General features: G+C 66.5%; 56 protein-coding genes (1 of these 56 only partly in view). 31 read left to right on the top strand and 25 right to left on the bottom strand.

What is annotated here, in order from left to right:
- The 4 genes from K5Q19_RS12610 to K5Q19_RS12595 all read left to right on the top strand — a co-directional run.
- Positions 1-119, top strand: the 3' portion of a protein-coding gene (locus K5Q19_RS12610; protein ID WP_292945666.1) for a hypothetical protein. Its footprint begins 61 nt before the window's first position; only the last 119 of its 180 coding nucleotides appear in the window; its start codon lies off the left edge, out of view; the stop codon is at positions 117-119.
- The gene (locus tag K5Q19_RS12605) at positions 112-1,518 is read left to right on the top strand and encodes a putative O-glycosylation ligase, exosortase A system-associated (protein WP_292945663.1); all 1,407 of its coding nucleotides are present in this window, start codon (positions 112-114) and stop codon (positions 1,516-1,518) included. The genes K5Q19_RS12610 and K5Q19_RS12605 overlap by 8 nt, the downstream gene beginning before the upstream one ends.
- Positions 1,515-2,612, top strand: coding sequence for an acyltransferase (locus K5Q19_RS12600; RefSeq protein WP_292945660.1), 1,098 nt, complete (start codon positions 1,515-1,517; stop codon positions 2,610-2,612). Before K5Q19_RS12605 ends, K5Q19_RS12600 begins: the two co-directional genes overlap by 4 nt.
- A 96-nt stretch (positions 2,613-2,708) precedes the next feature.
- Positions 2,709-3,158, top strand: a complete 450-nt coding sequence (locus tag K5Q19_RS12595) for a MaoC family dehydratase (RefSeq protein ID WP_292945690.1) — start codon at positions 2,709-2,711, stop codon at positions 3,156-3,158.
- Here K5Q19_RS12595 and K5Q19_RS12590 read toward each other — a convergent pair.
- Both K5Q19_RS12590 and phaZ read right to left on the bottom strand, forming a co-directional pair.
- Entirely contained in the window at positions 3,139-4,095 is a 957-nt protein-coding gene (locus K5Q19_RS12590; RefSeq protein ID WP_292945658.1) for a glycosyltransferase family A protein, read from the bottom strand. The genes K5Q19_RS12595 and K5Q19_RS12590 overlap by 20 nt on opposite strands.
- A gap of 187 nt (positions 4,096-4,282) precedes the next feature.
- Entirely contained in the window at positions 4,283-5,530 is a 1,248-nt protein-coding gene (phaZ, locus tag K5Q19_RS12585; protein WP_292945687.1) for a polyhydroxyalkanoate depolymerase, read from the bottom strand.
- Between the two features lie 266 nt (positions 5,531-5,796).
- Between phaZ and K5Q19_RS12580 the strand changes: the two genes are divergently transcribed.
- From K5Q19_RS12580 to K5Q19_RS12570, 3 genes are all read left to right on the top strand, one after another.
- Complete coding sequence (locus K5Q19_RS12580; protein ID WP_292945684.1) at positions 5,797-7,524, top strand: ABC transporter transmembrane domain-containing protein; 1,728 nt, start codon at positions 5,797-5,799, stop codon at positions 7,522-7,524.
- A gap of 101 nt (positions 7,525-7,625) precedes the next feature.
- On the top strand, positions 7,626-9,761 hold the full coding sequence (locus K5Q19_RS12575; protein ID WP_292945656.1) for a M13 family metallopeptidase: 2,136 nt from the start codon (positions 7,626-7,628) through the stop codon (positions 9,759-9,761).
- 173 nt (positions 9,762-9,934) lie between these two features.
- The gene (locus K5Q19_RS12570; RefSeq protein ID WP_292945653.1) at positions 9,935-10,747 is read left to right on the top strand and encodes an undecaprenyl-diphosphate phosphatase; all 813 of its coding nucleotides are present in this window, start codon (positions 9,935-9,937) and stop codon (positions 10,745-10,747) included.
- 47 nt (positions 10,748-10,794) lie between these two features.
- Here K5Q19_RS12570 and K5Q19_RS12565 read toward each other — a convergent pair whose 3' ends face one another.
- Both K5Q19_RS12565 and phhA read right to left on the bottom strand, forming a co-directional pair.
- The gene (locus tag K5Q19_RS12565; protein WP_292945650.1) at positions 10,795-11,124 is read right to left on the bottom strand and encodes a hypothetical protein; all 330 of its coding nucleotides are present in this window, start codon (positions 11,122-11,124) and stop codon (positions 10,795-10,797) included.
- A gap of 92 nt (positions 11,125-11,216) precedes the next feature.
- Positions 11,217-12,155 carry a phenylalanine 4-monooxygenase gene (phhA, locus tag K5Q19_RS12560; RefSeq protein ID WP_292945647.1) on the bottom strand — a complete coding sequence of 313 codons (939 nt, stop codon included), beginning with the start codon at positions 12,153-12,155 and terminating at the stop codon, positions 11,217-11,219.
- 108 nt (positions 12,156-12,263) lie between these two features.
- Here phhA and ppk2 point away from each other — a divergent pair, with 108 nt between their 5' ends.
- The 5 genes from ppk2 (at position 12,264) to ribA (ending at position 16,407) form a co-directional block, all read left to right on the top strand.
- Entirely contained in the window at positions 12,264-13,061 is a 798-nt protein-coding gene (gene ppk2, locus K5Q19_RS12555) for a polyphosphate kinase 2 (RefSeq protein ID WP_292945644.1), read from the top strand.
- A gap of 100 nt (positions 13,062-13,161) precedes the next feature.
- Positions 13,162-13,329, top strand: a complete 168-nt coding sequence (gene rpmG, locus K5Q19_RS12550) for a 50S ribosomal protein L33 (RefSeq protein ID WP_054121888.1) — start codon at positions 13,162-13,164, stop codon at positions 13,327-13,329.
- Between the two features lie 75 nt (positions 13,330-13,404).
- Entirely contained in the window at positions 13,405-14,076 is a 672-nt protein-coding gene (locus K5Q19_RS12545) for an outer membrane lipoprotein carrier protein LolA (protein ID WP_292945634.1), read from the top strand.
- 460 nt (positions 14,077-14,536) lie between these two features.
- A complete protein-coding gene (locus K5Q19_RS12540; protein ID WP_292945632.1) occupies positions 14,537-15,340 on the top strand; it encodes an exodeoxyribonuclease III in 804 nt (267 codons plus the stop codon).
- Entirely contained in the window at positions 15,337-16,407 is a 1,071-nt protein-coding gene (ribA, locus tag K5Q19_RS12535) for a GTP cyclohydrolase II (protein WP_292945629.1), read from the top strand. The genes K5Q19_RS12540 and ribA overlap by 4 nt, the downstream gene beginning before the upstream one ends.
- A gap of 35 nt (positions 16,408-16,442) precedes the next feature.
- Here the strand turns inward: ribA and K5Q19_RS12530 are convergent, their stop codons facing one another.
- From K5Q19_RS12530 to K5Q19_RS12470, 13 genes are all read right to left on the bottom strand, one after another.
- Positions 16,443-16,907, bottom strand: coding sequence for a DUF2721 domain-containing protein (locus K5Q19_RS12530; RefSeq protein ID WP_292945682.1), 465 nt, complete (start codon positions 16,905-16,907; stop codon positions 16,443-16,445).
- Positions 16,897-17,700, bottom strand: a complete 804-nt coding sequence (locus K5Q19_RS12525) for a class I mannose-6-phosphate isomerase (RefSeq protein WP_292945626.1) — start codon at positions 17,698-17,700, stop codon at positions 16,897-16,899. Before K5Q19_RS12525 ends, K5Q19_RS12530 begins: the two co-directional genes overlap by 11 nt.
- Positions 17,697-18,737 (bottom strand): sugar phosphate nucleotidyltransferase, encoded by a 1,041-nt coding sequence (locus K5Q19_RS12520; RefSeq protein WP_292945623.1) that lies wholly within the window; start codon positions 18,735-18,737, stop codon positions 17,697-17,699. Before K5Q19_RS12520 ends, K5Q19_RS12525 begins: the two co-directional genes overlap by 4 nt.
- A 97-nt stretch (positions 18,738-18,834) precedes the next feature.
- Positions 18,835-19,602 (bottom strand): TonB family protein, encoded by a 768-nt coding sequence (locus K5Q19_RS12515; protein ID WP_292945620.1) that lies wholly within the window; start codon positions 19,600-19,602, stop codon positions 18,835-18,837.
- A 38-nt stretch (positions 19,603-19,640) separates the two neighbouring features.
- The gene (fdhD, locus tag K5Q19_RS12510; protein WP_292945617.1) at positions 19,641-20,426 is read right to left on the bottom strand and encodes a formate dehydrogenase accessory sulfurtransferase FdhD; all 786 of its coding nucleotides are present in this window, start codon (positions 20,424-20,426) and stop codon (positions 19,641-19,643) included.
- Positions 20,416-20,640, bottom strand: a complete 225-nt coding sequence (locus K5Q19_RS12505; protein ID WP_292945614.1) for a formate dehydrogenase subunit delta — start codon at positions 20,638-20,640, stop codon at positions 20,416-20,418. The genes fdhD and K5Q19_RS12505 overlap by 11 nt, the downstream gene beginning before the upstream one ends.
- Positions 20,637-23,522, bottom strand: coding sequence for a formate dehydrogenase subunit alpha (fdhF, locus tag K5Q19_RS12500; RefSeq protein WP_292945611.1), 2,886 nt, complete (start codon positions 23,520-23,522; stop codon positions 20,637-20,639). The genes K5Q19_RS12505 and fdhF overlap by 4 nt, the downstream gene beginning before the upstream one ends.
- Positions 23,512-24,045: a molybdenum cofactor guanylyltransferase gene (locus K5Q19_RS12495; protein WP_292945608.1), complete on the bottom strand. Its 534-nt coding sequence runs from the start codon at positions 24,043-24,045 to the stop codon at positions 23,512-23,514. The genes fdhF and K5Q19_RS12495 overlap by 11 nt, the downstream gene beginning before the upstream one ends.
- Positions 24,042-25,583, bottom strand: a complete 1,542-nt coding sequence (locus K5Q19_RS12490) for an NADH-ubiquinone oxidoreductase-F iron-sulfur binding region domain-containing protein (protein ID WP_292945605.1) — start codon at positions 25,581-25,583, stop codon at positions 24,042-24,044. Before K5Q19_RS12490 ends, K5Q19_RS12495 begins: the two co-directional genes overlap by 4 nt.
- Complete coding sequence (locus K5Q19_RS12485; protein WP_292945602.1) at positions 25,580-26,002, bottom strand: NAD(P)H-dependent oxidoreductase subunit E; 423 nt, start codon at positions 26,000-26,002, stop codon at positions 25,580-25,582. The genes K5Q19_RS12490 and K5Q19_RS12485 overlap by 4 nt, the downstream gene beginning before the upstream one ends.
- A gap of 70 nt (positions 26,003-26,072) precedes the next feature.
- Positions 26,073-26,978, bottom strand: coding sequence for a LysR family transcriptional regulator (locus K5Q19_RS12480; protein WP_292945600.1), 906 nt, complete (start codon positions 26,976-26,978; stop codon positions 26,073-26,075).
- 52 nt (positions 26,979-27,030) lie between these two features.
- Entirely contained in the window at positions 27,031-28,062 is a 1,032-nt protein-coding gene (locus tag K5Q19_RS12475) for an NAD-dependent epimerase (RefSeq protein ID WP_292945598.1), read from the bottom strand.
- A 45-nt stretch (positions 28,063-28,107) separates the two neighbouring features.
- On the bottom strand, positions 28,108-29,391 hold the full coding sequence (locus K5Q19_RS12470) for a nucleotide sugar dehydrogenase (RefSeq protein ID WP_292945595.1): 1,284 nt from the start codon (positions 29,389-29,391) through the stop codon (positions 28,108-28,110).
- A gap of 404 nt (positions 29,392-29,795) precedes the next feature.
- Here K5Q19_RS12470 and bioB point away from each other — a divergent pair, with 404 nt between their 5' ends.
- From bioB to K5Q19_RS12455, 3 genes are all read left to right on the top strand, one after another.
- Entirely contained in the window at positions 29,796-30,800 is a 1,005-nt protein-coding gene (gene bioB / locus K5Q19_RS12465) for a biotin synthase BioB (RefSeq protein ID WP_292945679.1), read from the top strand.
- A 61-nt stretch (positions 30,801-30,861) separates the two neighbouring features.
- Positions 30,862-31,482 (top strand): dethiobiotin synthase, encoded by a 621-nt coding sequence (bioD, locus tag K5Q19_RS12460; RefSeq protein ID WP_292945592.1) that lies wholly within the window; start codon positions 30,862-30,864, stop codon positions 31,480-31,482.
- Positions 31,483-31,771: 289 nt separating this feature from the next.
- Complete coding sequence (locus tag K5Q19_RS12455) at positions 31,772-33,526, top strand: hypothetical protein (protein ID WP_292945590.1); 1,755 nt, start codon at positions 31,772-31,774, stop codon at positions 33,524-33,526.
- A gap of 7 nt (positions 33,527-33,533) precedes the next feature.
- Here the strand turns inward: K5Q19_RS12455 and K5Q19_RS12450 are convergent, their stop codons facing one another.
- Positions 33,534-34,202 (bottom strand): peptidylprolyl isomerase, encoded by a 669-nt coding sequence (locus K5Q19_RS12450; RefSeq protein WP_292945587.1) that lies wholly within the window; start codon positions 34,200-34,202, stop codon positions 33,534-33,536.
- Between the two features lie 220 nt (positions 34,203-34,422).
- Between K5Q19_RS12450 and K5Q19_RS12445 the strand changes: the two genes are divergently transcribed.
- The gene (locus K5Q19_RS12445) at positions 34,423-34,770 is read left to right on the top strand and encodes an energy transducer TonB (RefSeq protein WP_292945584.1); all 348 of its coding nucleotides are present in this window, start codon (positions 34,423-34,425) and stop codon (positions 34,768-34,770) included.
- A gap of 84 nt (positions 34,771-34,854) precedes the next feature.
- On the opposite strand, the gene K5Q19_RS12440 is transcribed toward K5Q19_RS12445, so the two are convergent.
- The 3 genes from K5Q19_RS12440 to K5Q19_RS12430 form a co-directional block, all read right to left on the bottom strand.
- Positions 34,855-35,451, bottom strand: a complete 597-nt coding sequence (locus K5Q19_RS12440) for a sigma-70 family RNA polymerase sigma factor (protein WP_365759435.1) — start codon at positions 35,449-35,451, stop codon at positions 34,855-34,857.
- A 112-nt stretch (positions 35,452-35,563) separates the two neighbouring features.
- Complete coding sequence (locus K5Q19_RS12435) at positions 35,564-36,931, bottom strand: NAD(P)/FAD-dependent oxidoreductase (protein ID WP_292945582.1); 1,368 nt, start codon at positions 36,929-36,931, stop codon at positions 35,564-35,566.
- A gap of 60 nt (positions 36,932-36,991) precedes the next feature.
- Complete coding sequence (locus K5Q19_RS12430) at positions 36,992-37,888, bottom strand: LysR family transcriptional regulator (protein ID WP_292945579.1); 897 nt, start codon at positions 37,886-37,888, stop codon at positions 36,992-36,994.
- Positions 37,889-38,120: 232 nt separating this feature from the next.
- Here K5Q19_RS12430 and K5Q19_RS12425 point away from each other — a divergent pair, with 232 nt between their 5' ends.
- Together K5Q19_RS12425 and K5Q19_RS12420 are read left to right on the top strand one after the other, a co-directional pair.
- On the top strand, positions 38,121-39,023 hold the full coding sequence (locus K5Q19_RS12425) for a LysR family transcriptional regulator (protein WP_292945576.1): 903 nt from the start codon (positions 38,121-38,123) through the stop codon (positions 39,021-39,023).
- Between the two features lie 69 nt (positions 39,024-39,092).
- Positions 39,093-39,761, top strand: coding sequence for a peroxiredoxin-like family protein (locus K5Q19_RS12420; protein ID WP_292945573.1), 669 nt, complete (start codon positions 39,093-39,095; stop codon positions 39,759-39,761).
- Positions 39,762-39,764: 3 nt separating this feature from the next.
- Here K5Q19_RS12420 and K5Q19_RS12415 read toward each other — a convergent pair whose 3' ends face one another.
- From K5Q19_RS12415 to K5Q19_RS12405, 3 genes are all read right to left on the bottom strand, one after another.
- Complete coding sequence (locus K5Q19_RS12415; RefSeq protein ID WP_292945570.1) at positions 39,765-40,433, bottom strand: DUF1109 domain-containing protein; 669 nt, start codon at positions 40,431-40,433, stop codon at positions 39,765-39,767.
- 166 nt (positions 40,434-40,599) lie between these two features.
- Positions 40,600-41,040, bottom strand: coding sequence for a DoxX family protein (locus tag K5Q19_RS12410; RefSeq protein ID WP_292945567.1), 441 nt, complete (start codon positions 41,038-41,040; stop codon positions 40,600-40,602).
- A gap of 59 nt (positions 41,041-41,099) precedes the next feature.
- Entirely contained in the window at positions 41,100-41,372 is a 273-nt protein-coding gene (locus K5Q19_RS12405) for a DUF2282 domain-containing protein (RefSeq protein ID WP_292945564.1), read from the bottom strand.
- A gap of 247 nt (positions 41,373-41,619) precedes the next feature.
- On the opposite strand from K5Q19_RS12405, the gene K5Q19_RS12400 reads away from it, so the two are divergent.
- The 5 genes from K5Q19_RS12400 to K5Q19_RS12380 all read left to right on the top strand — a co-directional run bounded on the left by K5Q19_RS12400 (position 41,620) and on the right by K5Q19_RS12380 (position 45,695).
- Positions 41,620-42,747, top strand: coding sequence for an aminotransferase class I/II-fold pyridoxal phosphate-dependent enzyme (locus K5Q19_RS12400; protein WP_292945562.1), 1,128 nt, complete (start codon positions 41,620-41,622; stop codon positions 42,745-42,747).
- Positions 42,748-42,854: 107 nt separating this feature from the next.
- Positions 42,855-43,124: a hypothetical protein gene (locus K5Q19_RS12395; protein ID WP_292945560.1), complete on the top strand. Its 270-nt coding sequence runs from the start codon at positions 42,855-42,857 to the stop codon at positions 43,122-43,124.
- Between the two features lie 177 nt (positions 43,125-43,301).
- Positions 43,302-44,126 (top strand): DUF692 domain-containing protein, encoded by an 825-nt coding sequence (locus K5Q19_RS12390; protein ID WP_292945557.1) that lies wholly within the window; start codon positions 43,302-43,304, stop codon positions 44,124-44,126.
- A complete protein-coding gene (locus K5Q19_RS12385) occupies positions 44,123-44,863 on the top strand; it encodes a DNA-binding domain-containing protein (RefSeq protein ID WP_292945554.1) in 741 nt (246 codons plus the stop codon). Before K5Q19_RS12390 ends, K5Q19_RS12385 begins: the two co-directional genes overlap by 4 nt.
- 211 nt (positions 44,864-45,074) lie before the next feature.
- Entirely contained in the window at positions 45,075-45,695 is a 621-nt protein-coding gene (locus K5Q19_RS12380; RefSeq protein ID WP_292945551.1) for a glutathione S-transferase family protein, read from the top strand.
- An 80-nt stretch (positions 45,696-45,775) separates the two neighbouring features.
- Here K5Q19_RS12380 and K5Q19_RS12375 read toward each other — a convergent pair whose 3' ends face one another.
- Positions 45,776-46,696 carry a LysR family transcriptional regulator gene (locus tag K5Q19_RS12375; RefSeq protein WP_292945548.1) on the bottom strand — a complete coding sequence of 307 codons (921 nt, stop codon included), beginning with the start codon at positions 46,694-46,696 and terminating at the stop codon, positions 45,776-45,778.
- A 123-nt stretch (positions 46,697-46,819) separates the two neighbouring features.
- On the opposite strand from K5Q19_RS12375, the gene K5Q19_RS12370 reads away from it, so the two are divergent.
- The 8 genes from K5Q19_RS12370 (at position 46,820) to K5Q19_RS12335 (ending at position 55,659) form a co-directional block, all read left to right on the top strand.
- Positions 46,820-47,371, top strand: a complete 552-nt coding sequence (locus tag K5Q19_RS12370) for a peroxidase-related enzyme (RefSeq protein WP_292945545.1) — start codon at positions 46,820-46,822, stop codon at positions 47,369-47,371.
- 79 nt (positions 47,372-47,450) lie between these two features.
- Positions 47,451-48,455 carry an alpha/beta hydrolase gene (locus K5Q19_RS12365; protein ID WP_292945542.1) on the top strand — a complete coding sequence of 335 codons (1,005 nt, stop codon included), beginning with the start codon at positions 47,451-47,453 and terminating at the stop codon, positions 48,453-48,455.
- Positions 48,456-48,582: 127 nt separating this feature from the next.
- Positions 48,583-50,205, top strand: a complete 1,623-nt coding sequence (locus K5Q19_RS12360; protein ID WP_292945540.1) for an FAD-dependent oxidoreductase — start codon at positions 48,583-48,585, stop codon at positions 50,203-50,205.
- 197 nt (positions 50,206-50,402) lie between these two features.
- A complete protein-coding gene (locus tag K5Q19_RS12355) occupies positions 50,403-51,074 on the top strand; it encodes an energy transducer TonB (protein ID WP_292945537.1) in 672 nt (223 codons plus the stop codon).
- A 75-nt stretch (positions 51,075-51,149) separates the two neighbouring features.
- On the top strand, positions 51,150-52,541 hold the full coding sequence (locus K5Q19_RS12350) for an ethanolamine ammonia-lyase subunit EutB (protein WP_292945534.1): 1,392 nt from the start codon (positions 51,150-51,152) through the stop codon (positions 52,539-52,541).
- On the top strand, positions 52,538-53,299 hold the full coding sequence (eutC, locus tag K5Q19_RS12345) for an ethanolamine ammonia-lyase subunit EutC (protein ID WP_292945532.1): 762 nt from the start codon (positions 52,538-52,540) through the stop codon (positions 53,297-53,299). The genes K5Q19_RS12350 and eutC overlap by 4 nt, the downstream gene beginning before the upstream one ends.
- Complete coding sequence (eat, locus tag K5Q19_RS12340; protein WP_292945529.1) at positions 53,296-54,636, top strand: ethanolamine permease; 1,341 nt, start codon at positions 53,296-53,298, stop codon at positions 54,634-54,636. The genes eutC and eat overlap by 4 nt, the downstream gene beginning before the upstream one ends.
- A complete protein-coding gene (locus K5Q19_RS12335; RefSeq protein ID WP_292945526.1) occupies positions 54,637-55,659 on the top strand; it encodes a glycoside hydrolase family 76 protein in 1,023 nt (340 codons plus the stop codon). It begins immediately after the preceding gene.
- The last annotated feature ends 126 nt before the right edge of the window (positions 55,660-55,785 follow it).

Here is a 55,785-nt window from a genome sequence, read left to right as displayed (position 1 = left end):
TGCTGCACCGCGACGATCTCGATCACGATCAGGGCTACGTGAAGCCCGGCTTCCGGGACAGCGCACCGCGGGGCAAGCCCGCAGCGCCGCCGCGCGGCGAGGGTACGCCCGGTGCTTAACCTCTTCCTCACCGCCTTCGTGACGGCCTTCTTCGCCGCCGGCGTCCGGCGGCCGTTCCTGTTCGTGCTTGCCTATGCCTATATCGACATCCTCGCGCCGCAGAAGGTGAGCTGGGGCTTCCTGCAATCGATCCCGATCAGCCTCATCGCCTTCATCGGCGCGGTGACAGCCTGGGCCGTGGCGGACGACAAGACCGGCATGCGCTTTTCCCCGCGCCAGTTCCTGCTCCTGCTGCTGCTGATCTATTGCGGCCTCACCACCCGCAGCGCCGATTTCCCCGAAGAAGCGCTCGATAAGTGGAGCTGGGTGTGGAAGGCGCTGGTCTTTGCGCTGTTCCTGCCGCTGACCGTGCGCACGCGGCTGCGGATCGAGGCGCTGGCGCTGACCATGGTGCTGTCGCTCGCCTGCATCGTGATCGGCGGCGGGATCAAGACGATCGCCTCGGGCGGCGGCGGCTATGGCACGCTGCGCCTGCTGGTGAACGACAACACCGGCATCTACGAGGGCAGCACGCTGTCGATGGTGGCGGTGGCGACGATCCCGCTGATCGTGTGGCTGGCGCGGTTTGGCACGATCTTCCCGCCGGGCAAGCTTGTCACGCTGTTCGCGCTCGCGCTCGGCTTTGCCTGCTGCCTGATCCCGATTGGCACGCAGACACGCACCGGGCTGATCTGTCTCGTCATCCTGATCGGGCTCTCGCTGCGAACGGTGAAGCGCCCGCTGCTCTATATCGGGGTCATTGCCGGGCTCGGCAGCGCGGCCGTGCCGTTCCTGCCCCAGAGCTATCTCGACCGGATGAACACGATCGAGAACCACAAGTCCGACCAGTCCGCATCGACGCGCATGGCAGTTTGGATGTGGACGATCGACTTTGCCAAGACCCACCCCTTTGGCGGCGGCTTCGATGCCTTCCGCCAGAACCGGGTCAGCTATGACACGATCAAGGCCGAGAAGGCGGGCGACAACAACACCGCGATCGAGACCGAGCGGATCGAGGAAAAGGCGCGCGCCTATCATTCGGGCTATTTCGAGATGCTGGGCGAACAGGGCTATCCCGGCCTTGCCATGTGGCTGCTGCTGCATGTCTCGGGCCTGTTGCAGCTTGAACTGATCCAGCGGCGGCTGCGGCGCAGGACCGATGTGATCGACCGCTCGGATCGCTCGCTGGCGCTGGCGCTGCAATCGGGCCACTGCGTCTACATGTTCGGCGCGCTGTTCGTCGGGATCGCGTTCCAGCCGTTCATCTTCATGCTGATCGGACTCCAGATCGCGCTCGCGATGCAGGTGTCGCGCCGCCTCGCCCCGCCCTCGCAGTGGCATCAGCGCAAGAAGCCGGTGGCGGCGGACAGCATCGGGCCCGAGAGCCCAAGGCCCCTGCCAGGGAGCTTTGCGCGATGACGGCGCAGCAGCCGCTGCGGCTCGAAGCGCTGACCGGCCTGCGCGGGCTCGCGGCGTGGCTGGTCGTGTTCTACCACATCCGCCTCTCGCTCACCGCGCTGCTGCCCGCCCCGGTGATCGCCATGCTCGCCAAGGGGTATCTCGCGGTCGACCTGTTCTTCATGCTGTCGGGCTTCGTGCTCTGGCTGACCTACGGGGCGCGGCTCGCCCGGTTCGAGCCGGCGGACATCGGCGCCTTCTGGTGGCGCCGCATCGCGCGGATCTGGCCGCTGCATGCGGTGGTGCTTTCCGGTTTCGTCCTGCTGGCCGTGCTGCTTGCGATCACCGGCCGCGATTCTGCGGGCTATCCCCTTGCCGAACTGCCGCTCCATGTGGTGCTGATCCAGAACTGGGGCTTCACCGGCGCGCTGGCGTGGAACCATCCGGCGTGGTCGATCAGCACGGAAATGGCCGCCTATCTGCTGTTTCCGCTGCTCGCCGTGCTGGGCCGCCGCGCATGGGGGCCGGCTGCGCTGGCGATCGGGCTCGGCCTGCTGCTGGCGGGGCTCTTCGCGCTGTTTGCCGCGCTGGGCCATGCCAGCCTTGGCGATGCGATCACCACGCTCGGCCTCCCGCGCTGCCTGATCGAGTTCACCGCCGGAACGCTCGCCGCGCGGCTCTGGCTGCACTGGCGCGCCTTGCCGTCAGCACGGCGGATCGGCCATCTCTGCGGCGCGGCGGCGGCGGCCACTTGCGGCGCCGGGCTGTGGTTCGCGCTGCCGGAAACGGCGTGGGTGCCGCTCGCGCTGCTGCTGCTCCTGCTGGCGATGGCGCTGGCGCAAGGGCGCATCGCGGCGTGGTTTGCCAGCGGGCCGGTCCACTGGCTCGGCGAGGTGAGCTATTCGACGTACTTGTGCCACTTCGGCCTGTTCATCGTATTCAAGCTGGCCCTTGTCGGCGCGGACCTGCAGCTTGGCCTGTGGAAGCTCGGCGTATTCATCGGCCTGCTCGTGGCCGTCTCGGGCCTCTCGCACGCGCTGATCGAACTCCCCGCCCAGCGCGCGCTCAACGCGCTGCAGCCGCGCCGGAAGACAAACGCCGCCTTGTCGCGCTGAACCGGCTCGCCGCAAGATACCGTTGAACGCTGCGCGACTTGCCGCCATGGAAAGGCGACAACAATTCTCGCAAGCGGAGACGATGCAATGAAGACGATGGCGCCGGGCGCAATCAAGGAGCTGGTCGGTGAGGTGGTGGGCACCTCGGCCTGGGTCGAAGTGACGCAGGAGCGGATCAACCAGTTCGCCGAGGCGACCGGGGACTTCCAGTTCATCCACATCGACGAGGAAAAGGCCAAGCTCACGCCATTCGGCGGGACGATCGCGCACGGTTTCCTCACGCTCTCGCTGATCCCGCTGCTGACGATGGAAAGCGATTGCCCGCGCCCCGAAGGCGTGAAGATGGGCGTCAACTACGGCGGCAACAAGACGCGCTTCCTTGCCCCCGTCCGTTCCGGCAAGCGCGTGCGCGGCGTGTTCAAGCTGCTCGAGCTGGACGAGAAGCGCCCCGGTCAGTGGCAGCAGACGATGGAAATCACGGTCGAGATCGAGGGCGAGCCGAAACCTGCCCTCATCTGCGAGTGGATCACCCAGTTCTTCGTGTAATCGCACGCACGAAATGCTGGGCGAGGTGGCGCAGGATCGCCTTGATCCTGCCCCTAGCCAGCCCCGGTGAGAGGATCAGCCCGCGCGCCAGCATGTCGAGCCGCGGATCGAGGCGGCTGGCGAGGCCATGTTCGACGAGCGCCCGCGCGCGCATGGCACGGCTCGGCACCATCGCGAGTTCGCGGCGCATGATCTGCGAACCCAGCCGGTGGATGCGCAGCGCGCGACGGTCCGTCAGGCTCGCCTCGTGGCGGCGGTAGAGATAGAGGTCTTCCTCGACCTTCACGAAGTAGAAGCGGCGCACGGCGCGCAGCCAGAAGTCGTAGTCCTCGATGCCGAACAGCGCCTCGTCATAGCCCGAGAGCGCCTTGGTGACTTCGGCGCGATAGAGGAAGGCAGCACCGATCCGGTTGCCGAGCAGGAGATCGGAAGCGGGCCCCATCTTCTGAAGGCCGGTCACCTCGCCCTGCGCGTCGATCACGCTGAAATCGGCATAGGCAATCGCCACGCCCGGATCGGCATCGAGCGCCGCCACCAGCCGTGCCAGCATGTGCGGGCGGGCGATGTTGTCGTCCGACGTCCAGGTGTGCAGCGCCCCGCGCGCGGCCGCAAAGCCGGTGTTGAGCGCGCCCGGCAAGCCCTTGTTGGGGCGATTGGTGATGATCCGGATGCGCCGGTCCGCCAGCGCGTGGCGCTGGAGGATCTGCGGCGTCTCGTCGGTCGAGCCATCATCAACGCAGATCAGTTCGAAATCGCGGAACGTCTGGCCGAGGATCGAGGCGATCGCGGCGTCGAGAAAGGCCGCACCGTTGTGGACCGGCAGCACCACGCTGACGCGGGGCGTGGAGGCCGCACCGTGCAGTTCGACATGGTCCTCGCTGCAGGCGCAGAAACCCGGCAGATCGTCGCTGCCGACGCTGTGAAGTAACATATCCATGGGGGCCATGTTGCCAGCCAAATGCAGCCTCCGGTTTGCCGAAGCGTTGCACAGTGTTTCAACAATGCGCGCAAGGCCCACGGCGCGGCATTTCTGGCGCCGGCGTGCCATTTCCGCACAGGACCGGGCGGCTTTCTTATCCGAAACCATCGTTTCCGCCCCGTCGCACAGCGGCGGGGCGGAATGATCAGGCCACCACGCTTAGCTTGCGTGCGGCGCTGTTGCTGCGAATCCAGCCTTCGACCACCGGCGCGATCGAGTTGCGCCAGCGCGAGCCGTTGAAGATGCCATAATGGCCGACTTCGGGCGCGAGGTGGTACTTCTTGAGCTTCTCCGGCAGGTTCGGCGTGACCTTGAGCGCCGCCTTGGTCTGGCCAATGCCGGAGATGTCGTCGCGCTCGCCCTCGATGCAAAGGATCGCGGTATCCTTGATCGCGCCGAGATCGACGAGGATGCCGCGGTGGACAAGCTCGCCCTTGGGCAGCAGGTGCTGCTGGAACACGACATCGACGGTCTGCAGGTAGAACTCGGCCGTCATGTCGCAGACGGCGCGGTATTCATCGTAGAACGTCTTGGTCGCATCCGCGCTTTCGCCGTCACCCTGCACGAGGTGCTTGAACAGGCCGTAGTGGGCGTTCATGTGGCTGCCGAGGTTCATCGACATGAAGCTCGCGAGCTGGACGAAGCCCGGATAAACCTGCCGCCCCGCACCCGGATAGTTGGCGGGCACGGTGGTGATCACGTTGTGCTTGAACCACACGAACGGCTTGGTGATCGCGTGGTCGTTGACTGCGGTCGGGCTTTCGCGCGTGTCGATCGGGCCGCCCATCATGGTGAGCGTGACCGGGCGGCACGGATGTTCGCGCACCGCCATCACGCCGGTCGCCGCCAGCGCGGGGACCGAAGGCTGGCAGACCGCCATCATGTGCGTGCCGGGGCCGATGTGCTCGAGGTAGCCGATCAGGTAGTCGATGTACTCATCGAGATCGAAGCGGCCCTCGGCCAGCGGCACATACTTCGCGTCCGCCCAGTCGGTGATGTAGACCACGCAGCGCTCCAGCATGCGCTCCACCGTGCCGCGCAGCAGCGTGGCATAGTGGCCGCTCATCGGCGCGACGATCAGGAGGCGCGGCGCATCGGCGGGCAGGCCCTCGTGCGTGAACTTGCGCAAGTTGCCGAAGGGCTGCTGGATCTCCACCGTCTCGTTCACGGCATGGGGATGGCCGTCGACGTTGATGATCTTGATCCCGAACGCCGGCTTGCCGCGCGGGGCAGCGGCGTGGGCGAACACCTCGAGCGCGGAGGCGAGCATCTGCGTCCCGCCGAAGGGCGCCCAGGGGTTGCGCGGATCGGTGAGCATATCGGCACCCATCGACGCCATCGCGCTGCCAGCGTTCAGCATCGAACGCTGAATCTCGTAAGCCTTGTAGAGCACTGCGAACACCTTTTGTTGTTGCGGAGCCGTAGACTGCTCCGATTGCGCCCAGTGTGCCGTGATTCTCGACTTGGTGCAACGCACCATTGCCCCAAGCAGGACAGGTTTGCCCCGCTGCCCCCTTCCAGCCCCTTGCCGCATGGGCTAGGGCGAACCCGATGGACGCCACACAAGAGAATGCCGGCCCGCACGTTGCGGCTGCCAAGGCCGCACCTGCCGAAACCGCTCCCGCCACCCGGCCCGCGCGCAGCCTCAGCCCGCTGCGCATGCTGCTGCGTCAGGGCATGTCGTATCCTGGCGAAGTGGCGATTGCGCTGACGGCGCTGCTGATCACGTCGGGCGCGACCATCGCGATTCCGGCCAGCTTCAGGTCGATCATCGACAAGGCCTTCGGCAAGGGCGCCAATGCCGAGACGATCAACAGCTCGTTCCGCTGGCTCCTTGTCGTGGTGTTGATCCTCGGCCTTGGCACCGCGGTGCGGTTCTACTTCGTATCGTGGCTGGGCGAGCGCGTGGTCGCCGACATCCGGCTCAAGGTACAGGGCAATCTCCTGCGCATGCCGCCCAGCTTCTTCGAGACGAACAGTCCGAAGGAAATCTCCTCGCGCATGACGTCCGACACCGCGATCATCGAGCAGGTGGTGGGCACAACCGTTTCGATCGCGCTGCGGAACTCGATCACGGCGCTGGGCGGGATCGCCTATCTTTTCACACTGGCCCCGGCGCTGACCGCCGGGCTGCTCGTAGGCATTCCGGTTGTCGTCGGCCCGATCGTGTTCTTCGGCTCGCGCCTGCGCAAGGCTTCGCGCTCCAGTCAGGACCGCGTGGCCGATATCGGCGTGCAGATCAGCGAAGTGCTGGGTGCGATGAAGGTCGTGCAGGCGTTCGGGCAGGAAAGCCGCGAGGCCGGGCGCTTCGGTGAGGCGGTGGAGCGCACCTTCGGTGCGGCCAAGCGGCGAATCATGATCCGCTCGATCATGACCGCGATCGTCATCGTGCTGGTGTTCGGCGGGATCGCGACGCTGATGTGGCAGGGCGCAACGGCGGTGGCCAACGGTTCGATCAGCGGCGGCACCATCGCCGCCTTCGTGCTCACGGGCGGGATCGTTGCGGGCGCAATAGGCGCCTTGACGGAGGTCTACGGCGATCTGCTGCGCGGTGCGGGCGCGGCTGGCCGGCTCAACGAACTGCTGCTCGAACAGCCCGAGATCACGGCCCCGGCACGGCCGCTGCATCTGCCGCAGCCGCCGCGCGGGCAGATCGCCTTCCAGAACGTCTCGTTCCGCTATCCCAGCCGCCCGGAAGTGGCCGCGCTCGAGGACTTCTCGCTCAGCGTGGAGCCGGGCGAGACCGTCGCCATCGTCGGCCCATCGGGTGCGGGCAAGTCCACGCTGTTCCTGCTCGCCGAGCGGTTCTACGATCCCCATGCCGGCATGGTGCGGATCGATGGCGTGCCGCTGCCGCAGGCAGACCCGGCCGAAGTGCGCGCGCGCATGGCGCTGGTGCCGCAGGAAGGCGTGCTGTTTGCCGCCTCCGCGCGCGACAACTTGCGCTATGGCAACTGGGGCGCGAGCGACGCGCAGATCTGGGAAGCGGCGGAAGCGGCCAATGCGGCCACGTTCCTCAAGGACTTGCCGCAGGGGCTCGACACCTTCCTCGGCGAGGACGGCGCGCGGCTTTCGGGCGGACAGCGCCAGCGTATCGCGATTGCCCGCGCGCTGCTGCGCGATGCGCCGATCCTGCTGCTCGATGAAGCGACCAGCGCGCTCGACGCCGAGAGCGAGCGGCTGGTGCAGGACGCGCTCGACCGGTTGATGAAGGCGCGCACCACGCTCGTGATCGCGCACCGCCTCGCCACCGTGCGCGCGGCGGACCGCATCGTGGTGATGGAGAAGGGCCGCATCGTCGAGCAGGGCACCCACGCCGCGCTTTCGGCGCAGGACGGGCTCTATGCCCGCCTCGCCCGGCTGCAGTTCGACAGCGCGGAGGTCTGACGGCCGACACATCAGCATTACCGGCGGGTGCTGGACAAGCGCCAAACCTTGGTTAGTGTCCCGTTACGGTACATTCGCAATCGATTGGACAATCCAGAGCCATGTTGAAGCCGATGAAGGGCGCGCTTTCCGCTGCCTCGCTTTTTGCGCTCACCATCCCCCTCGCTGCCCACGCCGAAACCGCCAAGGCCTCCGCCGAGATTGACGGGTATCGCATCCCGACTTTCGGGGGCTGGGGCGTCAATCCGGCCGACATCGATCCGGCGGTGAAACCAGGTGACGACTTCTTCGCCTATGTGAACGGCAAGTGGGACCGCAGCGAGACGATCCCGCCGCAGTACCCCTACAGCGGCGTGGCGCTGGCGCTGGTGCTGGGCGCCGAGCAGGCGGTGAAGCAGATTGTCGAGAACCTTGCCGCAACGCCGCAGGCACCGGGCAGCGACGGGCAGCGCATTGCTGACAGCTACCGCGCCTTCCTCGATCAGAATGCCATCAACGCCGCCGGGATGGCCCCGGCCCAGCCCTATATCGACCGGATCAAGGGGGTGAAGACGCGAGCCGAACTCGCGGCGCTGTTTGCCGCGCCGGGCTATCCTTCGCCGGTCGGTTTCTCCGTCCAGATCGACGCTGAGAAGCCGGGCGCCAATGCGGCCTACACCGATCTCGGCGGCCTCGGCCTGCCCGACCGCGACTATTACCTGGTCGACAACGAGCGCAACCGCGAGTTGCAGGGCAAGTACCGCGATCTGCTTGCCTTCATGCTGGGCAAGGCAGGCTATGCCGATCCGGCCGGCACGGCGGCCAAGGTCTATGACTTCGAGCGCAAGATCGCGGTGCTCGATTGGGACAAGGCGCTGCAGCGCAATCCGCTGCTGACGACCAACCGCGTTTCGCGCGCGGACCTCGTGGCGATGGGCGGCGCGTTTCCGGTGGCGACGCTGCTCGACGGTTCCGGGCTGGGCCAGGCGCAATCGCTGTTCGTGGGGGAGATCCCGCCGAGCGCGGACAAGGTTGCCAAACTGGGCCTTTCCAAGGACGACCTCGCCAAGCTGGGCGGCGGCGTCCCGGCGCTGATCAAGCTGCTGGGCGAGGAGGATATCGCGACCTTGCAGGCCTGGACCGCCGCGCACTTCCTGATGAACTACGCCTCGGTGCTGCCGAGCGACGTCGATGACGCGCGCTTCGCGTTCTATGGCAAGACGCTGCAGGGCCGCGAGCGCGACCGCCAGCGCTGGCAGCGCGCGCTTTCCAGCGTGCAGGGCCAGTTGGGCGAAGGCATCGGCAAGGCCTATGTCGAGCAGCACTTCCCGCCGTCGAGCAAGGCGGCAATGATCACGCTGGTGAGCAACCTGCGTGCCGCGCTGGCAGGGAAGCTCAAGACGCTGGCGTGGATGAGCCCGGCCACGCGCAAGGCCGCGCTCGCCAAGCTCGACGCCTTCACGGTGAAGATCGGCTATCCGGACAAGTTCAAGACCTACGACGGTATGACGATCAAGCCGGACCAGCCGCTGGCCAACGCGATCGAAGCGGCGCGCTGGCACTGGCAGGACGACCTGAGCGAGCTTCCCAAGCCAGTCGACAAAACCAAGTGGCTGATGACCCCGCAGACGGTGAATGCCTATTACCAGCCGACCGCGAACGAGATCGTGTTCCCGGCGGCATACCTCCAGCCGCCCTATTTCAACCCCAAGGCCGATGCGGCGGTAAACTATGGCGCGGTGGGCGCGACCATCGGCCATGAGATCGGCCACGGCTTCGACGACGAAGGCTCGCGCTATGACGGGACCGGCGCGCTCAAGGACTGGTGGACCAAGGCGGACCGCAAGACCTTCGATGCGCTCGGCGCCAAGCTGGCCGCGCAATACGACCAAGTCTGCCCCTATGACGGCGGCAAGACCTGCCACAACGGCAAGCTGACCCTGGGCGAGAACATCGGCGACCTTGCCGGGCTGTCGATGGCATATAGCGCATACAAGCTCTCGCTTGGCGGCAAGCCCGCACCGGTGCTTGATGGGCTGACCGGCGATCAGCGCTTCTTCCTGTCTTATGCCCAGGCCTGGCGGTGGAAACTGCGCGAGGCGTTTGCCAGGCAGCTGCTCAAGACCGATCCGCATTCGCTGGCCGAGGCGCGGGTCAATGCGGTCGTGCGCAATTTCGATCCCTGGTATGCGGCGTTCAAGGTCAAGCCGGGTGACAAGCTGTACCTTGCGCCGAAGGATCGCGTGCGGATCTGGTGAGGCGCTTTGAGGGCCCACCCCCGGCCCCTCCCGCAAGCGGGAGGGGAGCACGTAGCGCCTTCTTCTCCCCTCCCGCCTGCGGGAGGGGTCGGGGGTGGGTCTCCCGACATGACAAAAGTTTAAGCCACGCACGCGCTTGACAGAATGCTGCGCTGCGGCGAGGCCTGACGCCCATGGATACGACCATCACCGCCATTCTGCTCGGCATCGTCGAGGGGCTTACCGAGTTCATCCCGGTTTCCTCGACCGGGCACCTGATCCTCGCGTCGGAGCTGTTCGGCTATGATGCGAAGACCTGGGAAGTGTTCAACGTCGTTATCCAGCTGCCGGCGGTCATGGCGGTGGTGGTGCTCTACTGGCGCACATTCATGGACGTCGCGCTGGGCGCGCTGCGCGGATCGCGCGAATCGATCGCGTTCGTGCGCAACGTGCTGGCGGCGTTCATTCCGGCGGCGATCGTCGGCGTGCTGTTCAAATCGCGGATCGATCTGCTGCTGGAGAACCCGGTCGTCGTCTGTATCGCGCTGATCCTCGGCGGCTTTGCGATCATCGCGGTGGAGCTGCTGGTCTCGCACCAGACCTACCGGCCGGTGGGGCAGATGCCGCTCGCACAGGCGATCCGCATTGGCATGATGCAGTGCATCGCGGTGATCCCAGGCGTCTCGCGCTCGGGCGCGACGATCATGGGCGCGCTGGTGATGGGCGAGAACCGCAAGACCGCGGCGGAGTTCAGCTTCTTCCTCGCCGTCCCGACGATGCTGGGCGCGACGGTGAAGCAGCTGTGGGACCACCGCGACGAGCTGGCCGCAGGCGCAGGCCCTGTCGGCCTGAAGGAAATCGCGATCGGCTCGGTCGTCTCGTTCGTCGTCTCGCTGGTCGTGATCAAGTTTTTCATCGGCTATGTCAGCCGACGCGGCTTCACACCGTTTGCCGTGTACCGCATTGTGCTGGGCGCAGCGGGGCTGGCGTGGTTGCTGTGGGTGTGAGTTTTCGGGCGTAGTGTCACAAGCGTGGACTGCCCGAATTTTGGTGGTTAGCTGCCGTTCCCGTAGAACGCATCCCATGCCGCCGCTTCGAGGCGGCCATCCCCATTCGCAATAATCTCGCCGCCCTCACCACTGAGCACGAATGACTGTTGACGTCCCCCCAAAAATGCAGAGCCATCCAGTGCCAGCAGCAAGGTGTAAAGGGAGTCCGTAACAGCCGCTTCGATCGCGGCAAGCGCCTCGATTCTTTGATTAGATGTTAGGTTGGCGGCAATGAGGTGGGTGGCAACGGCCGATCCTGCTGCCGGATCAGTGAACGTCGAAAGCAGCACGTCACGCTCCTCCCGCACAGCCAAGGCAAACTCTTTCGATCCCACGGTAACCTGCTCCTTTGAAGGTCACCTTTAGCGAGCGAGGTAGCGTCAGCCAATGTCCGCAACTGGGCGAAAGCCGACCCGCACCGTGAGTTCTAAACTGGCAAAGCCCCGCTCCCTCGCCCGCCGCGCAGGTGATACTCCAGCGTTCCCCGGTGCAGCACGTCATCGACATCGATCACCGCGCTGCCGGCATAGGTGAAACCGGCACCAAGCCCGCGATAGAGCCGGTCGAAATCGCGCTCCACGGTCTGGCGGTAGAGATCGGCAAAGCTTTCGATCACAAAGTAGCTGGGTTGCAGATCGTCGATGGCGTAGTCCGTGCGCATCACCCGGTCGACATGGAGCATGATCCGGTTGGGTGACTGTGCCTCGAGCGCAAACAGCACCTCGGTCGGGCCGGAGAGGATGCCCGCGCCATAGGCCCGGAGCCCCTCGGCCTCCCGGATTAGCCCGAACTCCACCGTGTACCAGTAAAGCGCGCCGAGCGCCTTCAGGCGGTTGTAGCGCATCGCCTTCCACCCGGCGCGGCCATATTCCTGCATGTAATCGGCGAAGACCGGATCAGTGAGCATCGGCACGTGGCCGAACACGTCGTGGAAGACGTCCGGCTCCTCGATATAGTCGAAGCGCTCACGCGGGCGGATGAAGTTTCCGGCGGGGAAGCGGCGGTTGGCGAGGTGCCAGAAGAACACGTGATCGGGAATCAGCATCGGCACCGGCACCACGCTCCAGCCGGTCAGCGCGCCAAGCTCTGCCGAAAGCCGCGCAAAATCGGGCACGCCGCCGCGCCCGAGGTCGAGCCGCTCCAGCCCCCTCATGAAGGCACTGGCAGCGCGGCCGGGCAGCACGTCCATCTGGCGGGCGAAGAGATCATCCCACACGCGGTGCTCATCGGCCGAGTAGTCGGTCTGGCGCGGTTCGAGCCAATCTTCGCCGACATGGGGAGGGCGCTGCAGCGGCGCGGTAAAGACGCCGCCAGGCAGTTCGGGGAGCCGCGTGAAATCGGCTGCGAGTTCGACAAGGTCCGACATGGTTTCAATTGCAACTTTTAGCAGGTCCGTTTGCCCCGCGCAATCCGCAGCGATTGCCAAAGCGGCGGGGGTGCGACAGTCTGCGTGACCCGTGCGAGAGGACATGCCGTGAGCAAGGACGACCCGAGGAACGAGCTCAGCCGCAAAGACTACGAGGAAGCGCTCGAGGCGATGCAGGGCAAGCTCACCGCGATGGCCGGCTGGGCGCGGCAATGCGGCGCGCGGATCCTCGTGATCCTCGAAGGGCGCGATACCGCCGGCAAGACCGGCGCGATCAATGCGATTGCGCAGAAGCTCAACCCCCGGCAGGTGCGTACCGTCGCCTTGTCGGCGCCCACGGAGCGCGAAAAGACGCAGTGGTATTTCCAGCGCTATGTCCCGCATCTGCCAGCTGGCGGCGAGATCGTGCTGTTCGACCGCAGTTGGTACAACCGGGCGGGCGTCGAGAAAGTCATGGGTTTTGCGAAGGACGCCGAGGTTGCGGCGTTTCTCGATGCGGCGCCCACGTTCGAGCGGATGCTGGTCGATGACGGGATGCTGTTGTTCAAATACTGGCTCACCTGCGATCAGGAGGAGCAGGAAAAGCGCCTGGCCGAGCGGCACGACGATCCCGCGAAGCGCTGGAAGATCTCGCCCATCGACGTTGCGGCGCGCGGCAAGTACCGGGCCTATACCGAAGCGCGCGAGGCCATGCTGAAGGCAACCCACACGAAGCACGCGCCGTGGACCGTCGTCGATTTCAACGACCAGCGCCGGGGGCGGCTGACGCTGGTGCGCGATCTGCTGGGCCGGCTGCCGGTGGAGCCGGTGGAGGAGACGGTTCCGGCGCTGCCGCCGTTGGCCGAGCCGCCGGCAAAAGAGCACTTCGGGGTGATCAAACCGCTGCCCGGCTATCCCGAGGCTTGACTTTTGCGCGATTCGCTCACAACGACCGGCGCCTGTCTGGCGGCGTGGCAACGCGCCGCCCTATCTGTTTTACGCGCGCAAGAAATTTCAGGATAAAGCCATGGCCAAGCCCACTACCGTCAAGATCCGCCTGGTCTCGACCGCCGACACCGGCTTCTTCTATGTGACGAAGAAGAACCCGCGCAACACCACCGAGAAGATGGTGTTCCGCAAGTATGATCCGGTGGCTCGCAAGCATGTCGAGTTCAAGGAAGCCAAGATCAAGTAAGCGGCTGCCCGCCCGGCGGCCGGACCGATTTGGGGTTCACGCCGGGTTCAATGCCTTCTCCGTATAGGCTAGGGGATGACCATGATCTTCTCCCTTGCCCGCCGGCCTTCCGCCACCCGTTCCTTTCTGGCCGCCACGCTTTGTGCGCTGGCGGTTCCCGTCGTTTGTGCCGCCGAGCCTCCGGCAGCGCCTGCGGCAGCGGTCAATCCGCAGATCGAGCAGGCGGTTGCCGCCCTGCGCGCGATCACCACGCTGCAGGCCGATTTCGTCCAGACCGACCGCAATGGCCAGCGCCTGACCGGCGTGCTTTCGATGCAGCGCCCCGGCAAGATCCGTTTCCAGTATCAGGCCGGCATTCCGCTGCTGATCGTCTCGGATGGCTCGGCGCTGACGCTGATCGACTATGAAGTGCGGCAGGTCCAGCGCTGGCCGATCCGCAACAGCCCGCTCGGCGCGCTGCTCGATCCCAACAAGGACGTGGCGCGCTTCGCCACGCTCAACCCAACCGGCCATTCCGAAGTGATCAGCCTCGACGTGCGCGATCCGCGCCACCCGGAATACGGCTCGATTACGATGATAATGCTGAAGAAGCCAGGCGCGCCCGGCGGCTGGGAACTCACCAGCTGGGTCGCGCTTGATTCGCAGAATCGGCGGACGACCGTCCGGCTTTCGAACCAGCGCTATGGCCTGGCGCTTCCGTCCAACACCTTCCGCTGGAGCGATCCGCGGTCCACTGGCCGCAAATAGTCCGCAGCTCATCGCGGCATCGCGCCGGGGCGTCACCATCCTGCGACAATTTGCGACCACTTTGGGTCTTCCCTGACAGCTACGTTCATCCGCCAGCAAGCGGCGGGGTCCTAGAAGGAAGGGGTCAAGACGGAACCGACCGGGTTCGCCCCCCCCTGTTACCCGGTCCCCATACTCCCCCGCCTTGACAGCGTGACGAACGCACAAGGAACCCTCGGACCACGCCCCCGGTCCGAGGGTTTTCTCGTTTGTGCCTCGTGGTTCCCCCATGGACGGCTGCGAACGGCCGCCTTCCGCGCTTCCGGTGCTCACGTACCGAAGTACGCTGCGCTCCGGGTCGCGGAAGTCAGCCATTCTCGCTCGTCCCTGAGGAAACCACGAGGCACAAACGCGGGGCATTGCAGCACTTGCTTACGCGCGCCGCTTGCCGCTCCGGCTTCGGGCCCGTAAAGCGCGGGGCATGGCTTCCCCCACGCTGACCGTCGCCACCTGGAACATCAATTCGGTGCGGCTGCGCATCGATCAGGTCGAACGCTTCCTTGCCGAGCAGGCGCCCGATGTGCTGTGCCTGCAGGAGATCAAGACCGCCGAGGCGCTCTTCCCGCACGAGGTGTTCGAGCGGCTGGGCTATACCCACCGCGCGGTGCACGGGCAGAAGGGCTACCACGGCGTCGCCACTGTCAGCCGGGTGCCGATCCGCGAGGTAAGCCGCCACGACTGGCAGGCCAACGGCGAGGCGCGGCATGTCGGCGTCGAAGTGCTGGGGCCGGGCGGCGGGCTGGTGCTCGAGAACGTCTATATCCCCGCGGGCGGCGACATTCCCGATCCCGAGGCCAATCCCAAGTTCGGCCAGAAGCTGGCGTTCCTCGAGCGGATGACGCGCTGGGCGGAAGGCCTCGAGCGCCCGACGCTGATCGTGGGCGACTTCAACATCGCCCCGCTGGACTGCGACGTCTACGATCACAAGGCGCTGCTCAAGGTGGTCAGCCACACGCCGCAGGAAGTGGCCGCACTGAGCGCGTTCGGCGATGCGCATGGCTGGGTGGACTTGGGGCGCAAGCACATCCCCGCGCCCGAGCGGAACTATTCCTGGTGGTCCTACCGCTCCTACTGGCGCGAGAAGGATCAGGGCCGCCGGCTCGACCATATGTGGGCCTCGCCCGAGCTCGCCGCGCAGTCGCTCTCGCACCGCTTCGTCGAGGAAACGCGGCGCTGGGATCAGCCTTCCGACCACGTCCCGCTGATCACGGAGTTCGCGCTTTGAGCGCAGGTGATCCGCGCAAGGTGGCGTTGGCGCTCGATGCGCTGCGCCATGGCTGGGCGATCCGGGTCGAGGCGGAAGATGGCGTGCTCGATCTGCTGCCGGCCGAGACCGCGTTCGTCCAGCCCGGGCTCTATGCCGCGCGGCTGCTGATCAGCCATGCGCGCGCGGCCACGCTGAAGCTTGCCAACCAGCGCGATGCCGCAGAACCGCACATGCCGGTGATGATCCATGGCGCGGAACCCTTCTCGCTCCATGCCGCGCGCAGCCTTGCCGATCCGGCGCTCGATCTGGCCGAACCGATGCGCGGCCCCTTCCGTGCCGATCCTTGCCCCGCGCAGTCCGCAGCGGTCACGGCCATGGAACTGGCGCGGCTGGCCGGGATCCTGCCGGCCTTCATGGTCGCGACAGGGGTAGACCCCGCCGCGCAAGTGACCCCCGCCGATCTTGCCGCGTTCAAGGATCCGATGGAGCTCACCATCCAGGCGCGCGCCCGCCTGCCGGTCGACGCTTGCGAGCACGCCGAGATCATCGCCTTCCGCGCGCGCGATGACCTGCGCGAACATGTTGCGCTGGTCATCGGCACACAGAGCGGCGACCACGTGCCGCTGGTGCGGCTCCACAGCGAATGCCTGACCGGCGACGTGCTCGGCAGCCTCAAATGCGATTGCGGCCCGCAGCTTGATGCGGCGCTGGCGCGCATGGCGGAGGAAGCGAATGCGGGCGGCTGGGGGCTGCTGCTATACCTCAGGCAGGAAGGGCGCGGCATCGGCCTCATAAACAAGCTGCGCGCCTATGAGCTGCAGGATCAGGGCTTCGACACGGTGGATGCCAACGAACGGCTGGGCCTGCCAAGCGAAGCGCGCGATTTTCCCGTCGCGGCGCGGATGCTCGATCTGCTCGGGGTGGGGGCCGTGCGCCTCCTCACCAACAATCCGGCCAAGGTGGCCGCGCTCGAAGCCGTAGGGGTAACGGTGAACGAGCGGGTGGCGCACCAGCTGCCCGCCAACCCGCACAATGCGCGCTATCTCGATACGAAACGCGACCGCACCGGGCATCTGCTGCGATAAATGGGGACAGTCCCCATTTTTCAAGTCCCTGTTTTTTAAAGGTCGCCGCGTTCCAGCTCGAGCAGTTCTGGCGGCAGGCGAAGCGCCCGCGCGGCAAGCCGGGTTTCGAGCAGGAGCAGAACCAGCGCCGCCATCAGCAGTGCAATCGCGGCGACGAAGGTCAGCGCCGTCACCACCCGCAGGTCCGTGTTGATGAGCTCGCTGAGAAACAGCGCGGCAACCGTGGTGCCGATGGCAAGCCCGCTGATGACAAGACACAGCAGCGCCCGGCCGATATGGGCAATGCGCTGGTCGATGATGCGCATCTCGACCACGACCCCATCGTGCTCGCTGCCCTGCGTGCCGGCATGCAATGTCTGCAGGTGGCGCGAACGATCGACCATGCGGCCGAGGCGTGTGGTCAGGATATTCATGATGTTGCCGATCGCCACGAGCACGAAGACCGGGGCCAGCGCGAGCTGGATGGTCTGCGCGAGCATGACCGGATGCTCAGGCAGCACGGACAAGGATGCTCTGGCTTTCGGGCGTGAACACGATGGCCGACGCTGACGGGGCGGACGCGCACTCGCCGGGGCGCAGCACGTCTCCTGCAAGTTCGACCTCACCGCGGCGCGGAACGACCAGCATGGGGCCATCATACTCGGCCAGCAGCGCGGCATCGGGCACGCCTTCGACGCGGTGCGCGGTGAAGTAGGGGCCGCGGGCAAGTTCGACCGTTCCGGTCGGCGCGAGATGGCGGTGCAGCGCCGCAGGATAGGGCTCGCCTTTGGCAACGGCCATGCCCTTGTCGAGGTGCAGCGGGCGCGGGCGGCCATAATCGTAGAGGCGGTAGGTGATGTCGGAGTTCTGCTGGATCTCGATCAGGCTGACCCCAGCACCGATGGCGTGGACGGTGCCGGCCGGAATGTAGAAGAAATCGCCTGCCTGCACCGGGTGCCAGACGAGCAGATCCTCGATGCTGCCATCAAGGGCGGCCGCCCGCATCGCCTCGGCGCCGAGCGGTTCCTCAAAGCCGATGCCGAGCGTGGCGCCCGGTTCGGCATCGATCACCAGCCAGCATTCCTCCTTGCCCGTATCGTATTCGCCCATGTCCCTGGCTTGCGCGTCGTCGGGGTGGACCTGGACCGAGAGCTTCTCGCTGGTGAAGATGTATTTGACGAGGAGCGAATAGACCTCCTCGACCGGTTCGAACCAGATTTCGCCGATGCGCTTGCCGTAGGGCGCCACGAAGGGCGCGGGCAGCTGATCGCGGCCCCAGGGCTTCTCCACAGTGCGAACAGCGAGCGCGCTCACTGGTTCACCGCGCCGGAAAGCTTGCCGACTTTCTGCGCGCCGTCGCGGGTGCAGACGAGGACGTTGCCCTTGTCGACCACCACGATCAGATCGCGCGCACCGATTACCGAAACGTGCGGACCGTCGCTATCGACCATGACATTGGCGCAATCGACAAGCTCGGCCTCACCGCGCACCGCGTTGCCGGCCTCGTCCTGATCAAGTGCATCGTGGAGCGCCTGCCAGTTGCCGATATCGGACCAGGCCATCGCGGCGGGCACCATCGCGGCGCGGGCGGTGTTTTCCATCACGGCATAGTCCACCGATTCGCCTTCGATCCGGGCAAAGGCGGCGGCATCGGGGTGGAAGCGGGTGCCATCCTCACGGCCCTGCGCCACCGACGCGCGGACGGCTTCGGCAAGGGCAGGCCGATGAGCGGCGAGTTCATCGAGGAAGGTCCCCGCACGGAAAGCGAAGATGCCGCCATTCCAAGCATAGCCGCCATCGGCCAGAAAGCCGATCGCGCGTTCAAGATCGGGCTTTTCGATGAACTGGGCGACGGCAAAGCCCGCCGAACCGGGAATGGCATCTCCGTGCTTCAGATAGCCGAAGCCGGTTTCGGGCGCGGTGGCGGCAATGCCGAACGAGACGAGCCAGCCCTCCCGCGCCAGCGCGGCGGCTTCGCGCGCAGCGGCCTGGAAGGAAGCGGGATCGCCGATATGGTGGTCGCTCGGGCAGACGAGCATGACGGCGTCCTCTGGCAGCCGCAGCGCGGCGAGCGCAATGGCGGCAGCGGTGTTCTTGCCCTCGGGCTCGACAATGACCGTGCTGCGGGCGGGATCAGGAAGCTGCGCCTCGACATGCCCGAGATGGGCGGCACCGGTGACAACGATCGGCGCGCCGAACCCGGCTTCGGCCGGGCAGCGCAGCACGGTTGCTTCAAACAGCGTCGAATCGCCCACGAGGGGAAGGAACGGCTTGGGCATGACCTTGCGCGAGCGCGGCCAGAGACGGGTGCCGCTGCCGCCGCACAGAACAACAGGAATGATTTGGTCCATGAGAGTCCTATCCAACCGCCCCGCTGTCCGGAGCGTGCGCGATGCACCTTCATTCGGTGCCATGTCAGCTACCTAGGTGCAAGTGACTGCTTGCGCGTTACAGTCCCGCAGGCGGTCTGGTTCCCGGCACGAAAAAGCTTTGTTGCCAACCATATTCCGATTCGACGGGGTTCCCGGCGCGGTCGGTCGCAGGGCGGAAGCGGAAGCGCTGGGTGGCAAGGCGGCAGGTGATGGCATCCGCTTCGGGATCGGGGCTGGGCTTGTGTACGCGGCAGGCGCGCACGCGGCCATCCGTGCCCACGGAGAGCACCACGATAACGCTTGAACCGAGCCGCAAGTTCCGGGTGCGCGCAGGATAGTCGCGCGTGGCGGTGATATCGCCGGCAATCTTGACCGCGCGGCTGGCGCCCGAACCGCCGCCATCGCCGCTGCCGCCGCTGCCCGTGCCCGACCCGACCGAGCCGCCGCCGGTGCCGGCACCGGCACCGCTCGCGCCCGATCTGGTCGCATCGCCGGTCGAGGTGGCAGGCGCGGCGGTCATGGCCTTGTTGGGGATTTTCGCCGGGGCAGCGACCACGGGTGCGGGCTTGGCGGCCTTGGCAGCGGCTCCCTCGGCTCCGGCAGGCTCGGGCGTGGGGGCAGGGCTTGCCGGGGGCGGCGGAGGCGGAGGCGGATCGAGCGGGATGGAATAGGCGGCAGTTGCCGCGTCCTGGATCGCCGTGATCGCGCTGCCCGCAAGGCCGCTGAAGATCGCGAAGCCAAGCACGACGTGGAGCAGCCCGACCGCCAGCAGGAGCCACACGCGCGTGCGGCGGCTGAGGCCGGGGCGATCGGCATAACGCGTGCGGGCGGGCACAGTGCTCACCCGGGCTTGTCTAGAGCATCCGGGCGGAAACCGGAATCCTAACCGGCGAGGAAGCTGTCCTCGCGCGCCAGCGAGACGAGGCGAAGGCCGTGCGCTGCCGCCTGCTCCGCCGCCAGCGTGGAGGCGGCGGATATCGTCACCAGCAGCGGACAGCCCGCGAGCACGGCCTTCTGCACCAGTTCGAAGCTGCACCGCGCGGTGAGGACGATGAAGCCCTCCCCTGCCCGGAGCCCGGCCTGCGCCATCGCGCCGAGCAGCTTGTCGAGCGCGTTGTGGCGACCGACATCCTCGCGCACGAGATGCACTGTGCCATCCGGCGCGCAGAAGGCGGCGGCGTGGACGGCACGGGTTGCCTGCCCCAGCGGCTGGAGATCGGGCAGAGCGGCAACAGCGCGGAAGATCGCGGCATCATCGACGGCAAGCCGCGCCTCCACCGGTGGCAGCGGGCGCAGCACCTGCTCGAGGCTTTCGATCCCGCACAGGCCGCAGCTGCCCTCCGCCAGCCGCAACCGCGCGCGCTCCATCAGCGGGGCGGCATCATCGGCGGCGAGCTGGATCCGGAGCATCCAGCCACCGGCGGGGACTTCGCTCGCCTCGGCGGAGAGGAGCTGCGAGGGCGCGGCAATCAGCTGTTCGGAGAGGCAGAAGCCCAGCGCGTAGTCGGCAAGATCCGCTGGCGTCGCCATCATCACCGCATAGCCAAGCCCGTTGATCTCGATCGCGACCGGGGACTCGATCGCCAGCAGCCGCTCGCGCGGAGCGGGCGCGCGGCCATCGGCAAAGTGTTCGGCGAAGGTGTGCGGGATCGCCGCCTCAGGTGGCATGCGCGGCGAGCCGATCAAGCGCTGCGCGCGCGACCGGATCGAGCGCAGCGCCTTCCGGCCCGTCCAGCACCGCAAAGACATCGGCCTTCATCCGCGGCGACCAGAACGCCTGGATATGATCGGCAATCATGGCCACCGGATCGGGCTCGTGGGTGACGTTGCGCGCGATCTGGTTGGCCATGTAGATCAGCTTTTCGGTGGTATGCGCGCTCATTCGGCCGGCTCCATCGCGCCTTCATGCCCCTTGATCCGGCGCGAGCGCGCGGCCTGCGCTTCGTATTCCTCCTGCCAGTCGCTGGGGCCGTTCGAAGGCGTGATCTGCACCGCCGTCACCTTGTATTCGGGGCAATTGGTCGCCCAGTCCGAGAAGTCGGTGGTGACGACATTGGCCTGCGTCGCGGGATGGTGGAACGTGGTGTAGACCACGCCCGGCGCCACGCGGTCGGTCACGGTGGCGCGCAAGGTCGTCTCGCCCGAGCGGCTGGCAAGGCGCACCCAGTCGCCCGACTTGATGCCCCGGTTCTCGGCATCGGTCGGGTGGATTTCAAGGAGGTCTTCCTCGTGCCAGATCACGTTTGCCGTGCGGCGGGTCTGCGCGCCGACATTGTACTGGCTGAGGATGCGGCCCGTCGTCAGCAGCAGCGGGAAGCGCGGGCCGGTGCGCTCGTCGGTCGGCACATAGTCCGTCACCACGAACTTGCCCTTGCCGCGCACGAAGCCATCGATGTGCATGATCGGGCTGCCATCGGGCGCGGCATCATTCACCGGCCATTGCAGCGAGCCTTCGGCATCGAGCCGCGCAAAGCTCACGCCTGCGAAGGTCGGCGTGAGGCGGGCGATCTCGTCCATGATCTCGCGCGGGTGGCTGTAGTTCCAGTCCAGCCCCATCGCGCGGGCCATGAGCTGGGTGATCTCCCAGTCCTCGTAGCCGTTCTTCGGTTCCATCACCTTGCGCACCGGCTGGATGCGGCGTTCGGCATTGGTGAAGGTGCCGTTCTTCTCAAGGAAGGTGGAGCCCGGCAGGAATACGTGCGCGTAGTTGGCGGTCTCGTTGAGGAACAGGTCCTGCACGATCACGCATTCCATCGCCGCGAGGCCCGCCGCCACGTGCTTGGTATCGGGGTCGGACTGAAGGATGTCTTCGCCCTGGATGTAGATCGCCTTGAACAGGCCATCGGTCGCCGCATCAAGCATATTGGGGATGCGCAGGCCCGGCTCGGGATCGATGCGCACACCCCATTCCGCTTCGAACAGCGCGCGGGCGCCTGCATCCGAAACGTGGCGATAGCCTGACAGCTCATGCGGGAAGCTGCCCATGTCGCAGGCACCCTGCACGTTGTTCTGCCCGCGCAGCGGGTTCACGCCGACGCCGCGGCGGCCGATGTTGCCCGTCGCCATGGCGAGATTGGCGATGGCCATGACGGTGGACGAGCCCTGGCTGTGCTCGGTAACCCCAAGGCCGTAGTAGATCGCGCCATTGCCACCGGTGGCGAAGAGCCTGGCCGCACCGCGCAGATCGGCGGCGGGGACGCCGGTGACCGGTTCGAGGAATTCGGGGCTGTTGCGCTCAAGGCTGACGAAATCGGCCCAGTGGCGATATTCTTCCCAGTCGCAGCGCTCGCGCACGAAGGCTTCATCGGCGAGGCCTTCGGTGACGATCACGTGGGCCAGCGCCGTCAGCACCGCGACATTGGTGCCCGGGCGCAGCGGCAGGTGGAAATCGGCGCTGATATGCGGGCTGCGGACGAGATCGGTGCGGCGCGGATCGATCACGATCAGCTTCGCACCCTGACGCAGGCGGCGCTTCATCCGGCTGGCGAAGACGGGGTGGCCGTCGGTGGGGTTGGCACCGATCACGAGGATCACGTCGCTGTCTTCTACCGAATCGAAATCCTGCGTGCCCGCCGAGGTGCCGAACGTGGTCTTGAGGCCGTAGCCTGTCGGCGAGTGGCAGACGCGGGCGCAGGTATCGACGTTGTTGGTGCCGAACCCGGCGCGGACGAGCTTCTGGACGAGGAAGGTCTCCTCGTTGGTGCAGCGGCTGGAGGTGATCCCGCCGAGCGCGTTGCGGCCATACTTGGCGGAGATGCGCTTCAGCTCGCTGGCGGTGTGCGCAATCGCCTCGTCCCAGCTGACTTCGCGCCAAGGCTCGTCAATGGACGAGCGGATCATCGGCGAAAGAATACGCTCTTGATGCTGGGCATAGCCCCAGGCGAAGCGGCCCTTGACGCAGGAATGGCCGCGATTGGCCTTGCCGTCCTTCCACGGCACCATGCGCACCACTTCCTCGCCCCGCGTCTCCGCACGGAAGGTGCAGCCGACACCGCAATAGGCGCAGGTGGTGACGGTGGCGCGCTCGGGCTTGCCGATTTCCTTGACCGCCTTCTCCTGCAAGGTCGCGGTGGGGCAGGCCTGCACGCAAGCGCCGCAGGAAACGCATTCGGAGGACAGGAAGCTGTCGGACGCGAGGCCCGCGCTTACCTTGCTGTCAAAGCCCCGGCCTTCGATGGTCAGCGCGAGGGTGCCCTGCACTTCATCGCAGGCGCGCACGCAGCGCGAGCAGACGATGCACTTCGACGGATCGAAATCGAAGTAGGGGTTCGAAATGTCCATCGGCTGAGCGAGGTTGTTCGCGCCCTCATAGCCATAGCGCACATCGCGCAGGCCCACCGCGGCGGCCTGATCCTGCAGCTCGCAATCATTGTTGGCGCTGCAGGTGAGGCAATCGAGCGGGTGGTCGGAGATATAGAGCTCCATCACCCCGCGCCGCAGCTTTTCGAGCTTCTTGGTCTGGGTGTGGACCTTCATGCCTTCGGAGACGAGCGTGGTGCAGCTGGCCGGCGTGCCGCGCATCCCGTCGATCTCGACCAGGCAGAGGCGGCACGAGCCGAACTGCTTGACGCTGTCGGTCGCGCAGAGCTTCGGGATCGAGCCGCCCGAAAGCGCGGCAGCGCGCATCACCGTGGTGCCGGGGGCGACGGCGATTTCACGCCCGTCGATGGTGACGGTGACCGAAGCCGCGCCCGCGCGCTCGCCCGGCGAAGGCGGCGTGCCGAAATCGGGCTGGGGGCGATAGGAGCCGTGTTCAGAGTCCATGCGTTCGTCTCTCTGCAGCCGCAAGATCTGCGGGCGTATTAATGTTGGCTGGGTTGGAATGCAGCTTCACCGGTTTCGCGCGAATGCCTTCGGCAAACGCCCGCATCGATTTCTTGCCTTTGCCAAACATGATCTCTTCCAGCGCACCGGCAAAGTCAGCCTGCCACAATCCCACGACGGGCTGGGCTTCGAGATATCGCGGCGCGGGCGAGAGGCGATCCACCAGATCGGTTGGCAGGCCCACGGAATCGACCCCGCAGGTAAGGACCGCCTCGTAGCCATGTTCCAAAGCATAGTTCATGGCTCCGGCGATACCGCCCAGCGGACCGCCACCCGGTGCAGGCCAATCCGGTATGCACAAAACCGGGGATTTGGTCCGCCCAACCACGACCACCTTGTCTGCCATGCCCGCGAGGGTTTCAACCGCGCGCGCAAGCAGGCTGCGCCCGCCTAGCTCGGCCAGCGCCTTGTCGCTGCCGAAGCGCGAGGACTGCCCGCCCGCAAGGACAGCGCCGAGGATCACTCGGCCGCTTCCTGTTCGGGCGCAGCCATGCCGAAATCCTCCGGCCAGTGCCTCAGCGCCGAAAGCACCGGATAGGGCGTGAAGCCGCCCAGCGCGCAGAGCGAGCCGAACTTCATCGTCTCGCACAAGTCTTCGAGCAAGGTGACGTCCTCGGCCAAGGTGCGCGGCGCCTTGCGCGCGTTGTGCATCTGGGGGAGCGTTTCGACCTTGTCGGCAACGCGGCCCGAGCGGGCGCGGATGCGGTCGATCAGTTCGACCCCGCGCGTGCTGCCGATGCGGCAGGGGGTACACTTGCCGCAGCTTTCGGCGGCGCAGAAGCTCATCGCGAAGCGGGCCTGCGCGCTCATGTCCGCCGTTTCGTCGAACACAGTGAGGCCGGCGTGGCCGATCAGGCCATCAGCGGCGGCGAAGGCTTCGTAATCAAACGGCAGGTGGAAATCGGCCGGCGGGTGATAGGCGCCGAGCGGCCCGCCGACCTGCACCGCACGAACCGGACGGCCCGTGGCAGTGCCGCCTCCGATCTCGTCCACCAGCTCGCCCAGCGTGACACCGAAGCCGACTTCGAAGAGGCCGCCGTGCTTGATGTTGCCGGCCAGCTGGATCGGCATGGTGCCGCGCGACCGGCCGAAACCGACCTCCGCATAGGCCGCGCCGCCATTCGCCAGAATCCACGGGACCGCCGCCAGCGTCAGCACGTTGTTGACCACGGTCGGCTTGCCGAACAGGCCTTCCAATGCGGGGAGCGGCGGCTTGGCGCGCACTTCGCCGCGCTTGCCTTCGAGGCTGTTGAGCAGCGAGGTTTCCTCGCCGCAGACATAGGCCCCCGCACCGACGCGGACTTCAACCTCGAACGGCGCGATGTGCGGCACGGCGAGCGCAATCGCCGCCTGCAGCTTGGCAATGGCATGCGGGTATTCGCTGCGGACGTAGATATAGCCCATGCCTGCCCCGACCGCGTGGCCGGCAATCGCCATGCCCTCGATCAGCATGAAGGGATCGCCCTCCATCACCATGCGGTCGGCGAAGGTGGCGCTATCGCCCTCGTCGGCGTTGCAGACGATGTACTTGATGGGCCCGGCGGCCTTGGCCACGGTGGTCCACTTGATGCCAGCCGGGAAACCCGCGCCGCCGCGACCCCGGAGGCCGGACGTGGTGACTTCGGCAATGGTCGCTTCGGGGCCCAATTCGCGGGCGCGTTTGAGGCCAGCCCAGCCGCCGGTAGCGGCGTAGTCGTCTAGGCTGAGGGGCCGCGTCTTGCCGGCGCGGGCGAACGTGAAGCGTTGCTGGCGGGCAATGAAGGGGTGCTCGGCGATCACGCCAATGGCCTTGGCGCTGGTGCCCGCGAGCACGGCGGCCACATCCTCGGGCTCCAGCGGACCGAAGCCCTGCCCGTCGATCTCGGCCATAGGTTCGAGCCAGTGCATGCCCCAGCTGGACACGCGCTCCACCGTGCAGCCCGCCTTGGCGAAGGCGGCAGCAACGGCATTCGCCTCACAGGCAAGCGCAGCTGCATCGTCGGAAATGCGCACCACAGTCATGCCAGGCTCTCCACCAGCGCACCAAGGCGGGCGGCATCAAGCCTGCCGTGGACCTCATGGCCGACCATCGCGGCGGGGCCGACGCTGCACAGGCCGAGGCAATAGACCGTCTCGACCGCGACACGCGGGTTATCAGGCAGCGCGGCAACCATGGCTTCGATACCGCGTGCCTGGCAGCTTTCGGCGCGGCAGAGCTTGAGCACCGGGCGGTTTTCCGGCTCCTCGCGGAAATCGTGGTAGAAGCTGACGACGCCGTGCACTTCGGCGCGGGTGAGGTTCAGCGCCTGCGCAATGCGGCGCACGGCCTCTTCCGAAACGTGGCCGAAGGCGGCCTGCACATCGTGCAGGATCGGCAACAGCGCGCCTTCGCGGCCGGCGTGGCCCGCAAGGATGGCATCGAGCTCGTCGTGGTCTGTCATGCGGAAAAGCCTTGGGAAATCCGCATCGAAGGTCAAATTAAAATATGGTATGATTGATAGAGTATCTCAATCACAGCGGCGATTGCAGCCCCGCCGGTTCCAGCGCACGGGCCGCCGCCAGCGCGGCGCGCGCCATCGGCCCCAGCGGATCGCGGTTCACCACGACGAGGCCCACGCGCCGCGCTTCCTCCGGCGCATCGAAGGGCAGGAACCGGGCCCACTCCACCCCCGCCATCAGCCGCGCATAGCCATCGGGCACAATGGTTGCGAAGGCGCCCGACCGCACCATGTCGAACAAGGCGAAGTGGCTGTCCGCCGTCGCGCGTGGGGTCACCGCCAGCCCCCGCGCGGCAAGCCGCTCATCGAGAATGCGGCGGTACTGCATGCCCTGATGCAGCAGGCACAGGTTCTGCGCGCAGGCTTCGTTCCAGCTGACGACCTGATGCAGATCAAACCCGCCGCCCCGCGCGACGAGGAACACATAGCGTTCGGCATAGAGCGGCACTGACAGCACATTGACGGGCGGCTCGTGATCGAGGTAGGTCAGTCCGGCATCGATCTCGAAGGCATGCAGCCCATGCTCGATCGCGCGCGAGGTGGCGGAGCGGACGGAGAGCGTGATCCCGGGGTTCTGCGCGAGCAGCGCCTCGCCCAGCAGGCCGACCAGCGGCAGCGCGGCGGGAATGGCGGCCAGCCCGAACTCGCCCCGCAGCGGCGCGGCGGTGGCCGCTACCGCGCTCGCCATCCCGCTCACTGCGCCGAGGATCTGCTCGGCCCATGGCAGCATCGCCTCGCCATAGGGCGTGAGGCCGATAAAGCGGCGGTCGCGCTCGACCAGCCGGCGCCCGAACTCGGCCTCCAGCGCGGCGAGCCCGGCCGAAAGCGTCGGCTGCGAAATGCCGCAGGTGGTGGCCGCCTTGGCGAAATGCTGCTCGCGCGCGAGCGTGACGAAATAGCGCAAGTGGCGCAGCTGCATCGGACGGCTCTCTCCTGTAAGAGGAACCGCCTATCACACTGCGCGCGAAACGTCAGGCGGCAGAGTTCGCCATGTATTCGAGGTACCACTTCACGAAGGCGGCGACACCTTCCCTGACCGTGGTCGCGGGCTTGTAGCCCAGCTCGCGCTCGAGATCGGAAACGTCGGCAAAGGTATCGGGCACATCGCCCGCCTGCAGCGGCAGCAGGTTGCGGATGGCCTTCTTGCCGAGCGCGTCTTCCAGCGCCTCGATGTATTCGGTGAGCTTGACCGGGCTGTTGTTGCCGATGTTGTAGATCCGGTAGGGCGCGTTGCTCGTCGCGGGATCAGGGCGGCGCGCATCCCAATCCGGGTTCGGCTCCGCGGGACTGTCGCAGGCACGGATCACGCCTTCCACGATATCGCTGACGAACGTGAAATCGCGCGTGTGGTTGCCATAGTTGAACACATCGATGGGTTTGCCCGCGATGATGTTTTTCGCGAACAAAAACAGCGCCATGTCCGGCCGGCCCCACGGCCCGTAGACGGTGAAGAACCTGAGGCCCGTCGTCGGCAGGCGGTAGAGATGGCTGTAGCTGTGCGCCATCAGCTCGTTCGCCTTCTTCGTGGCGGCGTAAAACTGCAGCGGGTGATCGACGCCGACATGCTCGCTGAACGGCATCGCCTGATTGGCGCCGTAGACGCTGCTGGTCGAGGCATAGACCAGATGCTCGACCCCGCCATGGCGGCAGGCTTCGAGAATGTTGGTGAAGCCGATGATATTGCTCTCGACGTAAGCGTGCGGGTTCTCGATCGAGTAGCGCACCCCGGCCTGCGCGGCGAGGTTGATCACCCGGCGGATGTCGTTCTGCTCGAAAGTCCGCTCGACCACCGCGCGATCGGCCAGATTGCCGCGCACGAAGGTGTAGGACGCATTGGTCCGCCGCGCAGTCTCTTCCAGAATGGCGAGGCGCGCTTCTTTGATCGCGGGATCGTAGTAATCGTTGACGACATCGAGCCCGACGACGTCATCCCCGCGTTCGAGCAGGGTCTTGGCCGTGTGAAAGCCGATGAAGCCGGCATTGCCGGTAACGAGAATCGCCATGTTTTCCTCCGGAATGTTCGCCGCTGTCCGTCGCGAAGCTGGCGCCTAGAGGCTCCAGTACCGAATGTCGCCGCGCAGCGTCTGGGGCGCAAGCACGGACTTGACGTCGATCAGCACGCCATTGGGCGCGAGCATGGCCTGGATCACATCTGCGCCCATGGCTGCATAGTGATCATGCGAAACCGCGTAGATCAGCAGGTCGAGCCCGGCGAAGTCCTCGATTCCCGAAAGCTCGATCCCGAATTCGTGGCGCGTCGCGTCCGGATGCGCCATCGGATCGTGGACCAGCGGCGCGATGCCAAACTCGCACAGTTCGCGGTAGATATCGTCGACCTTGGAATTGCGGATATCCGGCACGTTTTCCTTGAACGTCAGCCCAAGGATGCCGATGCGCGCGTCCTTCAGCGGATGCCCGGACGCCGCCAGCATCTTCACGCCGCGCCGGGCGATGTAGCTGCCCATGCTGTCGTTGATGCGGCGGCCGGAGAGGATCACTTCGGGGTGATAGCCCATCTGCTCCGCCTTGGCGGTGAGGTAGTAGGGGTCAACGCCGATGCAGTGCCCGCCGACAAGGCCAGGATAGAACTTGAGGAAGTTCCACTTGGTGCCTGCCGCCGCGAGCACTTCCTTGGTGCGGATGCCGACGAGATCGCAGATCTTCGAAATCTCGTTCATCAGCGCGATGTTGATATCGCGCTGGGTGTTCTCGATGACCTTGGCGGCCTCTGCCACCTTGATCGAGGAAGCACGGTGGATGCCGGCGTGGATGACCGAGCCATAGAGTTCAGCGAGCGTTTCAAGCGTTTCGGCGTCCTGCCCGGCCACCACCTTGACGATGGCCTCCAGCGGGTGCGCCTTGTCGCCCGGATTGATGCGTTCGGGGCTGTAGCCGAGCTTGAAACCCTCGCCGCTCTTGAGGCCCGAGGCCGCCTCGATCACCGGCGCGCAGACTTCCTCGGTCGCGCCGGGATAGACGGTGCTTTCGAACACGATGATCGTGCCGGGCGCGATGATCTTTCCGATGGCGGCGCAGGAAGCGGTGATGTTGGAGAAATCGGGCCGCCGGCTCTCGTCGACCGGGGTCGGCAGGGTGACGATCAGGATGCTGCAGCCGCGCAGATCCTCGATGCTCGAGGTGATGGCGAGCGTGGAGGCGGCAAGCTCCTCCGCCGAAATCTCGTTGGTATAGTCATGGCCCGCGCGCAGCGTGCCGACGCGGTGCTCGCTCACGTCGAAGCCGATCACGTCATGCTTGCGGGCGAACGAGACAGCGAGCGGCAGGCCGACGTAGCCAAGCCCGATAACTCCGATTTTGCCGAACGCCTTCATACCCGAACAACCTGCCTCATGCGTTTGGTGATCCGGACTGCGGTTCATCCGCGCACCCGGCACCATTCCGGCGCCCTGCAATCGCGCCGCAACCGCCATACCCGGTATTTGCGAACACGGACTTAACCACGGCCGCGCAGGAACGGCGGAGGGCGGATTTTGCGCCGGGAGTACCTTCTGCGGCTTCGTGCAGGATGGCGCCGACCGGGGTGGCCGGGAGGCCACGGTTTCCAATCGTGAAACGCCCGCGCGCATTTCGGGGAAGGCAGGGCGGCGCAACTCGGCTAGGGCCAACTATCTGATTCTCTTCACCAGAAAAGCCTGCGGAGCGCCCGATGACCCACGCCGAAACAATCCCTGCCCGCGACACGCGCGTCGGCACCGGCGGGCTTTTCCGGGATGACGTGCGCACCGACTGGACGCGAGAGGAGATCGCCGCGCTGTTCGACCTGCCCTTCACCGAACTGCTGTTTCGCGCCGCCGAAGTACATCGCCGCCATCACCGGCCGGACGAAGTGCAGCTGTGCACCCTGCTGTCGATCAAGACCGGCGGCTGCCCGGAGGATTGCGGCTACTGCGCGCAATCGGTGAAGGCAGACAGCGGGGTGGAGGCGACCAAGCTGATGGACGTGCAGGCCGTGCTGCAATCCGCCGCGCAGGCCCGCGATGCCGGATCGAGGCGCTTCTGCATGGGCGCTGCCTGGCGCAATCCCAAGGACCGCGACATGCCTGCGATCATCGCGATGGTGAAGGGCGTGCGCGCAATGGGCATGGAAACCTGCATGACGCTGGGCATGCTGAGCGAGACGCAGGCCGCCCAGCTCGCCGAAGCCGGGCTCGATTACTACAACCACAACATCGACACTTCGCCCGAACGCTATGGCGAGATCATCACCACGCGCAGCTTCGAGGAGCGGATCGACACGCTCTCGCAGGTCCGCAAGGCGGGGATCAATGTCTGCTCCGGCGGGATCGTCGGCATGGGCGAGACGCGCGGCGACCGGGTGGGCTTCATCCATGCGCTGGCGACGCTGGAGCGCCATCCCGAAAGCGTGCCGGTGAACGCGCTGGTGCCGATCAAGGGCACCGTGCTGGGCGACATGCTCGCCGATACCCCGCTCGCGAAGATCGACGACATCGAGTTCGTGCGCACCGTCGCGGCGGCGCGGATCACCATGCCGCGTTCGATGGTGCGGCTTTCGGCCGGGCGCGAATCGATGTCGGAAGCGGCGCAGGCGCTGTGCTTCCTTGCGGGCGCAAACTCGATCTTCACCGGCGACCGGCTGCTGACCGCTGCCAATGCCGGGGATGATGCCGATGCCGCGCTTTTCACCCGGCTTGGCCTCAAGCCGATGGAAGCGGAAGAGCCGATGCGCGCCGACCATGCCCGCAGGAACACATCTCCCTGAAACAAAACGTTATGCCTGAAGATATTGACGCACTGGCCGGGGCCTTGGCAAAGGCGCTGGCATGAGTGCGTTTGTTGTGACCGGCACAGATACCGGCATTGGCAAGACGGTGTTTTCTGCCGCCCTCGCCGGGGCGCTGGGCGCGCATTACTGGAAGCCGGTGCAGTCCGGCCTTGAAGACGGGGCAGACAAGGACAGCGTGGCGGCGCTGGCCGGGCTGCCCGCCGAGAAGCTGCTCCCCGAAGCCTATCGCCTCACCGAACCGCTTTCGCCCCACCGCGCGGCGGAGCTCGACGGCGTGACCATCGATCCCGATGCACTGATTCTGCCCGAAGCGCGGCCGCTGGTGGTCGAAGGAGCGGGCGGCGCGCTCGTGCCGCTGACGCGCGAGGTGACCTATGCCGACGTCTTCGCGCAGTGGGGGCTGCTGACCATCGTTGTCGCGCGCACGTCGCTCGGCACGATCAACCACAGCTTGCTGACGATCGAAGCGCTGCGCGCGCGGCGTGTGCCGATCCACGGCGTGGCCTTCATCGGCGAAGCGAACGAGGACAACGAGGCGACCATCTGCGAGATGGGCCAGGTCCGGCGGCTCGGGCGCCTGCCCCTCCTGCCCTCGCTCGCGCCGGAAACGTTGATCGGCGCTTTCGTGCGGGGTTTCTCGCTCGACGACTTCACCTGAGCGGCTCCGCCGTCTGGCACCTGTCCACCCGCTGGTCACACACGCCAAAGGTGCAGCGCTTTATACAGCGCTTGCTGACCTTGTTCCGCGAGGCCGATCTCACCCGGACCGGGGATGCACTCGAGATGGCCGTCCGCACCGTACATGATTGATTCCCTAAGGGAAAACCCCAAAGCATTCGGCGAGACTAGCGCAACACAGAAAAATGGCCGCTTAAGTGCATCCGCTGGGAGCGCATTAAGGCGCCTCCGGCACATCCTTCACGCGTCCCCCTGCTGGAGAGCGTGCCATGGTCCGCCGTGCCCTGATCGATCCCCTTCGCCAAGCCGCAAGCCAGGTGCGGCCGACATTGCGCATCGTCGTGCTGGTCGCCTTGCTCGCGGCCTGCGGACCGGCGCATTTGCGGCATACGGCCGAAGTCACCTCGCCGATCGGCACCGCACGAGCCGCGAGTTCCGCGCCGGGCAGCACGGCAAGCTCCGCGCCGCAGCCGCCGATGGTGCTGGGGGTGCAGACGCATTTCAGCCAGGGCTGGTCGCCTTCGACACTGGCGCTGGCAAGGCAGGTCGGCGCCCCGATGCTGCGCGATTCGCTGCCCTGGGCCGAGGCAGAGAAGGTGCGCGGCAGCTACACCCTCAATACGCCCGCCGCGCAGGCACTCGCCTCGGCCTGTTCAGGCGGGCAGCGCCTCTTGCTGACGGCGGTCCCGTCCAACCCGCTCTATGATGGCGGCGGGTGGGTTTCGAGCGCGGCGGGCAATGCCGCCTTCGCCAGCTACCTTGCCGCACTGGCGGATCGTTTCGGTTCCTGCCTTGCCGCCATCGAAGTCGGCAACGAGATCAACGGGCCGGGCACGCTGGTCTATCCCGCCGGGGTAGACCGCGCTGCCGCCTATGTCGCGACGCTGAAAGCGGTGCGCGCGCGGATCGGCGGACGGGCCGCGATCCTCGGCGGATCGACCAACATGATCGGCACCGGCTTCCTGCGCACCTTGTTCTCCGCCGGGATGCTCGCCACCGTGGACGGCATTGCGGTCCACCCCTATCGCGCGCGGGCCGAGGGGCTCGATATCGAGCTGGCGCAACTGGGCGCCGCGATGGACGCGGCCGGCAAGCGCGTGCCGATATGGGCGAGCGAATTCAGCATCGACAGCCGCAACCAGCCGCTCGCCGCCGGAGAACTGGTCAAGCAGGCGACGATGCTCGCCGCCGCCGGGGCCGCGCAGGCGAGCTGGTACGCGCTGATCGACCAGCGCTGGTATCCGAACATGGGGCTCCATGCCGGCAGCACCGCAAAGGCGCAGGCAGGCGCCTTCCGGCTGATGCAACGCCTGCTGGCGCGCGGGCGGCCGCAGCGGCTCGATCTGGGCGATCCGCTGCTGTTTGCCTATCGCTTCGGATCGGACACCACCGTGGTGTGGGGCGCGCCGCGCTCGCTCCGGGTCGAAGGCGGGCAGATCAGCGACGCGACCGGCATGCCCGCCACGATCGCGCAAGTCGGCGAAAGTCCGCTGGTGATCACCGGCACCACCGCGATCCGCTTTGGCACCTCGACCTGGATCGCCGATACCCTGATGGGCTGGGGCACGGTGCAGTGGCGCTATGCGGCGCGGCTCAAGGCCGAGACGAGCTACCGCCTGCCGCTGTTCGACGACCAGTTCACCAGCTATTTCGGCGACCGCTGGTATCGCCCGCTGCGGATCAACAACACGTCCGCCGCGCCGGGCGGCACGGCGGCCGCACCGATCCGCGCCGTGTGGCGCTATGCCACACCGGTGGCGCGAACGATCGATGTGGGGGGATGCTTCGCCAAATCTGTTGTGGGCGACGGAGTGGACCTGACGGTCACCGCCGGGAACAGAGTGCTGTGGCGCGGGGTGCTGACCCGGCAGCTGCAACTGCCGCCGCTGAGCGCCAGTCTTGCTGCCGGTGAAGCGCTGGAGCTGGTTGCCGGGCCCAACCAGACAGCGGGCGGGGACGCGTTCTTCATGCGGCTCGTGCTGTTCCAGCGCGGCGCGGGCGAACCGGTCACCTGCCCGGAATGATCGCGGATCAGGCCGCAGGCGGCGGCGGCAGGCGGCGCGCGGTGAGGATCTTCACCGGCGCCTCCAGCATCTGCCCGCGCATCGAGCCTTCGCCCAGCGTCTGCGAAATGGGCGATTCCCATATCTTGCGCACGACATCCATGCCTGCCGTCACCTTGCCGAACACGGCATAGCCCGCCTGGGCCTCGGGATCGGCCGAGGCAGGGTTGGCGTCGAGGCTGGTGAGATCGGACAGCATGATCGAAAAATCCGCCGTCGCGGTGCCCGGCGCATTGCGCGCCATCGAAATCGCGCCGGCCACGTGGCTGAGGCCGGTCTGGCTCGTCGGCTCGTGCGCGATGGGCGGAAACAGGCGGCGCGGATCGCGCAGGCCGCCCTGCAGCAAGCCATTGGGCTGATCCCCCCAGGCAAGGTGCATCGCGCGGTAGAAGCTGATCCCGTCAAACCGCCGCGAATCGACGTAGTGCAGGAAATTGGCGGTGCTGATCGGGGCACGCGCGCCATCGAGCGTGAGTTCGATCGTGCCCGGTTCGGTGGTCAGCACGACCCGTTCGACAGCCGCCAGCGGAGGGGGCGGCGGGGGTAGCGGTGGGGCGGCCACGCGCTTTCGCGGAGCAGCGGCAATCAGCAGCGAGGCAAGCGGAAGCGCGGCAAGGACGAATCGGCGATGCATCATGGCGCAGCATTAACCTTCAAGGCGCGCAGCGAAGCAAGGTTTGCTGTCGAAAAGGGTCCGAAATGGGGTGAACGCCGCCTCCGGAACCATTCGTAACGAGGCTTGGCGCGATTCTAACGGCTCTGCAGCCAAAGGGAGAGGCCCCCACGATGACACGGTCCGACCAGCCAGAACCAGCCGGCGGACCACTCATTCTCGACGTCAAACGGAAGGACCCACGATGTTCAAGACTGCCAAGACCCTGGCCCTCGGGCTCTTTGCCGCCACCTGCATTGCCGGCCCCGCGCACGCCCAGTCGGCGGACTGGATCCGTCAGGTCGCCCGCACGATCGCGGCGAAGCAGACCTACCCCAAGGCCGCGCAGGCGCGCGGTGAGGAAGGGACCGCCAAGGTGAAGATCTATGTCGCCGCGTCTGGCGCGGTGGAGCGTGCGGAGCTGGTCGCCCCCTCGGGCTCGACCTCGCTCGATCGCGAAGCACTGGCCCTGCCGAGCCGCACCGGTTCGGTGCCGCCGCCGCCGGGTGGCGCGACCTCGGTGACCGTGCCGATCACCTGGAAGCTGCTGTAAGCACACCCGCATCAGTTGACGACCGGAGCCAGACGGCCCTCGGCCGAGGAAGGGGCGGAGCAATCCGTCCCTTCTTTTTTGTGTTCAGCCGATCGTTTCGGCTGACATGTCGCCTTCGCCGAAGAAGGTCTTGAGAGCGGCAAGACCGCGGTGGATATTGACCTTGATCAGGGCTTCGGACTGCCCGGTCATCGAGGCTGCCTCGCGGACGGAGAAGCCCTGCAGCTTGACCAGCCGGATGGCATCGGCCTGCGGGCGGCGCAGCCGTTCGAACAGCCCGGCCATGACGATGCCGCTGAGCGAGGCGCTTTCGTGGCTGGGAACGCCGTGCAGCCCCTCATCCAGTTCCTCGGTGCGGTTGCGCCCGGCGCTGCGCAGGCTGTCAACGCCCTTGAAGCGGGCGATGGCCGCAAGCCAGGGGAGGAACGGACGACCCGGCTCGAACGTGGCACGCTTGAGGTGCAGCGCGGTGAGCGCTTCCTGCACCGCATCGTCCACCATCTCGGGGGAAAGGCGGCGGGCAAAGTAGCGGCGGAGCCAGCGCCCAGCCTCTTCCAGCAGGCGGCGGTAGGCGGCGGCGTCGCCAGCCAGGCTGGCTGCCATGGCGGCTTCCCAATCGTAGCCTGCGCCCTTGCGCGAGCTGGTAGTGGCGTGCCGGGCGATCTGCAGTTGGCTTGCCATTTGTTCCTCCTTGGCCTCTCGATGCACCAACAGTGCCCGAGCGATGGCAAGCCGACCACGCATCAGGTGGTTATATTATCAATGCATGTCAGGAATGAGTGGGCTTAAGATATTATTCTGCAAGGATAAATTCAGGCATATCGGCGCGTTTTGGCCGCAGTGCAGGCGCCAGTTCGCGCGTTGCGGGCAGATCCGGGGCCACATCGCCGGTGATCAGACGGGCGCCGCGCTGGTACGTGAGGTAGCTCCAGAGCCAGCTTATTCCCACCGAGATGCGGTTGCGGTGCCCGGTCAGGAACCAGATATGGGCGACGCACCAGAGCAGCCATGCGGGCAGGCCAGTCACCCGCAAACGGCCGAAGTCCGCGATGGCCCGGCTGCGCCCGATTGTCGCCATGTTGCCATAGTCGCGGTAGCGGAACGGCGGCACCGTGCGCCCCTGCAGCGCCGCGCGAATCGCGCGGGCGGCGTGCTGTCCCTGCTGCTTGGCGACGGGCGCGACGCCCGGCAAGGCCCGCCCTGCGGCATCGGTGCAGGCCGCGGTATCGCCGATCACGAAAACGGCAGGATCGCCCTCGGGATGGAGATCGGCACCCACCGGCACGCGGCCGGCGCGGTCAGCCTTGCAGCCCAGCCATTCCGCCGCGCGGCTGGCCATGACCCCGGCTGCCCAGATGGTCGTCCCGGCAAAGATCCGCTCGTCATCGACGATGACGCCCTCGCCATCGATATGGGTGACATCCGCCTCGAGCCGGACCTCGACGCCCAGTTCCTCGATTCCCTTGCGGGCCTTGGCCGATAGCTCCGGCGGGAAGGACGGCAGCAGGCGATCCCCCTTCTGCAGCAGCAGGATTCGCGAACAGTGCGGGGTGATATGGCGGAAATCCATGCTCACCGATTGGCGCGCGAGTTCGGCAATCGCGCCTGCCATCTCGACCCCGGTCGGCCCGCCGCCGATCACCACGAACGTCAGCAGCGCCTTGCGCTTGTCTTCATCGGTTTCGGTCTCGGCGCGTTCCAGCGCAAGCAGCACCCGGCGGCGGATGCGGGTGGCATCGTCGATCGTCTTGACGCCCGGCGCATAGGGCGCCCAGTCCTCGCGCCCGAAATAGCTGTGCGTGGCGCCGGTGGCGAAGATCAGCCAGTCATAGGCGAGCGGCTCACCGTCGCCGAGAATGACGCGGCGGCGCTCCTGATCGACACCATAGACCCGGTCGAGCAGCACACGCACGTTTTTTTGCCGCGCAAGGATGGCGCGGATCGAACCGGCGATATCTGCGGGCGAGAGGCCGGCGGTCGCGACCTGATAGAGCAGCGGCTGGAACAAGTGATGGTTGCGCTTGTCGATCAGGGTCACGTCGACCGGCGCACCGGCCAGCGCTTTGGCCGCCGCCAGCCCGCCAAACCCGCCCCCCACAATCACGACATGAGGGCGCCTGCCCGCCAGCGCCGCGGCATTATCGCCTGCTTCATCGACCATTGTCTTGCTCCCGCCTTGTACAAGGAGCGTTTCGTGAGGGGTCGATGGATTGTTACAGGATCAGGCCGAGCGCAGCAGCGGATCGGCTGCGAATGCGCCGATGAGATGATCGGCAACCGCCCGAACGCGGGCGGCGATGTAGCGCCCGGCCGGCATTACGAGGTGGATCGGCATATCCGTCGGAGGATGATCGGGCAGCACTTCAACAAGGCGGCCACTGGCAAGATCGTCTTCGAACAGCCAGCGCGCGTTGACGACGATGCCGATGCCAGCCAGCGCAGCGGCGCGCAGGGCGTCCGGGCTGTCGGCCCGGAAGGTCCCGCTCACTTCCACCTGCTGTTCCCGTCCGAGCACCCATTTGTTGCCCGTGGCCAGCAGCGAGTAGCTGAGGCAATTGTGCGCCGAGAGATCGGACGGCTGATGCGGCACGCCATATTCCTCGAGATAGGCAGGCGATGCCACCATGGCGCGGCGGGCCACGCCGATGCGCCGGGCGATCGAGCGGCTATCCCCGATCGCGCCGACGCGGATGGCGAAATCGAGATTGTCGGATACGAGGTTGAGCGCGTGATCGGACACTCTGAGATCGATTTCGATGCGCGGCTGGATACGCTGGAATTCCGCCAGCATCGCGATGACGCGCGACTGCGCGAGCGTGAGAGGCGCCGTCAATCGCACTTGTCCGCCCAGCGCGCCATGCAGGCCGACCGCGGCTTCCGCTTCGTCAATCGCCGCAAGTGCGCGAAGGGCCGCTTCGTAATAGGCTTGCCCTTCGCTGGTCAGCGCGATGGAGCGTGTGGTCCGCTTGAGCAGCGCGGCGCCCAGATGGCGTTCAAGCGCACCGACCTGACGCGAAACAGTCGATTGCGGCAATTCGAGACGCGCGGCAGCTTTGCTGAAGCTGGCCGCATCCGCAACGGTGATGAAAGTGCGCATCCAGCCGGTAAGATCGTTCACAATCCCCTCCTGCACGATCGGTCGATGCTGGTAAAGCACCAGACCGGTCCATTTCAGTGCAGTTAGATGCATTCAATGGATAAATCATATGTGAGGCACGCTGCTTGCGGCAGGCACGGTTGACGCTCATTGTTGTCAAGGCAACCCGATACGTTCTGCGACTCTGCCAGTGCCCCAAGGTGCTGTCGGGTCGCTGAGTGTGTGGCAGTTGCAGGCACAAGGCAGCTTAGCCATGGAAATGCATCAGGTCCGATACTTCCTGGCCGCAGCACGTCTGCTGAATTTTACGCGTGCTGCAATCGAGTGCAACGTCTCGCAGCCTTCGCTGACCAAGGCGATTCAGAAGCTCGAGGACGAATTCGGCGCGCCGCTGTTCCGGCGCGAGCGGGCGCGCACGCATCTGACCGAGCTGGGCAAGGCCATGCTGCCGCACCTCGAGCGCAGCTTCGAAGCCGCGCAGACCGCCAAGCAGATGGCACGCGGCATGGGCCGCGCCGAGATCGCACCGCTGACGCTGGGCGTCGCCCGTACCGTCGAGCACGCCATGCTGGAACGCGTGCTGGCGGAACTGGGCCAGAGCCTTTCCGGACTGGAGCTGGCGCTCGCCAATGGCTCCTCGCGCGAATTGATCGAGCTCGCCATGTCTGGCTCACTCGATCTGATCATCGTCGAAATGCCGGATGAAGCCCCCGAACGGCTCGATTGCTGGCCGTTGTTTGCAGATGAATGGCGCATCGTCACCCGCAGCGATCATCCCTTTGCCGCTGCCCCTCCCGCCTCGCCCGCGGCGCTCGAAGAGGAAGCCTGGATCGATCTGGCCGGCGATGGCTGCGCGACCCTGGCGCGGATCGCAACGCAAGTCGGTGCGGCGATCGAGGTGCGGCATCAGGCGCAAGGCGCCATGCAGCTCAGGCAGATGGTGCAGGCCGGGCTTGGTTGCGGCTGGACTCCTCGCAACCTCGCCGTGCCGCCGCTTGCAGCAACCGAGCTGCCGTTCGGATCGGTGGAGACGCGCTTCGTGCTCGCCTCGGTTGCGGGGCGGCGCCGTTCGGTGGCGGCCGAGGCGTTCCTGCGGGTCGCCCGAGCGCAGGACTGGGCGCTTGCCGACGCAGATGCCAAAATGGCTGCATCATAGGGACCGCGCATAGACTCTATGCATCGCAGTGCGTTTCCCCTGCAGGCAAACAACGACTATGCCATCATAATGGAACGTCCCACCCCTTCCCCTCTTCCACTGGGCCCCCAGCTGGCGCAAATCCGGCGCAGCAATCCAGACCTCGGCCCGTTTTTCGATGAGATCGTGATCGCCCTGCGCGGGGCAGGTGTAGGCGCATCAGCCCCGAAGGTGGGCGAGATGTTTCCCGATTTCTCGCTGCCCACCGTGCAGGGCAGCTATCGCCGGTTGGGCGATCTGCTCGACAAGGGGCCGGTGATCGTGAACTTCAGCCGCGGGCGCTGGTGTCCCTATTGCGTGCACGAGGTTTCTGCCTGGGCCGACATGCTGCCGGAGCTGGCGGCGGCTGGTGTCCGCTTTGTCGAGATCACGGGTGAAACCGGCGGCGGCGCGCGCGCGCTGGGCGACATCCTTGCCGCCTCACCCCATGCGGATGTTGCCGAAGTGCTGTGCGATGTCGACCACGGCGTCGCGCTGTCGCTCGGCCTTGCCTTCTTTGCGGGTGATCCACTGCTTGATTTCTATCAGGAGATGGGGCTCGACATGCACCAGCTCTATGGCTCGCCGAGCGGTTTTCTCCCGGTACCGGCCACTTTTGCACTCGATCCGGCTGGCCGTGTCCGGTTTGCCTATGCCGACGTCGATTTCCGCGAACGCGCGGAGCCGGCCGACGTCCTTGCCGCGCTGCGCGAAGGCTGAGCCTTACCAGCGCAGCAATGGCGGGGTGACAAAGCGGATCACCGTCGCCGCCAGCAGCATCGCCGCCGGATAGACCGAGGTAACGAACGCCATCGTCTGCGAAGGGCAGAACAGGCTGTAGGCAAAGGTGCCGAGCGCCGCCGCGCTCCAGCCGGTCAGCCAGCCGGCGCGTGCCAGATCGGTAGGCGCAGCGCGGCGCATCCACAGCACAAGCCCCGCACCGACGAGGAGCGAGGTGACGAACGAGATGCCGAAGCACCGCATGGTGATGAGCGGCGTCAGTTCAGCGAAACTCGTCCGCCGCCCCGAAACGATGCCATTCAGCAGCAGGCCCATGAGGCCGACAGGCATGATGGCGAGGACCATTGTGCCAAGGACTGTCGCCCCCTGATCGGCGCGGCCAGGAACCGCAGCGCGCAGCGCAGCGACGAGCAGGAACAGGCCGCCCGTCAGCAAGGCTGCCCCGCGCGCCAGCACGATCGGCGCGGGATGCAGGACCATAACATCCGCTCGAAAGCCGAATGTCAGCCACACCCCGCCGATGGCCAGCACCGTCAGGCCGAGCCCGACAGCCACACCGCGCCACAGACGCAGCGGCGCGACTGGCCGCAGATCGCCGACCAGCGCCTCGATCGTCTGTTCGATGGACGGCTCGTCCGGATCGAGGGCCATGACACTTCCTTCGTTGCACCACCAAGCCCGAAAAACAAAGGCCGGGCCCGGGATCACCAGATGAACTGGCTACCGGTTCCCGGCCACGTTGCATCTTTGCCCGCGCCCCGCAAGACCGGCCCGCGTTGATGCGGGCCGGTCGCTGCGCGGAGCAGGCGGCGCGGGTTCAGCCCCGGCGCAGCAGACGGTCGAGCGAGATCGCTCCACCGCCCTTGGCGATGAGCGGCAGGAGAAGTGCCGCCCAGCTCAGGTGCGTCGGCCAAGCATCGGGATAGACGAAGACCTCGATCACGGTTGTCATGCCAAGGAGGCCAAGGGCCGCAAAGCGCGTGCCGAGGCCAAGAACCAGCAGGATCGGAAAGAGGTGCTCCGCATAGGTCGCCATGGGGGCGGCCAGTTCCGGTGGCACGAACGGCAGTTTGTAATCGGTATCGAACAGGTAGTAGGTGCTGTCGGTGATCGTCAGCCAGCCTTCCACCTTGGTTCGACCGGACTGAAAGAACACCGCCGCGATGCCCAGCCGCGCCACAAGCAGCAGCAGGGATTCGGGCAGCACGCGCCCGGCAAGCTCGGCCAGCCGGTTGTAGACGGTAACGAGAGCGGTCATGCGGGGATACCTTTATGGATCCGGCAGGCGCCCCGGTCAGCCGGAGCGCCCTGCCGCGCTCAGTGCGCCTTGGGGGTCAGCGAACCGTTGCCCTTGGGCGTCTTGATCGAAGTGCAGGTGCCAGCCTTGACCAGCGTCCAGGCGTTGCCCTGATAATCGACCTTCGAGGTGCCGGCGCAGCTGGTGCCCGGACCCGCGGCGCAATCGTTCTTGCCGGCCTTGGCGACGCCATAGCACTTTTCCATGGCGGGCTTGGCATCGGCGGCGTGGGCAGCACCGGCAACAAGGCCGAGAGCGATCGAAGCGGCGAAAGCGGTTGCAGCAATCTTCATGACGTAATCCTTTTTGAACGGTTGAACCACAGGGGTGGAAATGCAGGAACTGAGAGGCCGGGCGCGCAGTCTGCCGCGTCCTTGCCTCGTGTCCGGAAGTATTCGCGCCGGCCACGTTGACCAGTTCGCCACCTGCACAATGGCGGTTACACAGCTGCAGCATTTTTTCGGCGCGGGTGGACCTCGCAGGCGGGAAATTCTAGGGAAGCGCCGAAAAAATCACCGTGATGAAAGGACAATCGGCCCCATGCGGAATTTTGCGCTGGAGGTGTACTTCTCGAAGTGGGAATTCGCCGCGAAGTATCACCTCACCGCATCCGATGCGCAGAGCATGACCGTCTCGCAGCTGCTCGCGCATGCCTCGGCTGAAGACCTTGCGCGGTTCGACAACCTTCATCTGGGTTATACCAAAACCTTCGGCGCGGAGCCGCTGCTGCACGAGATCGCGAAGACTTACGACGGGATCGCCGAGGATCAGCTGCTGTGCTTTGCAGGCGCGCAGGAAGGCATCTATGTCGCCATGCAAGTGCTGCTGACGCCCGCGGACCACTGCATCGTGATCACCCCGAACTATCAGTCGGCCGAGACGATTCCGCTTTCGATCTGCGCAGTGACCGGGGTCGCGCTGGATGAAGAGGCAGGCTGGGCGCTCGATCTCGATGCCGTGCGCGCGGCGCTCAGGCCCAACACGAAGCTCATCTCGATCAACTTCCCCAACAACCCCACCGGCGCGATCCCCTCGCCGGAAACCTTCGCCGCGCTGATCGACCTGTGCCGCGCGCGGGGGATCTGGCTGTTCAGCGATGAAGTCTACCGCCTGATCGAACACCACCCGGATGCGCGCCTGCCGCAAGTGGCCGATGTCTACGAACGCGGCGTGTCGCTCAATGTGATGTCGAAGTCCTATGGACTGCCGGGCTTGCGCATCGGCTGGCTGGCCTGCCAGGACCGCGCGTTCCTGCAAGCGTGCGAGCACTACAAGCACTATCTCTCGATCTGCAATTCGGCGCCCTCCGAACTGCTCGCGGAAATCGCACTCAAGGCGCGCGAGGTGATCGTCGGGCGCAATCGCGATCTGGCCCACCACAACCTTGGGCTGCTTGACGCGTTCTTCGCGGACTTCCCGGGCCTGTTCGATTGGCGCCGTCCGGATGGCAGCTGCGTCGCCTTCATCCGCTACAAGGGCGCCGATGGGGCTGAGCGCTTCACCGAGCGGCTGGTCGAGGAGACTGGCGTGCTGCTGCTGCCCTCCAGCATCTATCACTCCGAGCTTGGCCCGGTGCCGCAGGACCATTTCCGCATTGGCTTTGGCCGCAGCAATCTGCCTGAGGGACTGACGGTGTTTCGCGAATGGCTGATGCGGAACCGGCCATGAGCAGGATTTTTTCCGCCGCACACAAAAAATGTGAGCTGCCTGTAACCGCAGTTGGACGTCAATCGAATATGACGATGCCATCCCGGCGCAAAATTCGGAGACGACCCATGACCACCCTGAAGACCGGCCTTGCCATCGCCGCCAACGCTGCCCTTATCGCCGCCGCCATGGCGGTTGCCCCCACCCCCGCCATCGCCAAGGGCAAGTCCGCCCAGGTCGTGCACTGCTACGGCGTGAACACCTGCAAGGGCACCTCGGACTGCGCTGCTGGCGCTCACAGCTGCAAGGGCCAGAATGAATGCAAGGGCCAGGGCTTCAAGGCTCTGACCAAGAAGGCCTGCGCTGCGCAGGGTGGCAGCCTGACCGAGCCCAAGTAAGCGGCTCCCTCAGCTCAGCCACCACCCTCACGGCTGATGCTGCCACGACTTGACCGGGGCTCCTTGTCCCAACTGCCCAATTGCGCCGCACCCCCTCCCCGGCGCACCATGGAGCCCCGGCCTTCTTTGCTGCAAGACACCATCCTTTCCCGAGACCCCACATGACCGAGGCGCGCAATGTCTGAGAGACTGGTCGGATTTGGCCTTGGCATGCGCAGACCGCACTACCGGTCCTATATCGACGGCACCGCGCCCGTTGATTTCATCGAGGTGATCTCGGAAAACTTCATGATCCCCGGCGGCAAGCCGCTCGATACGCTGACGAAGGCACGCGGCAACTATCCGCTCGCCCTCCACGGCGTTTCGATGTCGATCGGCTCTGCCGATGGCCTGAGGGACGATTACCTCCGTGAACTTCGCCGCCTTGTCGACATGATGGAGCCCGCTGTGGTCTCGGACCACTTGTGCTGGACCCGGATCGACGGCTTCAATTCGCACGACCTGCTGCCGGTGCCCTATACCGAGGAAGCGCTGGACGTGGTCTGCCGCAATATCGACCGCGCGCAGGAAGCGCTTGGCCGCCGCATGCTGTTCGAGAACCCCTCCAGCTACATCAACTTCCCCGGTGCGATGACCGAATGGGAATTCCTTGCGCAAATGACCCGGCGCACCGGCTGCGGCCTGCTGCTCGATGTCAACAACATCTACGTCAGCGCGCAGAATCACGGTTTCGCCGCCGCCGACTATCTGGCGGGCATTCCCATGCACGCGATCGGGCAGATCCACCTCGCCGGCCATGTGCAGGGCGAGCATCTGCTCATCGACACGCACGACCAGCCGGTGCCGGACGAAGTCTGGGCGCTCTACCGCGCGGCAACCGCGCTTGCCGGCCCGGTGCCGACAATGATCGAGCGCGACGACAACATCCCCGATCTGGAAGAACTCTGCGCCGAACTCGACATCGCGCGCGGCATCGCCGCCGATGAAAGGATCGCGGCATGAGCCTGCTCGCCCTGCAGCGCGATTTCCGCGACTGGCTGGTGACCGGCGAGGAAAGCGCCGCCGCCGCACTGGGCGGCGGGCCGGGCACGGCGGTCTACCAGAACAACTACCGCGTCGCGCTGGTCTCCAGCCTCGCCGAAACATTCCAGCGCCTCGTGCTCTGGCTGGGCGAGGAAGACTTCGAGATGGCCGCTGCGCGCTACATCGATGCCCGCCCGCCTTCGAGCTGGACGCTCGATGCCTATGGCGAGGACTTCACCGATTTCGTCGCGACGCTCTGGCCCGATGATCCGGAAGTGGCCGAAATCGCGCTGATCGACTGGACCGTCGGCCAGGTTTTCGTGGGCATGGACAGTTTTGCGCTCTGCGCTGAGGGGCTTTCGGTGGCGGACTGGGAAACTGCCGTCATCCACACGGTTCCTTCGCTGCTCGTCATGCCGATCCGGACCAACGCCGACGCGATCTGGCAGGCGCTCGCCACCGGGGAAACGCCGCCGCCAGCAGAACTTGTAGAGCGCGGCACGGCCCTGCTCGTCTGGCGACAGGGCCTTGAACCCGTGTTCCGCCGCGCCGAAGCGCATGAACGCGATGTGCTGGCATGGTCCGCAGCTGGCGAAGGTTTTGCCGCGGTCTGCGCGCGTCTGGCCGATACGCTGGGCGAGGAAGCGGCGGTAACGACCGCTGGTACGCTGCTTGGCCGCTGGCTCGCTGAAGGCATGATCGCCGCCGTCGGCTAGAGGCTGATGCACTCGCATCGTGAACGAGCATACGTCGCACGGGCCCGCGCCCGCTGCGGCGTTCTTGCATGTATTTCTTGCACATGCGCTGCGGCTTCATCCATTCCCACCTGGAATGAACACTATCGCAACGGCGATGCTACTGTCGGTCTGCAGCATGGATCATACCGTTTCCCGCGGCCAAGGCCCCACCAACCCAGAGGAGATTGCCATGATCAAGGTCCACCTTTTTGCCACGCCCAACAGCGTCAAGGTTCCTCTCGCGCTGGAGGAGGCCGGGCTTCCCTATGAACTGGTGCGCGTGAATGTCCGCGCCGGCGAGCAGCGCGATCCCGCCTTCGTCAGCCTCAATCCCAATGCCAAAGTGCCGGTGCTGGTCGATCCCGATGGCCCGGACGGTGAGCTGGTCCTGACCGAAAGCGCTGCCATTCTCGTCTACATCGCCGAAAAGACCGGCAAGATGCTCCCGGCAAGCGGCACGGCGCGCGCCCGCGTGTTCGAACAGCTGCTGTTCCACGCCTCCGCGCTGAGCCCCAACTTCGGCAATGCCGGCTGGGCCCGCGGCGCAGAGAACGAAGGCGCGCAGGCCCGCTTCACGCCGGAAGCCAACCGCCTGACCGATCTCCTTGAGGCGAAACTCGCCACGCAGCGGTTCGTCGCGGGCGATGACTTCTCGATCGCCGACATCGCGCACTGGGGCTGGTTCTGGCGCCGCGGCTTTGCCGGCATCGATTTCGAGAACCGGCCGAACCTGCAGCGCTGGTACGACGAACTGGCCGCGCGGCCGGCCTTCGTCACCGCCGAAGCGCGGGTGAACGCCCTCCTCGGCTGACGCGCCGACATCCTTTCGGGGCGCCGACGTCCCCAACGGTGCCCTCGGCCCGGCCACCTCTCCCCCGGGTGGCCGGGCCTTCAGTTTTCGGCAAAACAGCCCGCCACCTCGCCCAGCACCTGCTGCAGGCGCGGCGCGACGAAATCGAGGAAGGCCCTCAGTTTCAGCGGCTGGCTGCGCTGGCGGCGATGTACCAGCTGGACCGGCACCGCGTCGCACCCGAGGTGCGTGAGCAGCGGCACGACCTGTCCATCGTTCACCGCTGCTGCTGCCTGATAGGACATGACCCGCGCCACCCCGACACCAGCGGCGGCGGCTTCGATGATCGCATCGGCGGTGTTGACCGAGAAACGCGGCACGATCTCCACCGTGCGCGCTGCAGCCCCTGCGCCGATCCGCCAGCTGCGCCAGGTCTGCAGGCCCTCGAAGGCGATGCAATCATGCCGCGCCAGATCTTCGGGCTGTTCGACCGGGCCGCGCCGCGCGAGATAGGCGGGGCTTGCGCAGACCACCCAGCGGATATCACCCAGTTTGCGGGCGACCAGATCGCTGTCAGGCAGCTGGCCGACGCGCACCGCCACGTCAACATGCGCCTCGACCAGATCGATGTTCGAATCCGAAAGCACCAGCCGCACGGTCACATCGGGATAGACCGCAAGAAACGCATGGACCACCGGCGCCACGTGGAGCTTGCCGAACATGATCGGCGCCGTGACCATCAGCTCGCCGCGCGGCGCGCGATACTCGCCGCTGGCCGCGCGTTCGGCATCTGCCAGATCGTCGAGTACGCGGCGGGTGGCCGCAACGAAAGCCTCGCCCGCTTCGGTCAGGATCAGCTTGCGGCTGGTCCGCACCAGCAGCTGCGCGCCAAGGTGTGCTTCGAGATCGGAAACCCGGCGGCTGATGGTGGGCAGCGGCGTGTTCAGGGCGCGCGAGGCGGAAGACAGGCTGCCGCCGTCGACCGCCGCGAGAAGAGTGCGCATCGCCTCGAACCGGTCCATCAGGGCATTCCGTTTTCTGGAAGGAAGGATTGCCAAGGTAGCGGATACTGCCGCTCAGCGGAAGGTCCTACTTGGAAGTCACCGGCCGAACTGGCCCGCTCCCACGGAAAGGTCTCCCCCCAAATGTCGCGCATTCCCACCCCGGCCACTGTCGCCGACGCGCCCGAAGCCTCGCAGCCGCTGCTTGAAGCGGTCAACAAGGCGCTCGGCACCGTGCCCAATCTCCACCGCCTCGTTGCCACCAGCCCGGCCGCGCTCGAAGGCTATCTCGCGATGAACGGCGCGCTGGCCAAGGGCAAGCTGCCCGCCCCGACCCGCGAACGCATCGCGCTCGCCGTCGCCGAACTCAACGGCTGCGACTACTGCCTCTCGGCCCACACCTACCTCGGCAAGAACCTCGCGAAGCTCGACGACGCCGAAATCACCGCCAACCGCAGCGGCGCTTCGAACGATCCCAAGGCCGATGCCGCGGTGCGCTTTGCCGTGCAACTGGTGAAGACGCGCGGCCATGTCGGCGCCGCAGACGTCGAAGCGGTTCGCACCGCCGGATACACCGACGCACAGCTGCTCGAGATCGTCCAGCACGTCGCGCTCAACACCTGGACCAACTACGTCAACTCGGCCTTCGCGACCGAGATCGACTTCCCGGTCGTCACCGCGCGCTTCGCGGCTTGACGTCCCCTGCGGGCGCCTCGCTTCCCCCTCCCGGCAGGCGCCCGCCACCCCATAACGGAACCAACAAGGAAAACGCCCCATGTCCCTAAAGGCACGCCTCCTGACTGTCGCCGTCTCCGCCTCGGTCCTCGCCGTCAATGTCGTCGCATCATTCCCCGCGCTGGCCCGGCCAGCCGCTCCGGCCCCCGCTGCAAGCCACGTCATTCCAGCGCAGCCGGTGTTTTATCGGACCGTCAAGGTCGACGGGCTCGACATCTTCTACCGCGAGGCCGGAGATCCACGCAAACCCACGATCCTGCTGCTCCACGGCTTCCCTTCTTCGAGCCACATGTTCCGCGATCTGATCCCACTGCTCGCCGATCGCTATCATGTCGTCGCGCCGGATTACCCGGGGTTCGGCCGTTCGTCGCAGCCCGCCCCCGCCGACTACGCCTATACCTTCGATCATCTCTACGAGACGGTCGATCACTTCACCCGCGCCGTCGGCGTCACGAAGTTCGCGGTCTATATCCAGGACTACGGCGCACCGGTCGGGCTGCGCTTTGCGCTGCGCCAGCCGGAGCGCGTGACCGCACTCATCGTGCAGAACGGCAATGCCTATGACGTCGGCCTTTCCCCCGCATGGGCACCGATCAAGGCGCTCTGGGCCAATGATACCGCCGAGACGCGGGAAGGGGCCGCTGCCTTCCTCACCCGCAAGCTCACAACGTTCCAATACAGCGCCGGGGTGCCTGCCGACCGCGTCAACCCCGATGCGATCGACAACGATCAGGCGATCCTCGATCGGCCCGGCAACCGCGAAATCCAGCTTGCGCTGTTTGCCAACTACCAGACCAATGTCGCGCTCTACCCGGCCTTCCACGAGGCTTTCCGCAAGCACCAGTTCCCCACTCTGGTCGTGTGGGGGAAGAACGATCCGATCTTCACTGTCGCCGGGGCCGAAGCTTTTGCGCAAGACCTGCCCATGGCGAAGCTGCGGCTGATCGATGCCGGCCACTTCGCGCTTGAAACCAAGGCTGATGAGATCGCCGGCGAAATCCGGGCGTTCATGGCAGCAGAAGTCGGCCAGCGCGCGGCCCGCTGATCGGCCGTCGCCGCATCGCAGCCTGCAGCCAACCGGCTGTAGCGCTGCGGTGCGGCGTTACGGTATGCTGGCGCCACGCGACTCCGCGTCTCCCCCGCCGCCCGGCGCTCAGCAGGAACCGACCCAGATGGAATCGATTGGCGCCGATCTTCGCGCGATGCAGCGCACGCCGCTTCATGCCAGCCATGTCGAAGCGCTACGCGCCGCCGGCACGATCAAGACCTACCCCGCCGGCACGATCATGGCCCGGCCCGGAGACCCCGCCGATACCTTCACCTATGTCGAGGAAGGCGAGATCGAGGTCGTCAATCCCATCACCGATGAACGGCACCTGCCCTCCACGCTCGGCCCCACGCAGTTCATGGGCGAGATTTCCTTTCTCAGCGGCGGCACCGTCTCGATGGCCATGCGCGCGGCGCAGGACACGCGGGTGATCGAAGTCCCGCGCGAGGCGATGCTGGCGCTCATGTCGCAGATCCCGGAAATGTCGGACATCGTGATCACCGTGCTCGCCGCGCGCCGCCGCCGCCAGCTGGATGAGCGCGACAGCTCGCTCCAGCTGATCGGCGAGGACGAGGACGCTGCCGTCCGCCGCGTCGCGCAGTTCGCCAGCCGCAATCGCATTCCCTATCGTTCGCTGAAGCTCGGCAGCGAGGAAGCGCTGGCCGCCGCGCAGGCCTGCTCGCTCACGGCGGGCAGCCCGGCGGTGATCTTCGGGCGCGACACCGTGGTGACCGACCCGACACCCGACAGGATCGCCCACCTGCTCGGCATCAACCGCGAGCTGCAATACGACGAGGCCTTCGACGTGATCATCGTCGGCGGCGGGCCTGCAGGCGTCGCGGCAGGCGTCTATGCCGGGGCCGAAGGGCTCTGCGCGCTGGTGATCGAGGACCTCGCCATCGGCGGGCAGGCCGGCACCTCCAGCCGGATCGAGAACTACATGGGCTTCCCCACCGGCATTTCGGGCGGCGATCTCGTCTGGCGCGGCGAAGTGCAGGCGATGAAGTTCGGCACCCGCTTTGCCCTGCCGCGCCGGGTACTCGCGCTCGAACAGCTCGATGATGGCCAGTTCTGCGCCACGTTCGACAATGGGCAACGCGTGCGCGGCAAGGCCGTGGTTGTGGCGACGGGGGTGCAGTATCGCCGCCTGCCGATCCCGCGCCTTGCCGAATTCGAGGGCGCGGGCATCTATTACGCCGCGACCGAGATCGAGGCGCGCTATTGCAAAGGCACGCAGGCGGTGATCATCGGCGGGGGCAATTCGGCGGGGCAGGCGGCGATGTACCTCAGCCGTACGGCGCACTGCACGCACGTGGTGGTACGTGGCCCTTCGCTCGCGCTGTCGATGTCGAGCTATCTGTCCGGGCGCCTGGAGGCCGATCCCGCCATCCAGATCGACTACAATTCCGAAGTCGTCGCGCTCCACGGCGGTGCGCATCTCGAAGGGGTGACCTTGCGCAACGCGAAGACCGGCGAGACGCAAGACATCCCCACGCGCGCGCTGTTCATCATGGTCGGCGCCGCGCCCAACACCGAATGGCTTTCGGGCCTCGTCGACCTTGACGACAAGGGCTTCGTGAAGACCGGGCCGGCCGTAGGCGCCGCCTCGCCTTATGCCACCTCGCACCCCGACATCTTCGCGGTGGGCGATGTCCGCTCGGGCTCGGTCAAGCGCGTGGCTTCAGCCGTGGGCGAAGGCTCGGTGGTGATCTCGAAAGTATGGGACTACGTGAACAGCGGCGGCTGAGCCCGATCCGTTGCAGGGGGCAACTTAAAACTCCACCAATGCGGTTGAGATTCTTCTCGCAAGCCTCTCCGAGCCGTGGTAATGTTATACCATAAATCGTCGTACGGCCCGTGTTGCTTGCATCGGGATTGTTCGTTTCGGCCCCGCTGCTCGCCTTCGCAACCCGGTCTGTCCGGCACAGCCGAGGAGAGCATGCGATGGCCTACCTTACACCTGAGACCAGTCGGCGGCGGATCGTCGCGCTAGGCGCTGTCGGCGCCGTGCACGGCGTGATGGCGGTGGTGCTGCTCACCGGCTTTGCCGGCGGGATCATCGAGAAGATCAAGCCGAAAGACTGGACCAAGGCCTGGACCTATATGCCACCGCCACCCCCGGCGCCGAGCCCCACACCCGATGTGAAGCCCCTGCCGCATACCCGCGATACCACACCCAGGCCCGATCCGACGCTGCCGTTGCCGCCCATCGGCGATCCGGGCCTCCACATCGATCCCGGCCCGCTGCCGCCGATCGGATCGGAGCTTGGCGGCGGGACCCTACCGCCGCTGCAGCCGCCCACGCCTAGCCCCAGCTTCACCCCGCGCGCGGCCAAGCCGCTCGGCATGCCGGGCAAATGGGTTTCGGATGCGGATTACCCGACCAGTGCCCTGCGCCGCGGCCAGCAGGGGGCTTCCGCGTTCGAGCTGACCATCGGCCCGGACGGGCGCGTGCGCGATTGCCGGATCACCCGCTCCAGCGGCTCGGCCGATCTCGACGCGGCGACCTGCGCGAAAGTCGGCGAGCGCGCCAGCTTCACGCCCGCGCGCGATGAACACGGCGATCTGGTGGCGGGGCGCTATTCCGGCGTGATCCGCTGGCGCATTCCGGAGTAATTGGCCCCAAACTCTCGTTGCAATGCAGCAAGATCGCGGCTTACCATCCCGCCCGGGCATGGAGGGCTCGCGATCTTGCCGTTTACCTGTGATCTTGGCGGCGAACGGCACGGCTTTGCGGACCTCAAGGCCGTGCTCGCCGCCGCAAGCCCGGCGCGGTCGGGCGATGAACTGGCCGGGCTAGCCGCCGCCAGCGCCACGCGCAGGGTGGCCGCGCGCTGGGTGCTGGCCGATCTGCCGCTCAAGGTGTTCCTCAGCGAAGCGGTCGTGCCCTACGAGCAGGACGAAGTCACCCGGCTGATCATCGACAGCCACGATACCGCCGCCTTCGCGCCGATTGCCCACCTCACCGTCGGCGGCTTTCGCGACTGGCTGCTGAGCGAAGCTGCGGACGAAGCCGCGCTCGCCGCCATCGCCCCCGGCGCGACGCCGGAAATGGCAGCGGCGGTTTCCAAGCTGATGCGCAATCAGGACCTGATCGCGGTGGCGCAGAAGATCCGCGTGGTGACTGCCTTCCGCTCCACCATCGGCCTTCCAGGCCGCCTCTCCACCCGACTCCAGCCCAACCACCCGGCAGACGATCCGCGCGGGATTGCCGCAGCGGTGCTCGATGGCCTGCTCCACGGCGTGGGCGACGCGGTAATCGGGGTGAACCCCGCCACCGACAGCGTGCCCGCCGCCACCACCCTCATCCGCATGCTCGACGAACTGCGACAGGCCTATGCGATCCCGACGCAGACTTGCGTCCTCACCCACGTGACCAATGCGCTCGCTATCATGGAGCGTGGCGCGCCGGTCGATCTGGTGTTCCAGTCGGTCGCGGGGAGCGAGGCGGCCAATGCGGGCTTTGGGATCGACCTTGCCATCCTGCGCGAGGCGCACAGCGCGGCTCTGGCGCTGGGGCGCGGCACGGTGGGCCGGAACGTGATGTATTTCGAGACCGGGCAAGGCTCCGCGCTCTCCGCCAATGCCCACCACGGCGTCGACCAGCAGACGATGGAGGCGCGTGCCCATGCCGTCGCGCGCGCGTTCGATCCGCTGCTCGTCAACACCGTCGTCGGCTTCATCGGGCCGGAATACCTCTACGACGGCAAGCAGATCATCCGCGCCGGGCTCGAAGACCACTTCTGCGGCAAGCTGCTCGGCCTGCCGATGGGCTGCGACGTCTGCTACACCAACCATGCAGAGGCCGATCAGGACGACATGGACAGCCTGATGACCCTGCTCACCGTGGCAGGCTGCAGCTTCCTGATCTGCGTGCCGGGCAGCGACGATGTGATGCTGTCCTACCAGAGCCTCTCCAACCACGACGCGCTTTACCTGCGCAGCGTGATGGGCCTGCGCCCCGCGCCGGAGTTCGAGGCATGGCTGGCCGAAGTCGGCATCGCCGCGCCCGATGGCAGGCTGCGCGCGCTGACGGACGGCGCTTCACCGTTCGTGCGGCGGCTGGCGGAGACCCTTTCTTGAGCGAGATCGTGCCGGGCGAGCTCTGGGCGAAGCTGCGGCGGACCACCCCGGCGCGGATCGCGCTCGGGCGGGTCGGGCATGCCTTGCCGCTGGCCGAAGTGCTCGATTTCCAGCTTGCCCATGCCCGTGCGCGCGATGCGGTGCACGCGGCTTTGGACTCCGCAGCGCTGGCAGCGGAACTGGCGCCAATGCCAGTGCTGCAGGCAGAAAGCGATGCGCCGGACCGGGCGACCTATCTGCGCCGCCCGGATCTGGGCCGCCAGCTTTCAGCAAGGTCCGCCGCGCTACTGGCTGAAGCAGGCGGGCGCTGCGATGTCGTCTTCGTGATCGGCGACGGGCTTTCCGCAACCGGCGTGCAGGCGGGCGCGGCGCAGCTGGTGCGCGCCTGCGCAGCCGAGCTTGGCGGCCTCATCATCGGCCCAGTCGTCATTGCTCATCAGGCCCGCGTGGCGCTGGGCGATCCCATCGGCGCAGCACTCGGCGCGCGGGTCTGCGTCATGATCATCGGCGAGCGCCCCGGTCTCAGCGTGCATGACAGCCTCGGCATCTACATGACCTTCGCCCCCCACCCGGGCCGCACCGACGCCGAGCGCAACTGCATTTCCAACATCCACGGCGCGGGCGGACTCTCCCTGCAGGAGGCCGCGCGCACGTTGGGCTGGCTGCTCCGCGAGGCGCTGCGGCGCGAGCTTTCCGGCGTCGCGCTGAAGGACGACCAGACCCCTGCCCTTCCGTTCGAGGACTCCGCTCCCGCATGAGCACACCCCAGCTGCAGAAAAGCCTCGGCGCGTTCCAGCTCTGGGCGATTGCCGTGGGGCTGGTCATCTCGGGCGAGTATTTCGGCTGGAGCTATGGCTGGGCGAGCGCGGGGACCTTGGGTTTCCTCGTCACCACCATGGCGGTGGCGGCGATGTACATCGCCTTCATCTTCTCGTTCACCGAGCTGACCACCGCGATCCCGCACGCAGGCGGCCCCTTCGCCTATGGCCTGCGCGCGTTCGGGCCTCTGGGCGGCGCGGTGGCGGGCTTTGCCACGCTGATCGAGTTCCTCTTCGCACCGCCTGCCATCAGCCTCGCCATCGGCGCCTATCTCCATGTGCAGTTTCCGGGTCTGGAGCCCAAGCATGCTGCGCTCGGCGCCTATGCCCTGTTCATGGCGCTCAATATCGTCGGCGTGCAGATCGCGGCGAGCTTCGAAGTGGTGGTCACGCTGCTCGCCGTCGGCGAACTCGTCGTGTTCATGGCCGTGGTGCTGCCCGCCTTCCGCTGGTCGAACTTCCTTGCGGGCGGCTGGGCCGGACAGGACCATTTCAGCATGGCGGCGGTGGGCGGCATCTTCGGCGCGCTGCCCTTCGCGATCTGGTTCTTCCTCGCCATCGAAGGCGTCGCCATGGCTGCGGAAGAAGCCAAGGAGCCGCGCCGGACGATCCCCACAGCCTATATTTCCGGCATCCTCACGCTGACGGCGCTGGCCTTCGGGGTCATGCTGTTCGCCGGCGGATCGGGCAGCTGGGCTGAGCTTTCCAGCCTCAACGATCCGCTGCCACAAGCGATGAAGCGCGCGGTGGGCGCTTCCAGCGGGTGGCTGCACATGCTGGTCTGGCTCGGGCTGTTCGGCCTTGTCGCCTCGTTCCACGGGATCATCATGGGCTATGCCCGCCAGATCTTCGCGCTCGGGCGCGCGGGCTATCTGCCGGGCGCGTTCGCGCGGCTGCACCCCCGGTTCAACACGCCGCATGTGGCGACGCTGGCGGGCGGCGTGGTGGGCGTGGCTGCGATCTACAGCGATGCCTTTGTCAGCATCGCGGGCCAGTCGCTCACCGCCAGTGTGGTGACGCTGTCCGCCTTCGGGGCGCTCCTCATGTACATCGTCTCGATGGCCGCGCTGTTTCGCCTGCGCCGCAGCGAACCCGATCTGGTGCGCCCCTTCCGCGCGCCGCTCTATCCCTTCGCCCCGGCCTTCGCGCTTGGCATGGCGAGCTTCGCGCTCATCACCATGGCGTGGAACAACCGCGAACTGGCGGCGATCTTTGCCGGGCTGATGGCGGTGCTGGTCGCGGGCGCGCTGCTGCTGCGCCGCCGGGATGCCGCCTGAATGGTGCGCGTGCTGGTCGCACTGCTGTTTCTGCTCGGTGCTACCGCCGCGCGTGCGGAAACGCCGGTCTGGCAGGCTCGCGCCACCGCCGCCGCCGAAACGCTCGAGCGCCTGTGGGGCACGTCCGATGGCTGGACGGCGAGCGAGAACTGGCAGCGCTTCCCCATCACCGACGTGCTGATGGACTACCAGCGCCGCACCGGCGACACGCGCTGGCAGGGCAAGATCGCCGCCGCCGTGCGCAACCGCGCCGGGCGCTATCTCAATGACGATGATCTCTGGGCGGTGATCGCCAGCGTCGATGCATGGCAGACGGACCGCGATCCCGAACTGCTGGCCTGGGCCGCCGCCAACTACAGCCGCATCGTTACCGACCATTGGGACGATCACTGCGTCGGCGGCCTGTGGTGGGACCCGAAGCACAGCTACAAGAACGCCATCACCAACGAACTGCTGCTCACCGCCTCGACCCGGCTCTATCTGGCAACTGGGCAGGAGGCCTACCGCGACTGGGCGCTGCGCACATGGAGCTGGTTCGCCGCCTCTGGCATGATCGGCCCCGATGCACTGGTGAACGACGGGCTCGATGCGCAGTGCCACAACAACGGCGCGCCGCGCTATACCTACAATCAGGGCGTCATGCTCGGCGGGCTGAACGACCTCACCGCCATCACCGGCGATCCGCATTATCGGGATGCCGCTCTGCGCACTGCGCTGGCGGCGACCCGCATGCTGGTGACGCCGCAGGGCCTGCTCACCGAGCCCTCCGATGATCTCGGCAGGGATGGGCCGATGTTCAAGGGTGTGTTCGCCTACCACCTCGGCCATCTGGTAGAGGCCATGCCCGATAGCCCCGAACGCTCCGAACTGCGGGCATGGCTCGCCCGCAACGGCGAAGCAGTCTGGGCACTGAGCGCCGGGGGCACCCAGCCGGTGGACGGGCTGTGGCGCGGGGGATCGGGACAGACGGGCGCGGCGGCGCAGGCTTCAGCGGTGGCGCTGTTCCTTGCGGCCGGATCCTGAAAACGCGGCGCACGGGCCCCCAAAGGGGTGGTTTCGGATTGATCTGCCTGGTGATTGGTGCGGTCGAGAAGACTCGAACTTCCACGGGCTTTCGCCCACAACGACCTCAACGTTGCGCGTCTACCA

Origin of the sequence: Novosphingobium sp. (assembly GCF_019748365.1) — a bacterium.
GTDB lineage: Bacteria > Pseudomonadota > Alphaproteobacteria > Sphingomonadales > Sphingomonadaceae > Novosphingobium.
The sequence above is the reverse complement of the archived record's forward strand: the minus strand, read 5'-3'. Positions and strand labels throughout refer to the sequence as shown.

Coding starts and splice junctions, on each gene's coding strand:
- K5Q19_RS12600 (WP_292945660.1), top strand. CDS start 1,515: ATGACGGCGCAGCAGCCGCTGCGGCTCGAAGCGCTGACCGGCCTGCGC.
- K5Q19_RS12595 (WP_292945690.1), top strand. CDS start 2,709: ATGGCGCCGGGCGCAATCAAGGAGCTGGTCGGTGAGGTGGTGGGCACC.
- K5Q19_RS12590 (WP_292945658.1), bottom strand. CDS start 4,095: ATGGATATGTTACTTCACAGCGTCGGCAGCGACGATCTGCCGGGTTTC.
- K5Q19_RS12580 (WP_292945684.1), top strand. CDS start 5,797: ATGCTGCTGCGTCAGGGCATGTCGTATCCTGGCGAAGTGGCGATTGCG.
- K5Q19_RS12575 (WP_292945656.1), top strand. CDS start 7,626: ATGTTGAAGCCGATGAAGGGCGCGCTTTCCGCTGCCTCGCTTTTTGCG.
- K5Q19_RS12570 (WP_292945653.1), top strand. CDS start 9,935: ATGGATACGACCATCACCGCCATTCTGCTCGGCATCGTCGAGGGGCTT.
- phhA (WP_292945647.1), bottom strand. CDS start 12,155: ATGTCGGACCTTGTCGAACTCGCAGCCGATTTCACGCGGCTCCCCGAA.
- rpmG (WP_054121888.1), top strand. CDS start 13,162: ATGGCCAAGCCCACTACCGTCAAGATCCGCCTGGTCTCGACCGCCGAC.
- K5Q19_RS12545 (WP_292945634.1), top strand. CDS start 13,405: ATGACCATGATCTTCTCCCTTGCCCGCCGGCCTTCCGCCACCCGTTCC.
- K5Q19_RS12540 (WP_292945632.1), top strand. CDS start 14,537: ATGGCTTCCCCCACGCTGACCGTCGCCACCTGGAACATCAATTCGGTG.
- K5Q19_RS12520 (WP_292945623.1), bottom strand. CDS start 18,737: ATGGACCAAATCATTCCTGTTGTTCTGTGCGGCGGCAGCGGCACCCGT.
- fdhD (WP_292945617.1), bottom strand. CDS start 20,426: ATGCCACCTGAGGCGGCGATCCCGCACACCTTCGCCGAACACTTTGCC.
- K5Q19_RS12505 (WP_292945614.1), bottom strand. CDS start 20,640: ATGAGCGCGCATACCACCGAAAAGCTGATCTACATGGCCAACCAGATC.
- fdhF (WP_292945611.1), bottom strand. CDS start 23,522: ATGGACTCTGAACACGGCTCCTATCGCCCCCAGCCCGATTTCGGCACG.
- K5Q19_RS12490 (WP_292945605.1), bottom strand. CDS start 25,583: ATGACTGTGGTGCGCATTTCCGACGATGCAGCTGCGCTTGCCTGTGAG.
- K5Q19_RS12485 (WP_292945602.1), bottom strand. CDS start 26,002: ATGACAGACCACGACGAGCTCGATGCCATCCTTGCGGGCCACGCCGGC.
- K5Q19_RS12480 (WP_292945600.1), bottom strand. CDS start 26,978: ATGCAGCTGCGCCACTTGCGCTATTTCGTCACGCTCGCGCGCGAGCAG.
- K5Q19_RS12475 (WP_292945598.1), bottom strand. CDS start 28,062: ATGGCGATTCTCGTTACCGGCAATGCCGGCTTCATCGGCTTTCACACG.
- K5Q19_RS12470 (WP_292945595.1), bottom strand. CDS start 29,391: ATGAAGGCGTTCGGCAAAATCGGAGTTATCGGGCTTGGCTACGTCGGC.
- bioD (WP_292945592.1), top strand. CDS start 30,862: ATGAGTGCGTTTGTTGTGACCGGCACAGATACCGGCATTGGCAAGACG.
- K5Q19_RS12455 (WP_292945590.1), top strand. CDS start 31,772: ATGGTCCGCCGTGCCCTGATCGATCCCCTTCGCCAAGCCGCAAGCCAG.
- K5Q19_RS12450 (WP_292945587.1), bottom strand. CDS start 34,202: ATGATGCATCGCCGATTCGTCCTTGCCGCGCTTCCGCTTGCCTCGCTG.
- K5Q19_RS12445 (WP_292945584.1), top strand. CDS start 34,423: ATGTTCAAGACTGCCAAGACCCTGGCCCTCGGGCTCTTTGCCGCCACC.
- K5Q19_RS12440 (WP_365759435.1), bottom strand. CDS start 35,451: ATGGCAAGCCAACTGCAGATCGCCCGGCACGCCACTACCAGCTCGCGC.
- K5Q19_RS12435 (WP_292945582.1), bottom strand. CDS start 36,931: ATGGTCGATGAAGCAGGCGATAATGCCGCGGCGCTGGCGGGCAGGCGC.
- K5Q19_RS12425 (WP_292945576.1), top strand. CDS start 38,121: ATGGAAATGCATCAGGTCCGATACTTCCTGGCCGCAGCACGTCTGCTG.
- K5Q19_RS12420 (WP_292945573.1), top strand. CDS start 39,093: ATGGAACGTCCCACCCCTTCCCCTCTTCCACTGGGCCCCCAGCTGGCG.
- K5Q19_RS12415 (WP_292945570.1), bottom strand. CDS start 40,433: ATGGCCCTCGATCCGGACGAGCCGTCCATCGAACAGACGATCGAGGCG.
- K5Q19_RS12410 (WP_292945567.1), bottom strand. CDS start 41,040: ATGACCGCTCTCGTTACCGTCTACAACCGGCTGGCCGAGCTTGCCGGG.
- K5Q19_RS12405 (WP_292945564.1), bottom strand. CDS start 41,372: ATGAAGATTGCTGCAACCGCTTTCGCCGCTTCGATCGCTCTCGGCCTT.
- K5Q19_RS12400 (WP_292945562.1), top strand. CDS start 41,620: ATGCGGAATTTTGCGCTGGAGGTGTACTTCTCGAAGTGGGAATTCGCC.
- K5Q19_RS12395 (WP_292945560.1), top strand. CDS start 42,855: ATGACCACCCTGAAGACCGGCCTTGCCATCGCCGCCAACGCTGCCCTT.
- K5Q19_RS12390 (WP_292945557.1), top strand. CDS start 43,302: ATGTCTGAGAGACTGGTCGGATTTGGCCTTGGCATGCGCAGACCGCAC.
- K5Q19_RS12385 (WP_292945554.1), top strand. CDS start 44,123: ATGAGCCTGCTCGCCCTGCAGCGCGATTTCCGCGACTGGCTGGTGACC.
- K5Q19_RS12380 (WP_292945551.1), top strand. CDS start 45,075: ATGATCAAGGTCCACCTTTTTGCCACGCCCAACAGCGTCAAGGTTCCT.
- K5Q19_RS12375 (WP_292945548.1), bottom strand. CDS start 46,696: ATGGACCGGTTCGAGGCGATGCGCACTCTTCTCGCGGCGGTCGACGGC.
- K5Q19_RS12370 (WP_292945545.1), top strand. CDS start 46,820: ATGTCGCGCATTCCCACCCCGGCCACTGTCGCCGACGCGCCCGAAGCC.
- K5Q19_RS12365 (WP_292945542.1), top strand. CDS start 47,451: ATGTCCCTAAAGGCACGCCTCCTGACTGTCGCCGTCTCCGCCTCGGTC.
- K5Q19_RS12360 (WP_292945540.1), top strand. CDS start 48,583: ATGGAATCGATTGGCGCCGATCTTCGCGCGATGCAGCGCACGCCGCTT.
- K5Q19_RS12355 (WP_292945537.1), top strand. CDS start 50,403: ATGGCCTACCTTACACCTGAGACCAGTCGGCGGCGGATCGTCGCGCTA.
- eat (WP_292945529.1), top strand. CDS start 53,296: ATGAGCACACCCCAGCTGCAGAAAAGCCTCGGCGCGTTCCAGCTCTGG.
- K5Q19_RS12335 (WP_292945526.1), top strand. CDS start 54,637: ATGGTGCGCGTGCTGGTCGCACTGCTGTTTCTGCTCGGTGCTACCGCC.